Genomic DNA, 57,671 nt, shown 5'->3' with positions numbered 1-57,671 from the left:
GGGCGCCACGGTGAACGACATGTGGGAGCCGACGACCTGACGGAACTGCTCCTCGGAGCTGAACACCGGGACGAACGCCTGGCCGGCGATCTCCATGGTGGGCAGGTCGAGGTCGGTGCTGTGCGGGTCGCCGCCGTTGGGCAGGGGCACCCAGAGGAAGCTGCGGCCGAGGACCTCGACGATACGGCCGGCGGCCGCGGGCACGCCGAGGGAGGCGGAGAGCACCTCCTCCAGCTCGTTGCCGGGCCAACCGCCGTGCGGGTGGGGGTGCGTCTGCGCCGGGTAGTCCGCGGGAAAGTCCGCCGCCGGGAAGTCCATCTGTTCTACCGCCTGCTGGGAACCGCTGCTGTGGCTGAAAGGCTAGCGGGTGCGGGACCCGGATCGGCCCGGATCGGCCTTGATCGACCCTGATCGACGTGGACCGGCGCGGATCGGCGCGGATCGGCGGGGATCGGATCGGCCGGGGCGCCGGGGCGGACCTGGGCGGGCCGGGCCAGGTCCGGTCAGGTCTGTCCGGTCCGTCCGGCCTATCCGGTCCGTCCGGTCCGTCCGCGGGGAGGGGTCATCCCGTGAACGACACCCGTCGCAGCGCGTCCGCCGCGTCGCGGTCGAGGAGGACCGCCGAGCCGCAGCCGTCGGGCAGGTCGCCGCGTTCCACGGCGCGCAGCAGCCGGGCGGTGGCCTGCCGGTGCCGGAGGAAGGCGTACCGCGAGACGCCCCGGCCGCGCTCCTGCTGGCCGGCGAGGGCGGTGTCGGGGGTGACGTCGAGGAGCAGCAGATGCAGGGTGCCGCCCCGGCGCCGGGCTTCGCGGGCCAGCCAGGCGCGCACCCAGGTCTGGCTGCCGCAGTCGTGCACGGCGACGCCCCCGCCGGTGCGCAGGGCGCGGCGCAACCCCGCGTAGTGGGCGAGGCGGACGGCGGGGCGGTAGAGGACGTAGGGGAGGAGGCGGGGCAGGCGGGCGGCCCAGCGGTCGCGGGCGTGCTGGGAGTCGACGCGGATGCCGTGCACCGCGCGGTCCATGAAGGTGGACTTGCCGCTGCCGGGCAGTCCGGTCACGACGACGAGGTCGCGGGCGCCGAAGACCAGGGCGTGCGGGCTGCGTCCGGCGCGTTCGCGCAGGTCACGGACGACGGGCGCGGTGCGTTTGGCGCGGTGCCCGCGGACGGGGAGGGCGGGCCGGCCGGGCAGGGCGGCTCCGGTGGCCGCGGCGGCTGCCGCGGCCGCGGTCGCCGTGGTGGCGTATGCGGCTGTGGTCCTTTTGACCGTCGTCGTCTTCACGTGCGCGTCCTCCCCTGGAGCGGCCCTCGGTTCCCTTTGAGCGTTCCCTGGTCGTCCTCTGGTTCTTCCTTGGGTGTCCCTTGGGCCCCGAGGGGGGTTGTGCCCCTCGAATGTAAAGGAACGGTAATCCACGGAGTTCCGCGGTTCGGTCCGTGCGCCGCAACAGCCGGGTCACAGATCACGCGGGTGCCGAAAAACGTCTCTCACGATGGCCGGATATGAGCATCGTCATTCACAAAGCAGCTCGACGCTACTGACACGAGATTGCAAGGCGATCAGCGGCGGTCGTCTTGGAAAAGAAGGGTGACACCTGTAAAGCGAGGTATCACTCCTGACGCGGGAGGGCGCCGGGCCGTACCCCGTGCGATGATGTGCGCGCCAACTGCATACCGGCCGCTTGAATCCGCGCGGGAGAGTTCCCTGCGGCGCTCGCCGAGAGCGCTCACGGGACGCCGAAGGAGCAAGTCCCTCCCTTGAATCTCTCAGGCCCCGTCACCGCGCGGGCGAGGCACATCTGAAAAGCGGGCCGCCGCCGCAGCACTCCCGTGCTCCGGCTCCGGCGGCCCCACCCACGGTGCAAGTCATGACACCGGCGTCCCCCGCGGGGGCCCGCGGCCGTCATGGCGAACCTCTCAGGTTCCGATGACAGATGGGGAGGACAAGGATCACCTCCACCCGTCCTGTCCAGCCCTGTCCGGACCTGCCCTGCCCTGGGAGACCGACCGATGAGCAGTACCGACGCTTCCCTTCCCGCTGCCCCGCGCCGTACGGCGCTCGACGCCCTGCACCGTTCGCTCGGCGCGACGATGACCGACTTCGCCGGCTGGGACATGCCCCTGCGCTACGGCTCCGAGCGCGACGAGCACACCGCCGTCCGCACCCGGGCCGGCCTGTTCGACCTCTCCCACATGGGCGAGATCACGGTGCGGGGCGTCCAGGCCGCCGCCCTGCTGAACCACGCCCTGGTCGGCGACCTCGCCGCGGTGGCCGTTGGCCGGGCCCGCTACACGATGATCTGCCGGGAGGACGGCGGCATCCTGGACGACCTGATCGTCTACCGGCTCGCGGAGACCGAGTACCTGGTGGTCGCCAACGCCTCCAACGCCCAGGTGGTGCTGGACGCGCTGACCGGGCGCGCCGCGGGCTTCGACGCCGAGGTGCGCGACGACCGGGACAGCTACGCGTTGCTCGCCGTGCAGGGCCCGGAGTCCGCCGGCATCCTCGCGTCCCTGACCGACGCCGCCCTCGGCGGCCTGAAGTACTACGCCGGCCTGCCCGGTACGGTCGCCGGTGTCCCGGCGCTGATCGCCCGCACCGGTTACACCGGCGAGGACGGTTTCGAACTGTTCGTCTCCCCCGCCGACGCAGAGAAGGTGTGGCAGGCGCTGACCGAGGCGGGCGCCGGGGCAGGTCTCGTGCCCTGCGGGCTGTCCTGCCGTGACACGCTGCGACTGGAGGCGGGGATGCCGCTGTACGGGCACGAACTGTCCACCGCGCTCACCCCGTTCGACGCCGGGCTCGGCCGGGTGGTGAAGTTCGGCAAGGAGGGCGGCTTCGTGGGGCGCGAGGCGCTGCTGGCCGCCGCCGAGCGGGCCGCCGTCAGCCCGCCGCGCGTCCTGGTCGGCCTGGTCGCGGAGGGGCGCCGGGTGCCGCGCGCCGGGTACCGGGTGGTCGCCGGGGGTGAGGCGGTCGGCGAGGTCACCTCCGGGGCGCCGTCCCCCACCCTGGGCAGGCCGATCGCGATGGCCTACGTCGACGCCGCGTACTCGGCACCCGGCACGGCCGGGGTCGGGGTGGACATCCGGGGCAGCCACGAACCGTACGAGGTCGTGGCGCTGCCGTTCTACCGGCGCCGGAAGTAGCCACCGGCGCCGCACCGCGGCCGGCCCGGCCGGGCCGGCCACCGCAGTACGACCCTCACCACGATCGTCCGGTGACCCGGGTGACCACCGTCAGCGCGGTCACCCGGGTCACCGCAGCCCCCCGCGTACAGGAGAATTCAGGTCATGAGCAACCCCCAGCAGTTCCGCTACAGCAAGGAACACGAGTGGCTGTCGGCCGCCGAGGACGGCGTGTCGGCGGTCGGCATCACCGAGCACGCGGCCAACGCCCTCGGTGACGTGGTGTACGTCCAGCTCCCGGCGGTCGGCGACACGGTGACCGCGGGCGAGCCCTGCGGCGAGCTGGAGTCGACCAAGTCGGTGTCCGAGCTGTACGCCCCGGTCACCGGTGAGATCACCGCGGTCAACGAGGACGTGGTGGACGACCCGTCCCTCGTGAACTCCGAGCCGTTCGAAGGCGGCTGGCTGTTCCGGGTACGGCCGTCGGCCGAGCCGGAGGGCCTGCTGTCCGCCGACGAGTACACCGCCTACGCCACCGGCGAGGAGTCGTAACCGTATGTCCGACCGTATGTCCGTCCTGAACACGCCCCTGCACGAGCTCGACCCGGAGATCGCCGCCGCGGTCGGTGCCGAGCTGGAGCGCCAGCAGTCCACCCTCGAGATGATCGCCTCCGAGAACTTCGCCCCGCTCGCGGTGATGGAGGCGCAGGGCTCGGTCCTCACCAACAAGTACGCCGAGGGCTACCCCGGCCGCCGCTACTACGGCGGCTGCGAGCACGTCGACGTCGCCGAGCAGATCGCCATCGACCGGCTGAAGGACCTGTTCGGCGCCGAGTACGCCAACGTCCAGCCGCACTCGGGCGCCTCCGCCAACCAGGCGGCCCTGTTCGCGCTGGCCCAGCCCGGCGACACGATCCTGGGCCTGGACCTGGCGCACGGCGGTCACCTCACCCACGGGATGCGGCTGAACTTCTCCGGCAAGCAGTTCCAGGTCGTCGCCTATCACGTCGGTCCGGACACCGGTCTGGTCGACATGGCGGAGGTCGAGCGGCTCGCCAAGGAGCACCGGCCGAAGGTGATCATCGCGGGCTGGTCGGCGTACCCGCGGCAGCTGGACTTCGCGGAGTTCCGGCGGATCGCCGACGAGGCCGGGGCGTATCTGTGGGTCGACATGGCGCACTTCGCCGGTCTGGTCGCGGCGGGGCTGCACCCGAACCCGGTGGAGTACGCGGACGTCGTCACCTCCACCACCCACAAGACGCTGGGCGGGCCGCGCGGCGGGATCATCCTCGCGCGGAAGGAGTTCGCGAAGAAGCTGAACTCGTCCGTCTTCCCGGGCTTCCAGGGCGGTCCGCTGGAGCATGTGATCGCGGCCAAGGCGGTGTCGTTCAAGGTCGCCGCCTCGGAGGAGTTCAAGGAGCGCCAGCGGCGGACGCTGGAGGGCGCGCGGATCCTCGCCGAGCGGCTCACGGCGCCGGACGCCAGGGCGGCCGGGGTGAACGTGCTGTCCGGGGGGACGGACGTCCATCTGATCCTGGTCGACCTGCGCGCGTCCGAGCTGGACGGGCGGCAGGCCGAGGACCGGCTGCACGAGGTCGGCATCACCGTCAACCGCAACGCGGTGCCGGACGACCCGCGCCCGCCGATGGTCACGTCGGGCCTGCGCATCGGCACCCCGGCGCTGGCCACGCGCGGCTTCACGGCGGAGGACTTCGCCGAGGTCGCGGACGTGATCGCCGAGGCGCTGAAGCCGTCCTACGACGCGGCGGCGCTCCATGCGAGGGTGACGGCGCTGACCGGCCGGCACCCGCTGTACCCGGGTCTGGGCGCGTAGCCCCGTCCCCGGTTCAGCCGCTTTCAAGCGGCACCGCGCACACTGGACGCAGGGCCGTCCACAGCTGGGCGCGGTGCCGCTCCCGTTCCACCGCCACACCCCTGCCCTCATCGTTCCTGCCGGAGGAGTCCCGTGGCCATCTCGGTCTTCGACCTGTTCTCGGTCGGCATCGGCCCGTCGAGCTCCCACACCGTGGGCCCGATGCGCGCGGCCCGGATGTTCGCCCGCAGACTGCGCAACGAGGGGCTGCTCGACCCGGTGGCCTCGCTGCGCGCGGAGCTGTACGGCTCGCTCGGCGCGACCGGTCACGGTCACGGCACGCCGAAGGCGGTGCTGCTCGGCCTGGAGGGCGCCTCCCCGCGCACGGTCGACGTGGAGACCGCCGACGACCGGGTGGAGACGATCCGCTCCACGGGCCGTATCCGTCTCCTCGGCGACCACGAGATCGCGTTCTCCTGCGACGACGACCTCGTCCTGCACCGCCGCAAGGCACTCCCCTACCACGCGAACGGCATGTCCCTCGGGGCGTACGACGCCTCGGGCACGGAGCTGCTGGCGAAGACGTACTACTCGGTGGGCGGCGGCTTCGTGGTGGACGAGGACGCGGTGGGCGCCGACCGTATCGTGCTGGACGACACCGTCCTGAAGTATCCCTTCCGCACCGGTGACGAACTGCTGCGCCGCACACGGGAGACGGGCCTGTCGATCTCCTCGCTCATGCTGGAGAACGAGCGTGCCTGGCGCACCGAGGACGAGATCCGCGCCGGGCTGCTGGAGATCTGGCGGGTGATGCGGGAGTGCGTGGCGCGCGGTCTGTCCCGGGAGGGCATCCTGCCGGGCGGCCTGAAGGTACGCCGCCGCGCCGCCATGACGGCCCGTCAGCTCCGCTCCGAGGGTGACCCGTTGGCTCATTCGATGGAGTGGATCACGCTGTACGCGATGGCGGTGAACGAGGAGAACGCGGCGGGCGGCCGGGTGGTCACCGCGCCCACCAACGGAGCGGCCGGCATCATCCCGGCGGTACTGCACTACTACCTCGACTTCGTCCCCGGCGCCGACGAGGACGGCGTGGTGCGCTTCCTCCTCGCGGCGGGCGCGATCGGGATGCTGTTCAAGGAGAACGCGTCCATCTCCGGCGCCGAGGTGGGCTGCCAGGGCGAGGTGGGCTCCGCCTGCTCGATGGCGGCCGGCGCCCTCGCCGAGGTGCTGGGCGGCACGCCGGAACAGGTCGAGAACGCCGCGGAGATCGGCATGGAGCACAACCTCGGCCTCACCTGCGACCCGGTCGGCGGACTGGTCCAGATCCCCTGCATCGAGCGCAACGGCATGGCCGCGGTGAAGGCGGTCACCGCGGCGCGGATGGCGATGCGCGGGGACGGCTCGCACCTGGTCTCCCTGGACAAGGTCATCAAGACGATGAAGGACACCGGCGCGGACATGTCGGTCAAGTACAAGGAGACGGCCCGGGGCGGCCTGGCGGTCAACATCATCGAGTGCTAGGGAGACAGGCCCCTGCCCAGCGCGCCCGTCTCCTTCGGACCACGTACCACCCCCGCGTACGGACGCGGCTGCCGGCGGGGCCGGGAGCAGGCCCCGTGGTCGCCCGGAACCGGATCACCGGGCTCCACGGTAACCGGGCGGTTCACCGCACCCGGGACAGCACCTGACGCGCGGCAGCCCCGGCGTTCGCCCTCCGCCCCGGCCGGACCCCGCTCGGCACGGCGGGCTTCGCGGCGGCCCGCCGTCAGCGGCGCCGCACCGGCCGGCCCGGTGATGTCACCGGTCACGGACACCTCGGGTTCCGCAAACACAGTCACACGTCACCCGTAACTGGTCACGGGTCACTGGTCATCCACTGCGCATGAACTGTGCGTCAACAAGGGGCCCGTAGCGTGGGTTGAAGAAAGCGAGGGGAAAACGAGAGAGGCAGGAGGCCGTGCGATACAGGATGGGCGCCACGTCGACCCCTGAAGGGATTCCCAGTGCTGGCGATCAGAACTCCGCCGGGTGATGCCGTGTTCGGTATCAGGCCTTCCCCGCCACCGGGTATCGACGTCCGCACCGCGGTTGCCACGCTGGGACCCCGCGGGACGGACTCGGTCCATGAGGCACGCAAATACTTCTCCGAAGTGGTCACGCTTCCGACCGTTCCGGAGGTCATGGACTACGCCGAGCAAGAGTCCGTCCTTGCCCTCGTACCAGCCGGCCACCTGACCGTCTCGGACAATATCTTGCGCGACAGCTGGGTGAACCTGCATTTCCGCTTCCAGGGACGCATGAGCATGGTCGGCCTCTGGGAGAGCCCCACCAAGAAGATGTGCGCCGCCGTCAACGTCGACCGTGCGGGCGCTGCCTCCGAGGTCCGCAGCGTCGCGCTGCACCCGGCCACCGCGGCCTTCGCTCAAAAGATCTTTCCGGCAGACGTGGAACTCCGATTCTGCGATTCCAAGCCGATCGCGGTGCGGTTGGCGGAGGAAGGCCGTGTCGATGCCTGTATCGGATCGCTGGACGTCGTACAGAGGGCGGCCGGGCTCCGTCCCGTGGAGGAGTTCGAGCCGACCATGATCTGGTGTCTCTATTCCGGACTCGGGCACATTCGAAACCCTGATGCAGACTCATGAAAGCGGTCGAAGTGGAAGTGAGTGACACGAAAACGCACCGTTCCCCTGTCCGGTTCGTCGATTGCCGGTCGGCTCCCGAGGCGTTCGGTCCGGCCCCGGATCTGGCCGCCGTGAGCGCCCTGCTCGAAATCGGTCAGCGTCTCGGAATCCTGCCCTATCTCGAAGACGACGAGGCAGTGGAGGCCGCGGCACTGGCCGCCGCGGTGAACCTTCCCGTCGCCGGCGTGGAGATGCTGCTGACGACCTACGAGGCCGCCGCCATCATCGAAAAGGTTCCCGACCGGGAAGGTGCCTTCCGCGCCGCTCCCTCGTTCCCGACGCTTCGTTACCAGGCCGGCTACCTCTCGTGGGCACTCAACGCGAACCGACCGTTCATCGAGCATGCCCGCGCATTCCTCGAGGACCCAGAATCGGCTCGCACGGCATACCGCCGGGACATGGAGCAGGTGGCGGTCTCGTCCCAGTGGCAGGGGGAGATGGCGTTCTATCCCTCGCTGGTCTCGGTCGTCCTCGAGGCCGCGCCCACCCGGATCGTCGATCTGGGCGCGGGTACGGCGAGGATGCTCATCGATGTCCTCCAGCGGTTGCCGGACACCACCGGGGTGGCCCTGGATCTGGCCCACGACGCCTGTGCGGCCGCCAGGGTTCTCGCCGCGTCCGGTGGCGTCGCCGACCGGCTGACGGTCGTGGAGAGGTCCATCCAGTCCCTCGCCACGGACGACGCCGTCCTGGCGGGTGCCGACATGATCACGGCGGGATTCGTCTTCCACGACATGCTGCCCGAGGAGGAAGCCACCGCGGACGCGGTACTGCGCAACTGCCGGGCCGCGCTGCCCGAAGGCGGCCTCCTGGCCGTCACCGATGCCGTCCCGTATGCGGCGACCGGCTGGGAGCGGCGTTTCAGTGCCCTGGTCACCTACATGCACCAGCAGTTCATGGGCCGGAAGCTCCTCACCGAGTCCGAGTGGGGCGACAAGCTGTCGGATGCCGGCTTCTCCGACGTGCTGTGCGTACGGCAGTCCTCCCCGACAGGACGTCTCTTCATCGCCACCGCGTGAGGGAATCGATGTCAGCGAAGTTTCACTGGTTCCTGCCGACGGCCGGGGACAGCCGGTCGTTGGCCGTGGGAACGCACGGCACCCATGGCCCCGGCCGACGGGCGGAACCGGCCTGCGAAGGCGGCACGGACCGGTTCCGGGCGCCGGACATGGGGTACTTGGGGCTGGTCGCCCGGGCGGCGGAGCAGCTCGGATTCGAGGCGGTGCTCACTCCCACGGGTACCTGGTTCGAAGACGCCTGGCTGACCACCGCGGCACTGCTCCACGAGACCGAGCGGTTGAAGTTCCTGGTCGCTTTCCGGCCGGGTCTGGTGTCACCCACGCTGAGCGCCCAGATGGCGGCGACTTTCCAGCGCCTTTCCGAGGGAAGACTGCTGCTGAACGTGGTCGCGGGCGGGGAGAGCGCGGAGCAGGCCCGGTTCGGCGACCACCTCCCCAAGGAGCAGAGATACGCCCGGGCCGGAGAGTTCCTGACCGTCCTTCGGGGCGCGTGGAACGGCACGCCGTTCGACTTCAAGGGCGGGTACTACGACGTGCGGGGAGCGACGGTGTCCGAACCTCCGGACCCGCTGCCCGCGTTGTACTTCGGCGGGTCTTCGGGCCCGGCCGGGCCGATCGCGGCTCGCCATGCGGATGTGTACCTGACCTGGGGCGAGCCACCCGATCGGATCGCGGAGAAGATCGCATGGATCCGGAAGCTCGCCGACGAGGAGGGACGTCGCGTCCGTTTCGGTATCCGGTTCCATGTGATTTCCCGGGACAGCTCCGCGGAGGCCCGGACCGTCGCGCAGCGCCTGCTGAACAAGATGGACCCCGTCCAGGTGAGAAAAGTGCAGAACGTCCTGGCCGGCATCGAATCGACCGGGCAGGCCCGGCAGCGGGCGCTGACAGAGAAGTTCCTCTCCAGCCGGGACGCCACAGACCTGGAGATCTACCCGAACATCTGGGCGGGGGTGGGGCTGCTCCGTGGCGGAGTGGGAACCGCACTGGTGGGTGGTCATACCGAGGTGGCCGACCGGATCGAAGAGTACGCCGCGCTGGGCATCGAAGAATTCGTTCTCTCCGGGTTTCCGCATCTGGAGGAAGCATACTGGGTCGGAGAAGGGGTATTGCCCGAACTGCGCCGCCGCGGTGTGGCCCCGGCGCTGCCCTGAACTCCGGACCCTGTACCCGCACAGGGCAGGAATCCGCACCGCACCCTTCCGGAAATCGACGACCCGGAAACCGCCGTGGACGTATCACGACCAGGAATCAAGTATTGCGATGGGAGGTAGGCCGTGCCGCGCGCCGTGAATGCGATGCCGATATCGGAGAAACTGACCGAACTGGCAGCCGAAGCACCGGATTTCCCGGCAATCATCGAGGTTGCAGCCGGCCGATCCTCCCGGGAAGTCACCTACCGGTGTCTGGTCGACGACGTCCGGGGGATCGCGGATCTCCTCCGTGCCTGGAATCGTGATCTGAACGGTGCCGCCGTCGTCTGCCATCCCGCGACGGTTTCCATCGAAACGACGAAGATCATTCTGGCTGCCCTGTGTGCGGGCGTCACCGTACTCCCGTACGCTCCGCAGCTCGACGCCGAAGCACTGTCCGGCGCGCTGGGCAACGCGGGACTGAGTACCCGGACGCGGTATCTCCGAGTGCCCGGGTCATCGTCATCGGAACCCGGTCGGGAATCCGCTGCCACCGTTCATCTCACACGGTGGGAGCACACCACCGAACACCGCCGTCCACGATATCTCCTGACCACGAGCGGTTCGACGGGTGTTCCGAAGATCGTTCCCTTCTGGAATCTGGGCGACTACGATCCGAGAACCATTCCCGACCTCGTGTTCCGAGCGTGTGGCTGGCGGTCCGGACAGCGGCAGCTCATCACTCTCCCGATCCATCACATCGGGACGGTGGCCGCGCTGGTACAAGGCGTACTGGATCGGAATCAGATCGTCCTGGCGAAGCCGATGGAGCCCGAGGACCTCCTGAACACGATCGCGGATCACCGCATCGGCTGGCTCATGGTCACTCCCCATTACATGAAAGCCCTTCTGCCCGCGGCCACACGTGATCCACAACGATTGAAGAGCCTGACCGGAATTCTGCACACCGCCCTCCCCTGTCCTGCACCGCTCAAGCAGGCGTGGATAGACCTTTTGGGGGGCGAACGCGTTTTCGAGATGTACGGCGGCACCGAGGGTGTCGGCGTCACCGTGATCAACGGCTCCGAGTGGCTGGCGAAGCCCGGCTCGGTGGGGCGCGGACTGCTGACACACCTGCGGATAGGGGACGTCCCAGGGCAGGCACAGGGTGCGGGCGGCATCGGCCGTATCTATCTCCGTCGGCTGGGGGCGGCCGGCCGGGCCCGCTCGGCCGCCCCCTGGCTCCGGCACACCGACGACGGTTACGTGAGCCTGGGCGACATGGGGTGGCTCGACGAAGACGGATACCTCTATGTCTTCGACCGTGCCGCGAACCGGGCCGCCACCTCCAGCGGGGTCATGTGGCTCGGCCGGCTGTCGCTGGTACTGCGAACCCATCCGGACGTCCTGGACGCCGAATGCGTCGCGCTCACGGGCGCGGAGCGGGACACGACAGGAGCGCTGCTGGTGCTGCGGGACTCCGTGGCCGAGCTCGATCTGCCGGCGATCCAGAGTTTCTGTGCCTCTCGGATCAAGGATCACGAGCTTCCCGAGGTCTGTATCCGCGTGACCGAGATCCCTCGGTCGGAGATCGGCAAGCCCGATGCCGTCGCCATCAGGAAGATATTCGACCGGAAGGGGTTCCGTGCCACGGGAGCTTGACGTCACTCTGTTCCGCGGAATGTGCGAAGACGTCCTGGGTGCCGCCTTTCACGAGACTCCGGAGTTCACGGTCTACGCATCTGTCGATGGACTCGGGTCCGGGGTCGATATTCGCCTGGCGTTCCGTGGATGCTATGGCATCGACGTACGGCGAGTGCGATTCGTCGACGGACTCCGATGGGCGCCGTCGGGCTGGTGCGACTATGCGGCCGGCCCGGACGGACCATCTCCTCGGATTCTGTCGGAGTACGTCCATACACCTCCGGCCGACCCTGTGGAACAGGAACTCGCCGAGCTCTGGGAGGAGCGCCTGGAGATCCGGGGCGTGGGCGTGGAAGACGACTTCTGGGAGTGCGGCGGAGACTCTCTCTGCTTCATCGAGATCGTCGAAGTCCTGAACCAGGAATACGGTGTCCGATTGGGTTTCTTCGACATCGGAGCCAGCGTCACCATAGCCCGCCTGGCCGCTCTGGTGCGCGAGCGTTCGCCGCGATGAAGACTCATCCCCGATCGAGGCAAAAGCTCACGGGCGGCTCGGGCCGGGGATGAAACCGTAACAACTGATACGCGTAGGGGAGGTGAACCATGGAGTACTTCGACACCGAGATCGTGGACATCGAGTCCCTGTCCGACGAGGCCCTTGCCGACATCATCGGCGGTGCCGCGATCAACGGCTGCACGAACTAGGCAGCGACTCGATCCTGGCCGGCACCCGAGATTCCGGATGTCGGCCAGGATTGTCGACGACAGGGAGATGACGCAATGCGCCACCAGGGTCGGGAGACGGTACCGCTGACGCTCCCACAGCTCTCGGTCTTACGGGCTCTGCGGGGTGACATGAGTGCCGGGCCGACCCTGGAACTCTCGTACCGCATCCAAGGGCCCCTGGACATCCAGGCGTTCATCGCCGGCACAGGTGACGTCGTCGGCAGCCATGACGCGCTGCGGCTGGCGATCTGTGAGTGCGGGAACTCCGGGCCCCATCAGTGGGAGAGGGCGACGCCTCCGCCGACCGAGCTGGTCAGGTGCCAGAAAGTCAAAGCCGGTTCCGAGGAACGGTTCTCCCGGTATGTCGCCGGCCTGGCCACGAAGGATGTCGCCGAACCCTGGGACCTGCGGACGGAGTTCCCGTTCCGGCTGCGGTTGCTCCGCTACGCGCCCGATCTCCATGCATTTGTCGCGACCTTCTCCCAGTTCGCGGTCGACGGCAGCGTCCGGGCGATCTTCGGCGGGGACCTGTGGCAGGCGTATCGCCGGCGCCGGGGCGATCGCGAAGCCTTCACCGCACCGAGCCCGCAGTTCCTGAGCGTGGCCGCACGGCGCGGATCCCCGGCTGCCGACGGCAGGGACATCGCCGGTTTCTGGCGGCGCCGGTACGCCCGGATACCCCAGGAATGGGGCTTTCTCGCCTCCTCGGTTCCCGATGCGGACCCGGCGGAGGCCGGGACCCTGGAGACGAGCTTCGTCCTCGACGGCGAGCGGCTTCGCAGGATGCGGCAGGCGGCACGGGCCGGCAACGCCACCGAGCTCGTCTGGATCCAGCACGCCCTGGCCCTGGCCGTATTCGAGCACACGGATGCGGACTCCACCGCGATCTGGCTTCCGGTGGACACCCGGAGCACCAGGGAACGGCGACTGCTCGGCATGCTCACGCTGGGCCTGCCGATGGTCGTCGACCGCCGCACCGCGCCGTCCGACCTCGTTCGAACGCTCACCGGCGACTGGCTCGACCTGCTGGGGCACCGGCGGGTCACCCGGGAGACCGTCGAGACCGGCGAGATCGCCGGTCTGGGGGATCCGGCGCGAGGACCGGAGCGCAGCGTGCGCCTCGCTTACATCAACCACCCTCGCCTGCAGCGCAGGACCGTGGTGGGCGACCTCACCGTGGACTACGGCGCCTACGCCCCTCGGATCGAGCGGGTGGTCGGCGGAGTGCATCTGAGGGTCGGGAGCTGGGCCGACCGCGTTCGCTTCGATCTGAGGGTCAACCGGGCCCGCCTCACCGAGGCCGCAGCGTGGCAGATGAGGAACGACGTCGAGCGGATCCTGATGGGCTGACTTCCGTCGTCCGCCCTGCGTCCGGACAGAACCGCTCTTCCCGAGGGGAGTCCCCATTCATGATCGAATCTGAGGAAGCGACCGATCCCGGCCGGGCCGCGCCTCCGGTGGCAGGGCCCGTCGGCCGGGCCAGGTTCAGCCGTCAGGCGGCTGAACGGAATGGTGTCGGCCGACGTCTGGGAGATGCCCTGACCCTGCCCGGACTGCTGACGGGACAGAGGCAGGGAAGGCTGCGCCGGCTCATCGCGGCAGTCCCTGGAGTGGCACCGGGCCGGCGTGGTCACCGGGTACCGGTCTTCTACCAGACGGAGAGCGCCGACTGCGGGCCCACGTGCCTGGCGATGGTACTGGCCTTCCTGGGCATCGATGTGGACATCGCGACGGTGCGGCGCCGCCTCGACGGAGGACAGACGGGAGTCTCCGCGCAGGCGCTCCTCCGGGCCGCCCGGCACTTCGGGGCGCTCGGGCGTGGTGTGCGCGTCGGCGTGGGCGGGCTCGGCCGCCTGAAGAGCGGCAGCATCCTGTTCTGGAACTTCAACCACTTCGTCGTGCTCGAACAAGCGACTGCCACACACGCCTACATCGTCGATCCCGCTGTGGGGCGCCGGCGCTTCAGACTGGGCGAACTCGCCGACGTGTTCACCGGGGTGGCACTCGAGTTCGAAGCACCGCTCGTCGACGGCCGCGCGCCGGTGCACCGCCGTGGGCCCGGCGTCGCACAGAGTTCCTGGCAGTACCTCAGGCTGTTCGTCACCCGGGACCGCCGCTGGACACGCCTCGCAGTGGCGTCGTTCCTGCTGATCGTCTTCAACTTCGCCACCCCGTTCGCCGCTTCCTACGTGGTCGCCCGCACCGGCACCGGAAACCGGTCGGGGCAGGCAGCCGTCATCCTGTGCCTCGCGCTCGCGGCGGGCGTGTCGTTCGCGCTGCTCCACATGGTCCGCGGCCTGGCGCTCCTGGCGCTCCAGTCGATCGCGGACCGCCGCGTCACCCTCGGCGTGTTCGGCCATCTGCTTTCCCTGCCGTACGAATATTTCACCAAGCGGAACCCGGGTGATCTGGCGATGCGGGTGCGGACCAGCTCGGCGGTCCGGCAGGTCCTGACGGGTGCGGCTCTCTCCACCCTGTTCGACGGCACGCTGGTGCTGGTCTACCTGGTCCTGCTGCTGGTGGTCGACGTACAGTTCGCCCTGCTCTGCATGGCGTTGGCCGCCGTGATGGTGGCCGTCCTCCTCCTGTTCTGGAAGCGGCAGCGCTCTTTGTCCGCGGCGGAGCTGGAGCGGCAGTCGGTCTCGGAGGGCGCGCTCCTCGAACTGCTGGACGGACTTCAGACGATCAAGGCCTGCGGTCTGGAGGACACCGCGCACGACCGTTGGAGCCAGAGCCTCATCGACGAGATCAACCAGCGGGGCGTGAGCCGGAGGAACCAGGTCATCGGCTCGGCGATGAGCGCGACCATCCAGTTCCTCGCCCCGCTGGTGGTGCTCGACCTGGGGTACTTCAAGATGTCGAGCGGTGCGGCGTCACTGAGCTCGGTGGTGGGGTTCACCTCGCTGGCCGCCGGGATGTTCGTGCCGTTGGCGAGCCTCGTCCAGAGCGCCCTGCAGGTCGGCGGCCTCGGCGCGACACTCGCCCGGCTGACGGACATCCTGGGCGCCGAGCCGGAGGAACGTCCCACGGACAGCGTGCAACCGGACGACGTGAGCGGCCCCGTCGAGGTCCGGAACGTGTCGTTCGCGTATGCGGGAGACTCCGGCCCGGCCCTGAGTCAGATCGATGTCCGTTTCGAAGGCGGAACCCTCACGGCCGTCCTGGGAAGGTCGGGTTCCGGCAAGTCGACGCTGGCGTCCGTCATCGCCGGGCTCCAGACCCCCAACAGCGGGTCGGTCCTCATCGGCGGCATCCCCATGGCCCAGCTCGACCGAGTGCTGCTGAGGCGCTCGATCTCGTACGTCGCACAGGATTCCCGGCTCTTCGCCGGCACCGTCCGGGAGAACATCACCTACGCCCAGCCGGGGACGTCGCTGGAAGAGGTCCAGCAGGCGGCGAGGCTCGCGTGCGTCCATGACGACATCATGGCGCTCCCCATGCGTTACGAGACGCTGCTCGGTCCCGGAGGACTGGGCCTGTCCGGTGGCCAGCGGCAGCGGATCGCCCTCGCCCGCGGCTTGGTCCGCAAACCGCGCTTGCTGATCCTCGACGAGGCGACGAGCGCATTGGACAGTGCCACCGAGCAGGCGATCTTCAGAGGGCTGTCCGCCTCCGACCGGACGCTGATCGTCGTCGCCCACCGGTTGTCGGTGCTCGAGACCGCAGACCAGGTGATCGTCGTCGAGGCCGGCAAGGTGCTCGCCCACGGCCGGTACGAAGACCTGCTGTCCGGTTCCCCGTATCTGCGCACGCTCATGACCGGCCACGGTGAGCCGCGCGGCTGAGGCCACGAAGAGGACGGTTGCTCCACGCGGTGTGCCATGACCTGAAAGGACGTGTCGAAGTGCTCTCCGAAGCAAAGAACCACGCACTGACCCGGGTGGGCCCCGGGACTCCGATGGGTGCGCTGCTGCGCCGGTACTGGCATCCGGTCGCCGCGGTCTCGGAGCTCGCCGAGAAGAACGTGAAGCCCGTCCGGCTGATGGGTGAGGACCTGGTCCTGTATCGCACCGATACGGACGGATACGGCCTGGTGCAACGCCGTTGTCCGCACCGGGGCGCAGATCTGGGGCAGGGCTGGACGGAGGGGCAGAGCCTGCGCTGCTCCTACCACGGCTGGATGTTCGACAGGTCCGGAAGCTGTGTCGAACAGCCTTATGAGGACATGGTCGGTTCATCGGCGCCGTTTCGGGACAAGGTCAAGATCGACGCCTATCAGGCAGTGGCCTTCGCCGGCATGATCTGGGCCTATCTCGGCCCGGCTCCGGCCCCGCTCGTCCCCATGTTCGAGCCGTTCACCTGGCGCCGCGGGTTCGTGCAGGTCATCCTGTCCGAGCTTCCGTGCAACTGGCTGCAATGCCACGAGAACTCCGTGGACCCGGTTCACTTCGAATGGAGGCACACCAACTACATCGTGCGGGAGAGCGAGCCCGGGAGCCCGGATCGCGGCCCCCGGCACTCGGGCCTCGAATTCCAGGAATTCGAGTTCGGCATCGTCGTGGCCCGCAGTGCCGAACTGACCACGGCGTTGGCCGCCCCGGTCGCGCCGACCAGCCGACCGGAGACCAGCGGGATCGCGTGCCTGTGGCCCAACGTCCTCTACACCGGAAGCAACCTTGAGTGGCGCGTCCCGATCGACGACACCACCACGCTCAATATCGTCTGGCACTACTCGCCGATCCCGACGGACATGCCCGCGACCGAGCAGGAATCGATTCCCTACTGGTACGGCCCGGTGGTCGATGACGACGGCGAATTGCTGACCAGCCACATCCTGAACCAGGATTTCGCGGCCTGGGTCGGACAAGGGGCGACAGCGGACCGCACCGGCGAGCGTCTGGGACGGAGCGACGCGGGGATCGTCATGCTCCGCAAGCGGCTCTTCGCGGACCTGGAACGCGTCGGCCGCGGTGAGGATCCGCAGGGCGTCATCCGCGATCCCGCATCGAACCGATGCATTCTGCTTCCCTTGGACAAACGCCAGATGTACCGCGACGGCGTCGACCGCACCTTCTTCGAGGAACGCCTCAGGAGGGTGTTCGACTGGCGGCTGAACTCCGACCCCTCATATGCCGTTCAATTCGGACAGCCGGCGCCCGTGCGGCATGCGTTCGAGAAGGCCATGGGCATTGATCCTGATTTCCTCGATCTCCGGGGAAAGGTCCGTCGTTCCGTCAATGGAGAGTGTGATGTCTGAATATTTCCCGGCCGGACGCACGGTGGACCTCGCACCCCGCGTGAATTCCACGTCGTACCGCCTGGGCGACATGGAACTGATCGTCTCGGAAATCCTGCCCGGCGCCGCGATCCCCCCGCACTCGCATCCCGAGTCGCAGGCCGGGATGTGCCTGCGCGGCTCGTTCACGTTCGGCATCGAGGGACAGGGCGAGCACCTCCTGACGGAGCTCCGGACCGGCTATGGAGTGACATCGGGGGTCGGGCACTGGGCCCGCAACGAAGGGACCGAGGTGGCGATCGGCCTCGACCTGAAGCGCGCCGGGGACGGTCGCGGCCCGACGGGGTCGGGCTTCCTGGACCTCGTACCGGGCCGTCCGGGCAAGCAGGGGCTGACGGTCTCCTTCATCGTCGGCGACTGGTTCGAATTCATGGTCGCGGACCTGTCGGCCGACGGTTCGATGGTCAGGCACAAACACCGGCACGAGCAGTTCGGGGTGTCGGTCTCAGGGAAGTACTCCATGCAGATCGGTGCGGAAGAGTCCCTGTTCGCCGACGGCGACGTCTATTACGTGCCGCCCGCGATCGAGCACAGCGCCCACAACGGCGGGCCGGAGAGCGGGCTGGCGGTGGTCGGCTTCGTGCCCCCTCGCTACCATCGCCCGGCGGTACCGGGCAGCCGGCCCGCGGAACGGGAGGGGAGCTGAATGTCACTCCGTGATCACGACCCCATGGACTCTGCCCGGCGGTTCCTGACCGATCTCTCGACCAGCGAGATCTACCGCGAGATATTTCCGGGGTCGGCGGTGGTCCTGGCCGGATCCCACTCTGCCGGGCGGGCGGACACGTACTCGGATGTCGACCTCTTCCTCTTCGTCGACGACGAGCGTTTCCCAAAAGCCCGGCAGGAGGCGGTCGCCCGGGGACTGACCCGCACCGGGGGAGACTGGTCGGCCCGCCGGGTGACCTCCTGCGATGTCTTCGTGAAAGTAAGATCCTTCGCAGAACTCCGTGAGGAACTCGACGGCGATCTCGCCGTGGCCTACAGAATATATTCCCGCGCCCAGATCTGGGCCGATCCGTCGGGAAAATTCTCGGCAGCCATGGCGGAGTACGCGAAGCGATTCGCTTCCGAAGTCCCCGCATTGATCAGACAGAAGAGCCTGGCACTGCGTCGCTGTATCAAGTTTGCCCGCGACTCCCACCTCCGGGGCAATCTCGTCGCCTTCGACATCCTGCGGTACGACTACCTGACCGCCTTGCTGCAGATGTTCTTCCTCCTCGAGGGAGAGCCGTTCCCGTACAGCAAATGGCTGCATCCGGCAGCCATGGAAGAAACCGAAGCGGGGAAGGCGATCACCGATCTGGTGGAATCCGTCTCCGGTGCCGGACATCGCGCCGCGCATCTGAAGGCCATGCGCGCGGCGTACCTGTACATCAGGTCCGACGCGATCAGGAGGAACCTCGACGACCCGGGTCTGATCAGCCCTGAGGTCGATGGCACCACGCGGTTTTTCGAAGAGGAGATACTCCACGAGATCGCGAAGCTGTAGCGGCGGACCGGCCGGGCCGGCTGGCTGGCTGGCTGGCTGGCTGGCTGAGGCCGCGTACCGAGTCGGAACCGTCCGGTCTCCTGCCGGAGGATGCGGCGGGCGCGGAGGCCGGAGGCGGTGCCGCCGGTACCGGTGTGGTCGTGTCACGCCGGGTGGGCGCCGATCGCGTTGTCCGGGACATCACCGCCGAGGACGGCCAGGAGCCGGGTGAGGCGGGCATGGGACGGGGCGCGTCGGCGTCCTCCGGGCGCCGGTTCCGGGCGGCAGCCTCAGGCGGCGGTGTGGGCGCGGTCGTCAGCCGGCGGGTTCTTCGCACTCTGCCAGGAATTCTTCGGCGCGCCGGGCGAACAGATGAGCCTCGCGCTCGGTGGACAGTGCCCGGGCCTTCTCGGCGGCGGCCCGGACAACGGCGGCCGGTTCCCCGCGGGCCTGCAGCAGCCGCGCCCGCAGCAGGAGGAGCAGTCCCTCCGGGTAGCGCTGGCCACAGCTGTCGAGGAACAGATCGGCCCGGTCGAGAGCGGCTGCGGCCTCGTTCGGTGCCCCGCCCGCCAGCCACATCTCACCGAGCAGCCCGTACCAGGTGGCGACACAGGAACGCGGCGGGTCGGCGAGGTTCGCTGTGATGATCCGCTCGGCCTCCGCCGCGGCACCGGCCGGATCGTTGCCCGTCATGGCCGACGCCCAGCACCGGGCGAGCCGTTGGTACGTGCCGAGGAAGACGAAGGAGAAGTCGGGGTCCACGGCGATCCCCCGCTCCGCCCCGCGCAGCGCCTGGACCGGGTCACCGACCACGGACGCGATCCTCGCCGCCATGGTGGCCCAGACAGTGACCATGTACGGGTCTTCGCCGGCCAGGTCCTCCAGCGCATCGAGCAGAGCCCGCGCCGCCTCGACGTCACCGTGCTGCGCGGTCACCTCCGCGAGCAGCCCGGTCATGAGCAACTGCAGGTCGTGCCGGACGGGGTCGTCCGCACGCCGGGGGAGGGCGAGGACCATGGCCCTGGACCGGTCGAGGCTGCGGAACGCCTCACCGACGTTGCCGACGTCCCACTGGTGAAGGCCCCAGGCCTGCAGGCCACAAGCACGTACGAACGGGTCGGAGGACGCCTCGCTCTGCTCCAGCAACCGGCGCGCGAGCGGACCGCTGCGGTCGAGCTCGATGGCCTGGGCGTGGGCGGCCCAGCGGGAGAAGAGGAAGCCGACGGCCTCTGTCTCCCGGCCGAGGCAGCGGGCCAGGTCCTCGGCGCGTTCCAGCAGATCGAGCGACGAGAAGCCGTACATCGATCGCATCCCGACGACCACGGTGAGCTGCGACAGGGCCGTCAGCTCCAGTTCCGCGAGGCCTGCCGTCCGCGCTGTGTGTGCGGACGACCGCAACTGGCGCTCGGCGACCTCGTACGCGGATCTGCCGGCCGAGAGTCGGCCCGCGCGTACCAGCGTGGCCGCGGTGCGGGCCGGGTCGGCGAGCGGGCCGGCCGCCCACAGGTGGTGGGCCAGGCGCTCGGTGACGGACTCACCGTCGGGGTCGGTGTCGTCCAGGGCGTCCGAGATGCGCAGGTGCAGGCGGCTTGCCCGCGACGGCGGTGTCGTCTCGGAGACCGCCTCACGGACCAGGTCGTGCACGAAACGGAACGAGAACGGATTGTCCGTGCCGGACTCGAGCATGCCGAGGGCTGCCACGGGCTCCAGACGTTCGAGGCAGCTTTCCACGTCGAGGCCGGCGACGCGGACGAGCAGGTCGAGCTCGACGTCGCGGCCGATGAGCGCGGCGATCTGCAACAGCTCCCTGGCGCCGTCGTCGAGGCATGCCATCCGGTCCAGGACGACGTCTCGTACCGTACCCGGTACTCCGGCCCGGGCGGCGGCGTCGGTGAGCGCGCCGCCGTCCGCGAGCAGCCGGGAGAGTTCCCGCACGAAGAAGGGGTTGCCGCCGGTGCGCGTGCAGATGCTCCGGACGGCGTCGGGGCCGATCTTCTGGCCGGTTTCGCGGCGGACCAGTTCGGCCACGTCGTCCCGGTCGAGCGGGCCGAGCCGGAACCGGCGATGGCCGGGCACCCGGCTGACCGCGGCAAGCATCCGGGACAGCTCGGAGCCGGGTACCGGTGCGCGGTCGCGCAGCGCGCCGAGGATCACGGTACCGGTCGGCAGCCGGGCAGCCACGTGCCCGAACAACTGCAGCGAGGTACTGTCCGCCCACTGGAGGTCGTCGATCACGAGCACCACCGGTCGCTGGGCCGAGACCTGGCCGATGACCGCGACGACCCGCTCGAACAGCCGGAACCGGAAGCCGCTGTCCGGCAGCACCGATGCGGCGAGGACGTCACCACGTGGCTCGACGAGGCGGCCCAGTTCGTCGGCCAGCCACTTCTCCCGGACAGGGGAAGGAAAAGCGTCGAGAACGGTCCCGATCGCCTGCGCCCACGGCCACATCGCGGGCGTCCCGGCGCCGTCCAGGCAGCGGCCCCAGACGACGAGCGCCCCGCGGCGGTCCGCCTCCCGGGTGATCTCCTCCAGCAGACGGGTCTTGCCCGCCCCCGGCTCGCCCTCCACGACGCCGATCGCCCTGCCATCGGTGAGCGCCGCTTCCACGGTCTGCCGCAGCACCGCGAGTTCCTCGGCCCGACCGACCAGGCCGCCGACCGGACTCGTCCGCGCGGGCCCCCTGTCGCCGTCCTCGCCCGCCGCGGTCGTCGGCGGCGGGGTCTGCGCCAGCACCTGCTGGTGTGCGGCCTGCAGCGCCACGCCGGGATCGATACCGAGGTCCTCGGCGAGACGGGTACGGACGGCGCCGAACACCGTGAGGGCCTCCGCCTGTCGCCCTGCGGCGGCAAGGACGGAGATGAGACCTGCCTGAACGGGTTCGTGCAGGGGGGCCGCCGACGCGGCCAGGTGTAACGCGGGGAGCACCCGTTCCGGCCGGGCCAGCGACACCGCGAGTCCGGCCGCTGCCACGCACGCGTCGTACAGCTCGGTGTCGAGAGCGGCGAAGACCGTTGTCGCGGCGGGTCCGTGCGCCAGTCCGTCACCTGCCGGTCCTTGCCAGAGGCCCAGTGCTTCCGCGTAGCTGTCGAGCGCCGCTTCGTGCTGCTGCTGCGCGAGGGCGGTTCTCGCCGTCGCCACGCACGCACGGAACGCCACCAGGTCGAGCATCTCCACGCCGGCGGCGAAAAGGTAGCCGGTACCGCGGCGCTGGAGGTACGAACCGGTGCCGCGGGCCGGGAGTCCGGGTTCGAGCAGCCGTCGCAGGGCGCCGACGTATTTGTGGATGACGTTCAGAGCGCTGGCCGGAACGTCGTCGTCCCACATCAGGTCGATCAGCTCGGTGGTGCTGATCGGCCGGCCCTCACGCGCGAGGAGCAGGGCGAGCAGGTATGCCTGCTGTCGCGGGCCGGCGTCGAGTTCGACACCGTCGCGCCAGAGCCGTAACGGTCCGAGTATCTGCAGACGCAGGGAAACACCGCCGGCGGGACGGACATCCCCGGCGGACAGGACGGAATGAACTGACACGGTCACAGCGACGGTCCCCCCGGATACACCGATACAGAAATGTTCACTGGTCGGCGGCCCGCTGGACGGGGGCGGGGGTGTGCCGCCCCCGTCCGAGACGGCGCGGGCCGCTGTCTGATCCAGGAAACCGGCGGGGTGTCTACAACGCGTTGACGACCGCTCCACGACTCGTTCCCGCCCGTCCGGCGTGTCTCCGGTGACCGATCGGACCTCGGCGCGAAGCCCGGCTACGAGTCGGCGAGCACCGTGTCCGGTTCGTCGAGCCGACGCAGTCTGGAGCGGAGGGACTCGACATCGGCATGGCCCATCCGCTCCATGATGTCCAGCCCCTCGGTCCACGCGGCGCGGGCCTCATCCGGGTCGGCGGCGCTCAGATACGTGTCCCCGAGGCGCGTGAGGGTGCCTGCCGTCAGCATGGGGGAGACCTCCCGCCGGGCGAGACCGAGGGTGTTCCGGTAGGCGGTGACGGCCTGCTCGTACTGGCCGAGGTGATGGTGGGCGAAGCCGATGCTGTCCCAGGTGGCCGCCGCCCCGTGGTCGTCTCCGAGTTCCTGGAACAGGGCCACCGCCCGCCGGCAGTGGTCGAGGGCCTGCTGGTGCTGCCCGAGCCGGATGTGGCTCCAGCCGACCGTGTTGAGCGCGCATGCCGTCGCCAGCCGGTCGCGGCCCGCGTCGGCACCGTGGCCGTCGTCGGCCGAGCTGAGCGCGAGATACCGCAGCGCCGCGGCGAGCGCGGCGTCCAGGTCGCCCTGCCGCTCCTCCACCCAGGTCAGGGTGAAATAGCCCTCGGCGCAGGCTCTCCTGTCACCCGACTCGATGAACAGTTCGATGGCTCGCTCGGCATGGACACGTGCCTCGTCCACCCGGCCCAGGTCCGCCGTGGAGAAGGCGAGAAGGCGGTGGACGTGGGCCTCGGCGGCCCGGTCACCCAGCCTGCGCGCCGCGTCCAGGGCGGTACGGTGCACGGCCTCGTGCTCCCGCAACAGGCCGCACCGGTGCAGATGGCTGGCCACGGCCCAGGCGAGCTGCCAGGTGTGGACGTCGTAGCGGTGGGTGGCGGCCATCTCGACGGCCGCGAGCAGTACCGCCTGTTCGGTGGCGAACCAGGCTGTCGCCCTGGCGGTGTCCCCGCCGAATTTCTCCACCTGCACTCCCTCGGCCGCGGGAGCCGGGGAGATCAGGACCCGTGCACGGGCGTTCACAGCGAGCGCCTCCCGGGCCGTGTGCAGATAGTGGTCGAACATCCGGTGCCGGACCGCTCCCACGTCCGGTGGCGGGTCGACGGCTTCGGCCAGCTCGGTGGCATACGCGCTGAGCAGGTCGTGGGAGGCGTAGCGGCCGGGGACGGATTCGTCCACGAGGTGGGCCTGGATGAGTTCGGCCAGCAGCTGGCGGGTGTGCGGGAGGGTGAGCCCGGCCAGGCTGGCCGCCGCGGGCAGGGCGATGTCGGGGCCGGGATGCAGGCCGAGCAGCCGGAACAGACGGGCGGCATCGGGGGTGAGCGAGTGGTAGGACCAGGAGAAGACGGCGCGCACGTCGGCCGCGGGATCACCGTCGCGGAACGCGTCGAGGCCGTCGGCGCTGTCCCGCAGTTCGGCTGCGATCGCCGCCAGGGAGATGGCCGACCGGGTCGCCGCGCGGGCGGCGGTGACCGCCAGGGCCAGCGGCAGCCTGGCGCAGCGGGCGATGATCTCCTCGACCGCGTCCGGTTCGGCCGCGATACGGTCGGCCCCCAGGCGCCGGGCGAGCAGCGCGCGGGCTTCCGGCTCGGAGAGCACGTCGAGGTGGAGAGGGTGGGCGCCGTCCACGGCCACCAGCCCGGACAGCTGGTTGCGGCTGGTGACGATGACGAGGCAGCCGGGAGCCCCGGGCAGCAGTGGCCTCACCTGCGCGGCGTCACCGGCGTTGTCGAGCAGCACGAGCACGCGCCGACCGGTGAGCAGGGTGCGGTACAGGGCCGCGAGCGCGTCGACGCCCTGCGGCAGCCCGCGTGCGTCGGCGCCCAGCGACTCCAGCAGCGTACGCAGGGCGTGCTCCGGCGGGACCGGCAGGCCGACCGGGTCGAAACCCCGCAGGTTGAGGTACAGCTGACCGTCCGGGAAACGCTCGGCGACCTGTCGCGCCCAGTGCACCGCGAAAGCGGTCTTGCCGACGCCCGCGGTCCCCGCGATGGCGCTGATCACCACCGTACGGCCCGACGGCAGCCCGGCCACCTCGGCCAGTTCGGCCTCCCGGCCGACGAAGACCGCCAACGCGGCGGGCAGCTGGGCGGGCACGACGGGGGCGGGGGCGACGGCCCGGACAGGTGCGTGTGCGGCCGGGGCCGGGGCCGGGGCCGGCGGAGTGAGGAGGCCCGGGTCACGCCGCAGAACGCGCTGGTACATCGCCTGCAGTGCCGGGCCGGGATCGACCCCCAGTTCGCCCGCCAGCAGTGTCTGCGCCTCGCGGTACGTGGCGAGGGCCGCCGCCTGCCGTCCCGACCGGTAGAGGGCGAGCATGAGCAGTTCCCGGAACCGCTCGTCCAACGGGTGCTCGGCCACCAGCCCGGTCAGCTCAGCGGTCACCTTCGCATGAGCGCCGAGTTCGAGGTCGGCCGTGATGCGGGCCGCCTCCGCAGACAGACGCAACTCGTCGAGCCGCTGTCGCTGGGTCTGCGCGTACTCGCCCCGGACACCGGCCAGCGCCGTCCCCCGCCACAGACCGAGCGCGTCCCGCAGGCACGTCACCGCGCCGTTGTCGTCGCCCGCACGCCGTGCCTGCTCGGCCTGGGCGAGCAGTCCCCGGAAGACATGGAGGTCCAGCGCCTTCGGCGGGGTACGGAGCTGGTAGCCGTCCCCCGTGGAGCGGATCACGGACGACGCGGTGTCCGCGGCCGGTTCCAGCCCCTTCCGCAGCCGGTGGACGTACGTCCGCAGGATGCCCCGGGCGGAGGCCGGTGCCCTGGTCCCCCACACCGCGTCCACCAGCGCGCTCGCCAGCACCTGAGAACCCTCCGCCAGCAGAAGCGCGGCCAGCACCGCCCGTTGCTGGGGCGGGCCGAGTTCGATCTCGTCCTCACCCCGCCACGCCCTGACAGGTCCCAGGACCGAGAACCGTAAGCGCTCTTCCAACCGACTTCCTCCTCGGGCATCCGCATCCGAAGCGGGCAGACGAGGCCAGCCATCGGACCAACCGTGTGAATCAGCCGGATTGTAACCTCGCTGTTTCGCTCGGGTACGGCGGCTGTCCCTCCGCTCGTGGCGTGCAAACCCGTTCTGCCGCGCCTGGAACGGCCGCAGCCACGAGCCCTGTTCCGCAGCTGCCCGCATCGTCGAGCCCGCCGGGGAGAAGGTGCGGCGCGACGGAGGCCGCGTTCGCCGCGTCCCTCCGCGCCGCCGTGCCCGAGGACGTGTTCCGCGTACTCCGCCGCACCTGCGCGAGCGTGCGGGTGGAGGCCGGCGACTCGCTCGTCGGCCTCTCGGAGCGGTCACCGAATAACAAGTTTTTTGTTAAATTGAGCCCATGGTTCTCCCCCCGAACCCCGGCGAAGGCCCCGTACGTCCGGTGTCGGTCTCTCTCCACGAGGGGACCATCGCGGCACTCAAGGCGCGCACCGGCAGGCGCGGCATGTCCGCCTACGTCGAAGCCCTCATCCAGCGGCAACTGGAGCGCGACCGACTGCGCGAGCTCATCGAGGACGCCGAGTCCGAACACGGCCCCGTCGATCAGGCCGCCGTCGAGGCCAGGCGCGCGCTTCTGCGCGGCGACGTGGGCGACCCGGCGGACGCCGCGTGAGCGGCACGCTCGTCCTCGGCCGCGAAGGTCTGTCCGGTCTCGTACGCCGTACGCCGGAACTCACCGAATGGCTGGCCGCGGCCGAGGCGGAAGACATCCGTGTCGTGGTCAGCTCGGTGACCCTCGTCGAAGCCCGCGACCCCAGGACGGACCAGGCCCGCTTCGACTACGCCGTCTCGCGCGTGAACGTCGTCCCGCCCACCGAATCCGTCGCACGCCATGCGAGCAAGCTGCTGGCCGCGGCCGGTCTGCACGGTCACAAGTACGCTCTGGACGCCATCGTGGCCGCCACCGCCCTCGTCTCCCCCGCTCCCGTGACCGTGCTGACCTCGGACCCGGAAGACCTGCTGATGCTGTGTGGCCGGGGTGTGCGCGTGGCCGAGGTCTGACGGGGAACCGCGGGGAGGGGCTGGTATGAGACATGGGGCCGGATGGCTGCGGGTGCCCGTCGGAGCCGATGCCGGGCGGTGGGTCACCCGGCGGGGGTTCCGGCGGGTGCTGTTCGTCGTGCACAACGTGACGTCCGCGACCCGGTTGCTGGATGTGCTGCCGCTGTTCCATGACGATCTGCGGGTGCAGATGTTCGCCGCCTGCACGGGGTCGTCGCCCTTCCAGGCGGGGGTGACCGAACTGCTGGAGGCGGCCGGACTGCCGGTGCTGCCCTGGGAGCAGGTCGAGCGGACCCGGTTCGATCTGGCCGTCTCCGCCAGCTATGGCGGTCGACTTCGGGCGATAGACGGCAAGTTGCTCGTTCTGTCGCACGGTGTCGGATACAATAAGAAATTGGCCACGCCGGACGCCGGACGCCGGACGCCGGACACCGGACACCAGGCGCCGGTCTTCGGGCTCTCGCCGGAGTGGCTGCTGGCGGACGGGCGGCCCCTCGCCGATGTCACCGTGCTGTCGCACCCGGAGCAGCTGGAGCGGCTGCGGGACTCCTGCCCCGAGGCCGCGCCCACCGCCGTACTCGCCGGTGACCCCTGCTACGACCGGATCCTCGCCGCCCTCCCCGAACGTGACCGCTTCCGCCGGGCGTTCGGTGTCGCCCCGGGTCAGCGGCTGGTCGTCGTCAGTTCCACCTGGGCACCGCGCTCCCTCTTCGGCGGCGGCCCCGACGACGCCGGTGATCTGCTGCCCTGGCTGCTGTCCCGGCTGGCCGCGGAGCTGCCCGCCGACGAGTACCGCACCGTCGCCGTCCTGCACCCCAACATCTGGTACGGCCACGGCCCCGGCCAGATAGGGGCCTGGCTGGACAACGCCCGCCGCGCCGGGCTCGACGCGGTGCCGCCGCTCGACGGCTGGCGGCAGGCCCTGATCGCCGCCGACTGCGTCCTCGGTGACCACTCCAGCGTCACCTACTACGCCGCGTCCATCGGCGTACCCGTCCTGCTCGGGGCGTTCCCGCAGCAGGATCTCGACCCGCACTCCCCCGTCGCCGCCCTGGGCCGCACCACACCTCACCTCAGCAGACGCCTCGGCCTGCGCGAGCAGATCGACTCCGCCGTCGAGACGCACGACCCCGGCCGGTACAAGGAGTTCGCCGAGCAGGTCAGTTCGGCGCCGGGCGGGTCCGCCGCGCTGCTGCGGTCCCTGTGCTACGGCCTCATCGGCATCGACGAGCCCGGCGATCACCCCGCCCTGCTCGAACCGCTGCCGTTGCCGCCCCATCGACCACCCCACCGCACGGTGCCGTTGCGGGTGTACAGCCGGGTGCGCGCCGGCGGACCACCGGAGGTCTCCGTCGCCCGGTACGCCGTCACCGGGCAGACGGCCGAGCCCGATCCCGGTGCCGGGTACGACGGCGCGCACACCGTCGTCGACGAGGAGACCCCGGAGGTGTCGCGGCTGCGGATCGCCGACGTCGTCGTACGGTACGCGGCGGCCGGTGATCCCCGGCTCGGGCCCCCGGCCGCCTGGGCCGCCGAGGCACTCGCGCGGTACCCGTACTGCGGTCTGGCGGCCTACGTCGACGGCCCGGACCGGTGTGTCGTGGGCCTCCGGGGCGGGGAGGTGCTGCGGCTGACCGCCGAGGCGGCAGAGGACGGGCGGGCCGATCCGTGTGATCCGGCCGCCTACGCCTCCGCGCTGTACGCCTGGCTCACCGGGGGCGGTCCCGTGGCCTCCGTCCCCGGCGCCGCGATCGTCGTGACGACCGGGGCCGCCGTGCACCGGGTGCGTGTGGAGCGGGTACCTGGGGGGCCGGTGCCTGCGGAGCGGTTCCGGTCCGGCTGAACCGGGTCGGTCACCGGGCCAGTTCGGCCAGCCGTGTCCGCACCCGATCCACCGCCGCGCCGTCGCCGCCCCGCTCGTAGCAGTCGGCGGCCGTACGGAGGTCCGCCGCCTCCTCGGCCGGACGGCCCGTCAACCGGTGGCAACGGGAGCGCAGTTCGGCGGCGTCGGCGAGCTGGAGGTCCGCTCCGGCCGCCGTCATGATGCCGACGGCGCCGTCCAGGCAGACCCGCGCCGCTTCCGCGTCACCCGCGTCCAGGTGCATCTCGCCCAGACTCATGTGGACACGACCCTCGTTGTACGGGTCTCCGCCGGCCGGCAGCCGGCGGAACAGGGCCAGCGCGGAGTGGAGACGGGCGGACGCGGCCTCGCGGAGGCCCTGGCGGGCCTCGGCCCTGCCGATGTGGTGCTCCAGCAGGGCGGTCGCGCGCGGCACGTCCGCCCGGCCCGGCTCACCGTCCCCGATGCGCGCCAGCACCTCCCGCGCCTCCTCGAAGCAGCGCTGCGCCTCCGCGTACCGCCACTGCTTGAGGCGCAGCAGGCCGAGCGCCTCCACCGCGCTCGCCTGCCCGCGGTGGTGGCCGCAGGCCTCGTCCGCGGCGGCGGCCTCCGTGAGCGCGGCCTCCGCCGCCTCGGCATCACCGACTCCCATGTGGGCGAAGGCCAGTTGGACCAGGATCCGGCCCACCGCGCGCCGGTCGCCGAACTCTGCGGCGGCGCGCCGGGCCGCTTCCGCGCCGAGCAGATGGGTGTCGATCCACTGGGCGTGGAAGCCGAGCAGCAGATGCAGGCCCCACATCGCCTCGCACAACTGCCACACCAGCTCGTCGAATCCGTGGTGGGCGGCGGCCCGGACGACGGCGGCCAGGTTCTCCCGCTCCTGGCGCAGTTCCTCCAACGCCTTCTTGGCGTCGCCCGGTTCCCGGTCCGGCGGGAGGACGAGACCGGTGTAGGCGGGGCCGAGGCGCCAGCGCTTCGGCATGACGCGGAAGTCCGCCCCGGCCACGAACCGCAGCTGTCCGACCGCGACCCGGCGCACCGCCGCGGCCGTGCGGGCGGGGCCGTCCTCGGCGAGGGCCAGGTCCCGGGCATGGGCGCGGGCGAGATCGTGGAAGCGGTAGCGTTCCTCACCGACCTCGGTCAGCAGATGCACCCGGGCGAGCTGCTCCAGCAGTTCCCGTGCCTCGGCCTCCGGCACCCCGGCGGCCTGCGCGGCGCACGGGACGGTGACCGTGGGCCACGCCCACACGGCGATCGCGCGGTAGAGCGCGGCACATGCGGGAGTCAGTTCGCCGTAGGAGACGTCGTACGCGCGGCGCACGGCGTCCGTGTCCACGCCGCCGTCGCCGGTGCCTGTACCCGTCACTGTGCCGCCCCTCCGGTCCTGGCCGTCGGTCAGGCCGGTCAGCTGCCGCGCCACGTGTTCCCACGCCAGGTGTTCGCGCACGGCGAGCCCGGCGCCGGTGGTGCACAGCGCGAGCGGCACGCCGCCGGTCGCCTCCGCCACCGCCCGCACGGCGGCGGCCACGTCCGCCCCGCCGCCGCTCGGTCCTCCGCCCTCCTCGCCGCCGTCCGCCGGTGCTCCGCGCCCCGCGATCCGCGTCAGCAGACGTACCGAGTCCGCGGCCGACAGCGGCCGGACGGCGAGCGGCCGTGCCCCGTGCCCGGCGATCAGCCTGCCCGGCCGGTGGCGGCTGGTCACCAGGACGAGGCAGCCCGGCGCGGCGGGGAGCAGCGGCAGGACCTGGGCGTCGTCGTGGGCGTTGTCCAGGACGACGATCAGCCGCCGGTCGGCCGTGCAGTCGAGGTACAGATCCCGCTGGCGTGCCTCGTCGCCCGGCAGCGCGCCGGGCGGCACGCCGAGCCGTTCCAGGAAGCGGGCGAGGGCGTCGGAGGGCGCGAGGGCGGTGGCGGCGGAGTCGCCCCGCAGGTCCACGTACAGGACGCCGTCGGGGAAGCGGTCGCGCAGGTCGTGGGCGCAGCGGACGGCGACGGCGGTCTTGCCGATACCGCCCGGCCCGGTGAGCACGGCGACGGCGGGGGCACCGGCGGGGCGGTCCGGGTCGTCGAGCAGGGCCCGGACCGCGGCGCGGAGGTCCTCGCGGTCGGTGAAGGCGGCGGTCGCCGGGGGCAGCATCCGCGGACGGGACGCGCCGTGCGCGACGGCGGGTACGGCGCGCGGCGCCAGCCATCCCGCCTCGCGCACCCATTCGGTGATCTCGCGAGCGAACTCCGGTGATCTGCGGGCCTGTTCGAGCAGGCGTAACGCGGCCGCCGTCTGCTCGGGCCCGGTGGTCGGGAGGGTGGGCGCGGGTGCGTCGCGGTGGTCTCCGGCCGCCGCGCGGTCCCCGGCGCGGGCCCGGGTCAGCAGGGTGTGCAGCCGCTCCGAGGCACGCCGACCCGTCTCACCGCCCGCGCCGGACAGCGCGGCCGAGGCGACCATGCCGACAGCCGAGACCACCATGCCCGTCAAGGGTTCCACCGCGGACTCCCCCACCTCGCCGTTGCGGGCATCGTAGCGGCAAGATCGGCGGTGCCGGGGGGAGAACGGGAGGTCCGGCCGGCGCCGCCGCCCGGACCTCGGTGAACGCCGAACTCCCTTGCGTCGCACAGCTGTACGCACGTGACCGAGGTTCCTGTCGCGGAACAGGGGGCACAAGTCCTGCATGCTCCACGGCATCGATGTAAGCGCGTATCAGTCGTCCGCCTTCGGTACGGACGGCCTCTCCTTCGCCTTCATCAAGGCGACGGAGGGCCGCTCGTACGTCAATTCGAAGCTGTCCGCCCAGACCAAGACGGCGAGAGACGCCGGTCTGGTCGTCGGCTTCTACCACTTCCTGTGGCCCGGTGATCTCACCGCCCAGGCCGAGTACTTCGTCTCCAAGGCCCCGGAGAAGGCCGGTGACGTCCTCGCCGTCGACTGGGAGACGACCGGTGACGGCACCCACGCGAGCAACGCGGAGAAGGACAGCTTCATCCGGAAGGTGAAGGCTCTCCGGCCGCACAACCGGGTGGTGCTCTACACGAACCGCAACTTCTGGCTGAACATCGACACCACGTCGTACGCCGGTGACGGTCTGTGGATCGCCGACTACGTCAGCGCGGGCCGGCCCCGCATCGAGGCGAAGTGGCGTTTCCACCAGTACACCGACGCACCGCTCGACAAGGACGTCGCCGACTTCGCCGACAAGGCGGCGCTGAGGGCCTGGGCCACGGTGAGCTGAGCCCGCCGCCCGTCCTCAGCGGGACCGGAAGTCCTGCGGGCGTTCGGGGGACGCCTCCGCCAGGGCCTTCCTGACGCCCTCGGCACCCTCCCGCAGGCCGTAGACGGGGGTGCCGGGCTGCTGGCGCCAGGAGTCGTCGATGCCGCCCGCGTCGACGGTGTCGAAGCCGAGTTCCCCGATCAGCTCCCGTACCTTCGCCTTCGCGGCGGCGTCGTCGCCCGCGACGGGCAGGGCCGTGCGGTCGGGGTCGCCGGCCGGGCGGGGGCGGTCCAGGATGTCCTGGGCGTAGGTGCCGTTGAACGCCTTGATCACCGGGTGGCCGAGGTGCCGCTCCGTCCAGCGGCTCTCCGTGAGGCCCTCGTCCTCGATCCCGGCGATACGGCCGTCGCGCTGCTGGGGGTAGTAGTTGCCGGTGTCGATCACGGCGACGTCCGGCGCGGCGCCGTCGAGGATGCCGGCGGGGAGGTCCGGGACGGCCTTCAGCGGGACCGTCACGACCACGATCTCGGCACCGCGCGCCGCCTCGGTGGCCGGGACGGGCGTCGCGCCGGTCTCCTCGGCCAGCTCGGTGAGTGTCTGCGGGCCGCGCGAGTTGGCCACGGAGACCTCATGGCCGAGGGCGGTGAGCCGCCGGGTGAGGTTGCCGCCGATGTTGCCCGCGCCGATGATGCCGATCTTCATGACTGGCCCTTCCGGGGGTGGACGCACGCTGTATGCACGTGCATGTTTCTCTTTGCCGCACGCGTCAACCCCGGCACTCCGGTCCCTATTCCGCTGCCGCGCGAACGGGTGAAGCGGAGAAGGGACGAGGAGGGACACCGAGGGTGACACAGGTGAGGGCCGGGGGCGTCCGTCCGACGGACGCCCCCGGCCCCCGACCCCCGGCCGTGCGCTACTTGTCCAGGTACGCCCAGAACTCCTCGAACGACAGCACCTTGTCGCCGTTGGTGTCACGGGTCCTGATGATCGCCTCCGCGACCGTCTCCGTGACGTTCCAGTCACCCCCCTGGGCGAGCGCGGTCCTCAGCTCGGCGGCGGTGATGAACCCGTCGCCGTTCGCGTCGATCCGCCGGAACTCCTTGCGCGCTGCCTCGATGTCCGCCACCGATCCGCCCCTTTTTGCGTAAGCCCGTTGCCGTATTGGCGCCCTGACGCCGGTCAGACTAACGGGCGACCGGAGCGGGCGGTGAGGCGACCACCCTCCCGGCCCGCGTGCGGAGCGGTACGACAACCGAGAGCTGTGACAGGGCTCAGCGGAAGATGCCCGTGTGGCCCAGGGAGTAGCGGCCGGGCTGGGGGTACACGGCCAGGCCGTGCGGCCCGCTGCCGACCTTGATGCGGGCCAGCTGTTCACCCGTGCTGGTGTCGATGGCGTACACCTCGGAGTTGTAGCGGCCGGACAGCCACAGCACCTTTCCGTCCGCGGAGACACCCCCCATGTCGGGGCTGCCGCCGTCCGGGAGATGCCACTTCTTGGTCAGCTCGCCACGGGGGAAGTCGAAGACGGAGACGGTGCCCTCGCCCCGGTTGCTGATGTACATCTCCCGGGAGTCCCGGCTGATGTAGAGGCCGTGGGCGCCCTTCCCGGTGGGCAGGAAGGTGGGGGTGGCGAAGGTGTCGCCGTTCAGGATCCACAGGCCGTCGGCCATCATGTCGGCGATGTAGAAGCGCTTGCCGTCGGGGGAGATCTTCACGTCCTGCGGCATCGCCCCGCGGAACGGCAGCTTCTGCCGGCCGATCACCTCCATCTTCGCCGTGTCGACCTTCAGCAGTTCCCCGCTGAACTCGCAGGAGACGATGAAGTACCGGCCGTCCGGGGAGAAGTCGGCGTGATTGACGCCGTAGCAGCTGACGGGGACCGTCTTCATGCGCTTCATGGTGTGCGCGTCGCGGAACACCAGCTCGCGGTCGAGGGAGGCCATCACCACGGCGTACTTGCCGTCGGGCGTGAAGTAGAGGTTGTACGGGTCGTGCACGTCGACCGGTCTGCCCGCCCTGCCGGTGCGCGGGTCGATGGGGGTGAGGGTGTTGCCGCGGTCGTTGTTGACCCACAGGGTCTTCAGGTCCCAGGAGGGCACCACGTGCTGGGGCTGCTCGCCGACCGGGATCGTCTCGATCACCTTGTACGTCTTCGGGTCGATGACGGTGACGGTGTCGGAGTTGGTGTTGGGCACGTAGACCCGGGAGGGGAAGTCCTTCACGACCGGTGAGAGCCGGCCGGGACGGTCGGCGGCGTAGAGGTCGTGCGGGTCGAGGACGGGCGGCATCCCGGGCAGGCCCGCCGGGACCTTCTCGCGCACCGGCGCCGGGGCGACGGGTTTGGTGGTGGCGGCGGTCGGCTTGCCGGACGAGCCGCAGGCCGCCAGCGCGACGAGGGCGGTCCCGGCCAGCAGGGCACGGGCCAGGTCACGGGTGCGCGGGCCGGTGCGGGTGCGGTGGTACGTGCGGGTGCGGGTCAGGGTACGGGTGCGGGTGCGGGTGCGGAAGGCGCGTCGCATGGGGTGCATCAGCTGAGCAGCTCCGTGGTGGTGACCGCGCGCAGTCCGCGGCGGTCGAGTTCGTCGAGGACGGCGGGGAGGGCGGCGACCGTGCCCGGGTAGCCGAAGTGCATGCTGACCACGGACCCGTTACGGATCGCGGAGAGCACGTTGCGGGTGACGGCGGCCGCGCCGGGCGAGGTGAAGTCGAGCGAGTCGACGTCGTACGACAACACGTGCGGATAGCCGGCCGCGCGGGCGAGCCGGGCCACGAGCGGGGAGGCGCGCGGGGCCCGGGAGGGGCGGAACCAGGTACCGATGGAGCCGGTCAGCCGGTGCAGGCGTGCCGCGCAGTCGGCGATCTCGGCGCGCGCCGCGGCCTCCGGCATGGCGTTGACGGCGAGGTGGCGCTGGGTGTGGTTGCCGAGGTCGTGGCCGCCGTCGAGGATGCGGCGGGCCATCTCCGGGTGCTGGTCCAGCCAGCCGCCGACGGCCAGCACGGTGAGGCGGGCGCCGCGTTTCTCGGCCTCGGTGAGCAGGGCGCGGGCGAGCGCGGGGTCGCCCTGGCCGTGGAAGGTGAGGGCGACCCGGGGGCGGTCGCGGGGGCCGTGGGTGAGCTGGGCGGGCCGGCCGGGATAGGCGCGGGGGGCGAGGGGCGCGGGGGTGTCCGCCGACGGCGCGGTGGAACCTGACGGGTCGCCGGGCTGCGGCGGGTCGGTGGATCCCGGCGTTCCGGGGGGTGCGGCGGGGGCCGCGGCCGGGCCGGGGGCGGAGCAGGCTGCGGCGAGGGCGCTTCCGGCTACCAGCCCGGCTCCGGTGCGTAGCGCTCCGCGGCGGTCGGTCGTGGTCACCCGCACCATTTAAGGGGCAGAGGGTAAGAAAACCGGCGATTCGGGTGGAGGCGTTCGGGGAGTCTTGCGGCGGGGATGTCCGGCGGGTTCTTCGCCCCGCCGCCCCTTTCCGTTCCCGCCCCCGCCGCCCCTTTCCGTTCCCGCCCCCGCCGCCCCCTCCTGCTCACGCCCCCGCCGGCCCTTCCCGTTCCCGCCACCGGGCCGGGGTCAGATGTGGCGTTTCAGCGGTCTGTTGTACGCATTTCGAACCATGTCGTCTTGCCCCGCGGAAGGAGGTCCACGCCCCAGCGGTCGGCCAGCCTGTCCACCAGGAACAGGCCCCGGCCGCTGATGTCGGTCTCCTGGACCGGCATCAGGCAGGGCAGTCCGCGGGACGGGTCGCGGACCTCGACGCGGATCCAGCCGCGGCGGTGCCGCATCCGCAGACCGAAGACGCGGGCACCCGTGTGCCGTACGGCGTTGCCGACGAGTTCGGAGACCAGTAACACGGCGTCCTCCGCCGTCCTCGGGGTGAGGCCCCACTGACGGAGGATCACCACCTGGGCGAGCCGCCGGGCGGTGGCCGCGGACTCGGGGCGGGACGGGAGGCGGACTTCCGACTCGGTGGGGTTGCCGAACAACTCAAGCGCTTCGAGCGCCCGTTCATCCTCCACCGCCGGCGACCAACGCGCCGCGGTCGCACGGCTGTGTCCCCGTGGCTGTTCCATGCCCTCCAGCCCCGCCATGCCCCCATCATGGCCGCCACCCGCATCCGGCGGGGGCGTTCCCGGGGAATACACCCACCCGAGGGGCCCCTGCGACGAAAGCCCCCTGGCATATGCCAGAGGACTGGAGTGGGGCCGTACCGCACGTCTGAACTGCGAGGAAAGGGCGACGCCGGGCGTGGGGCGGGCCGCCTCGACGAGAGGGGCTTAAGGGTTTCTTAAGGTTCCCATAAACCACCCCGTCGAGGGACCCGGATGAGACGTCGCGTCAATTGCAAGGGGTTCCGCGGGATTCCCAGGTCTCGCCCATGAACTTCACAGGGCCTGGTCACCGGCCGGGACACCGGGCTCCGACAACCGCCGGTTTTCAGAGGAGACTCAGAGGAACTTCGCCTTGCCCGGGCCCTCCTCGACGAAGCTGCGCATCCCGCGCTCGCGGTCCTCGGTGGCGAACAGGCCCGCGAACCAGTTCCGTTCGATCGCCAGACCCGTCTCGATGTCCGTCTCCAGTCCCGCGTCGACGGCCTCCTTGGCGGCCCGCAGCGCGAGCGCCGGGCCCTGGGCGAGTCGCGCGGCCCAGGCGTGCGCCTCGGTGTACACGTCGGCGGCGGGGACGACGCGGTCGACCAGGCCCAGCCGCAGCGCCTCGTCGGCCTTGACCATCCGGCCGGTGAAGATGAGGTCCTTGGCGCGGGAGGGGCCGATCAGCCGGGCCAGCCGCTGGGTGCCGCCCGCGCCGGGGATCAGCCCGAGCAGGATCTCCGGCTGGCCGAGCCGGGCGTCGTCCGCGGCGATGCGGTGATCGGCGCACAGGGCGAGTTCGCAGCCGCCGCCGAGCGCGTAGCCCGTGACGGCGGCGACGACCGGCTTGGGGATGCGGGCGACGGCGGTGAAGGAGTCCTGGAGGGCGCGGGCGCGCAGGACCATCGCGGTGTGGTCCATGGCCTGCATCTCCTTGATGTCCGCGCCCGCCGCGAACACCTTCTCGCCTCCGTAGATCACCACGGCGCGCACGTCCGCGCGGCGGGTGGCCTCCTCGGCGAGTTCCCTGAGCCGGTCCTGGGTGGCCACGTCGAGCGCGTTCATGGGCGGGCGGTCGAGACGCAGCGTGCCGACGCCCTCGGCGACTTCGAGATTCACGGTCATGCAGGCAGGTTAACGGCGGCTAACGGGGTGGGGCCGGTGCGGTGGGTCACACGCGGGGCGGGGGCGCGGGCGCGGGCGTCGCGGGCGCCAGGGACAGGGCGCGGGGCGGCGGGGGTTGAATCGCGCGGGCGCCGGGGGCGTGGGGTCAGTGAGCCGGGCGCCGGGGTCCGGGTTCCGTACGCCGGGCGGGCCCGGCACCGAGATGGTCTCGGTGCCGGGCCCGCCCGGTCTGCCGTCATCCGCGTGCTAGGCGGTCCACTTCGCCCAGGACATGTTCCAGCCGTTGTAGCCGTTGGCCGGGTCGACCGTGCGGTCGTTCGAGTTCTTGACGACCACCACGTCGCCGACCATGGAGTGGTCGAAGAACCAGCCCGCCGGCAGCGAGCGGTCGCCGCCGCCGCGGATGTCGCGGAGGCCGACGCAGCCGTGGCTGGCGTTGTAGTTGCCGAACGCGCCGCCGCCCCAGTAGTTGCCGTGGATGAAGGTGCCGGAGTCGGTCAGGCGCATGGCGTCGGGCACGTCCTTGATGTCGTACTCGCCGCCGTAGCCGACCGTTTCGCCGTTCATACGGGTCACCCGGAGCTTCTCGCTGATGACCATCTGGCCGTTCCAGGTGTCGTAACCGGGCTTGCCGGTGGTGACGGCCAGCTTCTTGACGACCTTTCCGTCGTGCATGACCTTCATGGTGAGCTTCTTGGCGTCGACCACGGAGACCTGGTTGCGTCCGATGGTGAAGGAGACCGTCTTGGTCTGCTTGCCGTAGACGCCGGGGCGGCCCTCGACGCCGTCGAGGTTGAGCTTGACGGTGACCTTGGTGCCGGACTTCCAGTACTGCTCGGGACGGAAGTCGAGACGGTCGTTGCCGAACCAGTGGCCCCGGACGTCGACGGCGGGCTCGGTCTTGATGCTGATGGCCTTCTCGACGTCCGCCGGGTGCGTGATGCCCCGGGTGAAGCGGACGGAGAACGGCATCCCGACGCCGACGGTGGAGCCGTCCTCGGGGGTGAAGTAGCCGACGAACGTGTTCTGCGGCGTGAGGGTGGTGAAGCTGCTGTCCTCGGCGGACTCACGGCCCGCGGAGTCCTTGGCGGTCGCGTGGACCGTGTACTTGGTGGACGCGGCCAGATGGGTGGCCGGCGTCCAGGTGGTGCCGCCGCCGGTTATCTTCCCGTCGACCGCCTTGCCCTTGGCGTCCTTGACCTGGACGTCCGTCAGCCTGCCCTTGGCCGCGCTGACCTTGAGGGCGCCGCTGGTGTCGACCGACTTGGCGCCGTCCTTGGGCGCGACGGTGACGACGGCCTCGGACTGCTTGCTCTGCTGCGTGTCCGCGTTCTTGCCCTGGGCGTCACCCGCGCCGGCGGACCCGGTGCCGGACCCTCCGCCGCCGCACGCGGTGACGGCCAGCAGGAGGGCGCCGGTCATCAGCGCCAGGTGCCCCCTCTTCGTGCCCCGCCGCCGGCCGCGGCGCGCGTCAACCGACGCCCCCGATATCGGTCGCACGTTCAACTCTGCTCCCCTCCACGGGGCCGGTCCGGCCCCACCCCTGCGCGCTCCCACGCACGCCATGGCGGCATATTAACTGCCTGGTTTTGGGTGGAGGGCTGGCCGAATGTCACCGTTCAGCAGCAACTTCCGGCCCTTTACGGCGCCGCCCGGCCCGGACCCGGCACACAGCCGGACCGCGGCCGGGCGCACCGCCGGTCCGTGACCGGGCCGCCCGTACAGCTGTGTCATGCCCGTGTCATGCACGTCTCACGCCCGGTCGGCCGCCCCGCCCGCCTTCCACTCCGTCCATCCCATGTTCCACCCTCCGAGGCCGTTTCCGGGAGCGACCGTCCTGTCGTCGCTGTTGACCACTTCGATCACGTCACCGATCAGGCTGCGGTCGAAGAACCAGCCCGCCGGGGTGTCCGGTCCGCCGCCCTTCACATCCCGCAGTCCCACACAGCCGTGGCTGACGTTCTCGTGCCCGAAGGCCTCCGGCGCCCAGTAGTTGCCGTGCAGGAAGGTCCCGGAATCGGTCAGCCGCATGGCGTGCGGGACGTCCTTGATGTCGTAGGCGCGGCCGAATCCGACCGTGCGGCCGTCCATCCGGGTCACCCGCTCCTTCTCCATCACCACCATCTTCCCGTTGTAGGTGGCGGTCTTCGGCGCGCCCGCCGTGATGGGCAGGGTGTCCAGGAGCACGCCGTCACGCCGTACCTCCATGGTGTGGTCGGCCGCGTCGACCAGGGCGGTCTGGCTGCGGCCGACGGTGAAGGAGTACGTCCGTTCCTGCAGGCCGTAGACGCCCGGCGCGCCCTCGATCCCGTTGAACCGGAGCGCGACGGTGACACGGGTGCCGGGCCGCCAGTAGTGCCGGGGACGGAAGTCGAGGCGGTCGGTGCCGAACCAGTGGGGACGGATCTCGACGGCGGGCCGGGCGGTGACGCGTACGGCGCGCTCGACGACGGCACGCTCGCGGATCTCCCGGCTGAACGCCAGCGAGACGATCATGCCGGTGCCGACGGTCGTACGGTCGCCGGGCAGGACGTCGGCGACGAAGCGCCGGGCGGGGACGTAGGTCGTGAAGGCGGTGTGCCGGGCCCAGTGACGGCCCTGGGCGTCCAGGGCCGCCGCCTCGACGGTGTAGCGGGCCGCGAACGCGAGGCGGGGGTCGTCGGGCTCCCAGGTCAGCGCGTCGGCGGACAGGTGCCCGGGGACGGGGGTGCGCCGGCCGCCCTGGTCCCTGACCACCCGTACGGACTCGAGGCGGCCGTCCGCCACCCGCACCCGCAGCGCCGAGCCGGAGCGGACCGCGCGGCTGCCGTCCGCCGGGGCGACCCGGATGACGTCCGCCGCGGTGGGCGCCCGGCCGAACAGCCCGCCGAGCCCGGTCCCGACCGGGCCGGGGGCGGTACAGCCGGTGACCACGGCCAGCAGCACGGCCCAGGCCGGCAGCGCGACGCGGGTCAGCCGCACACCGCGGGCCGGCGGTACGGCCCGGGTAGGTCGCGCGACGCGGACCGGCGGGACGGCCGGTGCGGCGGCCGGCGGCGTGACCGGTGGGACGGCCGGTGGGGTGACCGGTGGGGTGGAGGGAGACCGGGGGGTCTCCGACAGTACGGTTGACGGTAGGGGCGACCATACGGTTGACGGCGCGGTCAGCGCGGCCCTCGCGCGCCGTGCGCGCCCTTGTGCATACCTCATGGCACCACAACGACCGGCCCCGCGCTGGGGAAACGTGAGTGCGGCGCAAGCTCTGGGCAGAACAGTGGGAGAACGACGCGGCAGGAGCCAGGGCAGGGACGCCGCATGCTGCTTTTTCCGACGCCGTTCCGTGAGCCGCAGGAGGCCAGGAAGTGACGAGCGCAGCTGACGCAGCCGAGACGTGGGCCGTGGTGCGGGGCCGCACCGCGGAGGAGGCGCGCCCGTCCGCCGCGGGACGCGGGGAGGTGCCCCGCCCCACGCCGCCCGGGGTACCGGTACGGCCGGGCACGCCGACCCCGCTGGGCGCCCGCTTCCGGGTCGGCCCGGACGGTGTCGCCGGCACCAACTTCGCGCTCTGGGCGGGCGGCGCGGAGGCCGTCCGGCTGTGCCTGTTCGACGAACGGGACCGGGAGACCCGGGTACCGCTGACCGAGCTGACCCATGAGATCTGGCACGGCTTCGTCCCCGGTGTGATGCCGGGCCAGCGCTACGGCTACCGGGTGGACGGCCGCTGGGACCCGTGGACCGGCGCCCGCTGGAATCCGGCGAAGCTGCTGCTGGACCCGTACGCCCGCGCGGTGGACGGCGAGTTCGCGCTGCCGCCGGAGGTGTACGGGCACGTCCGGGACTGGCCGGAGCAGCGGGTCGCGGACACCGTGCGCGACGACCGGGACTCGGCGCCGTACGTCCCCAAGGGCGTCGTCGTGGACGACGACGACGACTGGCAGGACGACCGCCGTCCCAAGACCCCCTGGGCCGACTCCGTCATCTACGAGCTGCACGTGCGCGGCTTCACCCGGCGCCACCCCGGCATCCCCGAGGAGCTGCGCGGCACCTACGCCGGACTCGCCCACCCCGCCGCGATCGAGCACCTGGTGAGGCTGGGCGTGACGGCCGTCGAGCTGCTGCCGGTGCACCAGTTCGCGCACGAGGACCATCTGCTGCGCCGCGGCCTGCAAAACCACTGGGGCTACAACTCCATCGGCTACTTCGCCCCGCACGCCGCCTACGCCGCCTCCGGTACGACGGGGCAGCAGGTCGGCGAGTTCAAGCGGATGGTGCGCGCACTGCACGCGGCCGGGATCGAGGTCATCCTCGACGTGGTCTACAACCACACCGCCGAGGCGGGCGAACTCGGTCCCACCCTGTCGATGAAGGGCATCGACAACCGCGGCTACTACCGTCTCCAGGACGACGCCCGCCGCTACGCCGACTACACCGGCTGCGGCAACACCCTGCACGTGGTCCAGCCGCAGGTGCTGCGGCTCATCACCGACTCGCTGCGCTACTGGGTCACCGAGATGGGCGTCGACGGCTTCCGCTTCGATCTCGCCGCCGCGCTCGCCCGCTCCATGCACGACGTGGACATGCTCTCCCCGTTCCTCGCGGTCATCGCCCAGGACCCGGTGCTGCGCCGGGTCAAGCTGATCGCGGAGCCGTGGGACGTGGGGTCGGGCGGGTACCAGGTGGGCGCGTTCCCGCCGCTGTGGACCGAGTGGAACGACCGTTACCGGGGTGCCGTACGGGACTTCTGGCGCGGCGCGCTGCCGGACGTCCGCGACCTCGGCTACCGCCTCTCCGGCTCCAGCGACCTGTACGCCTGGGGCGGGCGCCGGCCGTACGCCTCGGTCAACTTCGTCACCGCGCACGACGGCTTCACCCTGCGCGACCTGGTGACGTACGACCACAAGCACAACGAGGCCAACGGCGAGGGCAACCGCGACGGCTCCGACGACAACCGGTCCTGGAACTGCGGCGCGGAGGGCGAGACCGACGACGCCGGTGTCCGCGCCCTGCGCCGCCGCCAGCTGCGCAACCTGCTGACCACCCTGCTGCTGTCCACCGGCGTGCCGATGCTGGTCGCCGGCGACGAGATGGGCCGCACCCAGGGCGGCAACAACAACGCGTACTGCCAGGACAACGACGTCAGCTGGCTCGACTGGAGCCTGCGCGAGGACCCCGGCTGCGCGGCCCTGCTCGACCTCACCGCCCGGCTGATCGAGCTGCGTCACCGCCATCCGGTGCTGCGCCGCCGGGCGTTCTTCTCCGGGCGGGCGCACTCGGCGGACGGGCTGCGGGACCTGGCCTGGTTCACCGCCCGGGGTGCGGAGATGACGGAGGGCGACTGGTACGCGCCTGCGGCGACGCTCGGCATGTACCTCTCGGGACGGGACATCCCGGGGCGGGACGAGCGGGGCGACGAGATCCTCGACGACAGTTTCCTGGCGGTGCTGCATGCCGGGGCGGACGACACGGGGTTCACCCTTCCGGCCTCGCCGTGGGCGGAGCGGTACGAGGTGGTCGTGGACACCTCGCGGGAGGACCAGACGGAGTCTCCTCGGGTCGTCCATCCGGCGGGGACGACGATCACGGTGCCGGGGAGGTCCGTGCTCTTCCTCCGGGCGGTGTGAGGCCGGGCCACGGTTCCCGCCCCCGCCGCCCCTTCCCGTCCCGTCCCTGGGGGCTGCGCCCCCGGACCCCCCTTTCGGCCCTGGACGGGCCTCGTCCTCAAACGCCGGACGGGCTGAAAGTCAGCCCCTCCTGGGGGTACCCCCTCTGGGGGAGATTGAGGAGCGGGGGTACGGGGGCAGCGCCCCCGTGACGGGACGGGAAGGGGCGGCGGGGGCGGGAGGAGCAGGGCTGGTCACCGGGGTCGTAGGACCGGCGGCCGATCCGGGTCCGGCCAAAACTCGGTGGGCGGCACCGTCACCGATCCGTAGGCTCGCTGTGATGCCCACGACACCTGCCACCGCCGTAGAACCGCCCCCGCAACGATCAGCCGTCCGCACCCTGCTCCGCCTCTGGCCCTACGTGAGACCCGTCCGCGCCCGCGTGTTCACCGCCGCCGGCGTCGCGATCGTCGCCTCCTGCCTCGGCCTGGTCATCCCCCTGGTCCTCAAGTGGATGGTGGACGGCCCGGTGGCCCACCGCGACCCCGGCGGGGTGTGGCTCGGCGCGCTGTGTCTGCTCCTCCTCGGCATCGCGGAGGCGCTGCTGTTCGGGACGCGCCGCTGGCTCGTCGCGCGCCCGCTGTCGCACGTCGAGGCGGAGATGCGGGCGGCTCTCTACCGGCATCTGCAACGGCTCCCGGTGGCGTTCCACGACCGCTGGCCCTCGGGCCAGTTGCTGTCCCGGGCCACGACCGATCTGATGCTGCTGCGTATGTTCCTCGCCTTCCCGCTGACGTTCCTGCTGGTCAACGGCGTGACGATCCTGGTCGGCGTGGTGATCATGCTGATGCAGGACTGGGCACTCGGGCTGGTGATCCTCGGCCCCGGCGTGCCCGTCGTGGTGCTGTGCGTGCTCTTCGAGAAGCGGTACTCGGACATGGCGCGGCTGGCGCAGGACCAGGTGGGCGATCTGACAACGGTCGTCGAGGAGAGCGTGCTGGGCATCCGCGTCATCAAGGGTTTCGGACGGCACCGCAGCCAGGCGCACGCCTTCCGTGAGCTGTCGGGCACGCTGCGCGGCACGGAGCTGCGCAAGGCGCGGCTGCTGGCGGCGCTCTGGGCGGTGATCATGATCCTGCCCGAGGTGGCCATCGGGGCGGCGCTGGTCCTGGGGAGCGTACGGGTCGCCCACGGCGAGCTGTCCGCGGGCACGCTGGTCGCCTTCCTGTCGACGGCGCTGACGCTGCGCTGGCCGGTGGAGTCGATGGGCTTCCTGCTGGCACTCAGCCAGGAGGCCGCGACGGCCACGGAACGGTACTTCGAGGTGATGGACGCTGCACCGGAGGACGAGGAAGGCGAAGGCGAAGGGGAGAGCCGGCGGGCGGACGCGCGGCCCGCGGAGGTCTTCGGGACCGGTGGTCTGCGCTTCCACGGCGTGCGGTTCCGCTACCCCGACGCCCCGCCCGGCACCCCGCCCGTCCTGGACGGCGTCGAGCTGCACATCGCCCCCGGGGAGTCCATGGCGCTGGTGGGCGCGACCGGCAGCGGCAAGACGACGCTGACGGCGCTGATCCCCCGGCTGCACGAGGTGACGTCCGGCCGGATCACCCTGGACGGCGCCGACATCACCGGTATGACGAGAGCGGAGCTCCGCGCCCTGGTCTCCGTGGCCTTCGAGGAGCCCACCCTGTTCTCGGCGAGCGTCGGGGAGAACGTCCTGATGGGGGCGGGGGACGAGGCGGGCGACACCGAGCTGGCGCGGGCGCTGGACGTGGCGCAGGCCGGCTTCGCGCATACGCTGCCCGAGGGCACCGGGACCCAGGTCGGCGAGCAGGGCCTCAGCCTGTCGGGCGGTCAGCGGCAGCGTCTCGCGCTGGCGCGGGCGGTGGTCGGGCGGCCCCGGTTCCTGGTCCTGGACGACCCGCTGTCCGCCCTGGACGTGCACACGGAGGCGGCCGTGGAGGCCGCGCTGCGCCAGGTGCTCGCGGACACCACGGCCCTGATCGTGGCCCACCGCCCCTCCACGGTGCTGCTGGCCGACCGGGTCGCGCTGCTGTCGGGCGGGCGGATCACCGCCGTCGGCACCCATCACGAACTGCTGCGCACCCACCCGGAGTACGCCCACCTGATGTCCGGCGCGGACCACCGGGCCCCCACGGACGAGCCCGAGCCCGACCCCGAGACCGAGCCCGCCCCTGAGCCCGACCCCGAGCCCGAGCCCGCGGACATCACCGAGGACGACCCACAGGAGGTCCGCCGATGACGGCGCCCGCCACGTCCCTCTCTGGTCGTGACCCGGCCGACGGTCCGGAGGACCCGAGCGGGCCGGAACGCCCGGACGAGCCGGAGGGCACGCCCGGCCCGAGCCGGGCGGACCGAGCGGACCGGGCGGACCGGGCGGACCGGGCGGACCGGGCGGACCGGGCGGACCGGGCGGACCGGGCGGACCGGGCGGACGGGGCGGAGGATCCGTTCGACCAGGACGTCCTGCCCACCCCGCCCGGTGCCACCGGCACACTGCTGCGCTCCCTGCTGCGCCCGTGGCGGGCCCGGGTCGCGGTGTCCGTCGTCCTGCTGCTGCTCCAGCAGGCCGCCTCGCAGCTGGGCCCGCTGCTGGTGGCGTACGCCATCGACACCGCCGTACCGGCGCTGCGCGGACACGACGACCGGGGCCCGCTGATCGCGGTGGGCGCCGGGTATCTGCTGTGCGCGCTGGCCTCCGGGATGTTCCAGCACGCGTTCATCCGGACGTCGGCGCGGGTCAGCCAGGACGTGCTGCTGGATCTGCGCGGCCGGATCTTCCGGCACGCGCAGGCGCTCAGTGTCGACTTCCACGAGCGCTACACCTCGGGCCGGCTGATCTCCCGGTCGACCACGGACGTGGAGTCGCTGCGCGAGCTGCTCGGCGACGGGCTCCAGGAACTGGTCGTGGTGGCACTGTCCTTCGTCTCCATCTCGGCGCTGCTGCTGTGGCTCGACCCGGGGCTCGGCGCGGTCGCGGTGGCGTCGTTCGGGCCGCTGTATCTGCTGGTACGGCGCTACCGGCGGCGCGCGGGCGAGGTGTTCACCGCGCGGTCCACGGCGATCGCGCGGGTCATCGTGAAGTTCGTCGAGACGATGAACGGCATCCGCCCGGTGCGGGCCTTCCGCCGCGAGTCCGCCAACGACGCGGACTTCCGGGGGCTCAACCAGGTCCTCGAACGCACCAACGGCGACGCGCTGCTGGAGATGGCGCACTACGTGGTGGCGTCGCGGATCGTGGCCAACACGACGGTCGCGCTGGCCGTGCTGTGGGGCGCCTACCGGGTGGCGGACGGCTCGCTGGAGCTGGGGGTGCTGGCGGCGGCGGTGCTGTACCTGCGGCGGCTGTACGACCCCATCGACCGGATGGCGATGTTCCTCAACTCCTACCAGTCGGCGGCGGCCTCGCTGGAGAAGATCGCGGGGCTGCTGGCGCAGACCCCGTCCGTGCCGGAACCGGAGACGCCCCGGGCGCTCCCCGCGCCCGTCTCCGGACTGCCCGGCCGCGAGGTCGTGTTCGACGGGGTGCGGTTCGCCTACCGCACCGGCGGCGAGGTGCTGCCCCGCTTCGACCTGACGCTGCCCGCGGGGCAGACGGTCGCGGTGGTCGGCACGACCGGCGCGGGCAAGTCGACGCTGGTGAAGCTGCTGGCCCGCTTCTACGACCCCACCGAGGGCCGCGTGCTGCTCGACGGGGTGGACCTGCGCGACCTGCCGGGGCCCGAACTGCGGCGCGGGGTGGTGATGGTGACGCAGGAGGCCTTCCTGTTCTCCGGGACCGTCGCCGAGAACATCGCCATCGGCCGCCCGGACGCGAGCCGTTCGGAGATCGAGGCGGCGGCGAAGGCGATCGGCGCCCACGAGTTCATCGTCACGCTGCCCGACGGCTACGACACCGACGTCCGCAAGCGGGGCGGCCGCATCTCCGCCGGACAGCGCCAACTGGTCGCCTTCGCGAGGGCGTTGCTGGCCGACCCGGCGGTGCTGATCCTCGACGAGGCGACCAGTTCGCTGGACGTGCCCGGGGAGCGGGCCGTGCAGCACGCGATGGCGACGGTGCTGCGGGGCCGTACGGCGGTGGTGATCGCACACCGGCTGTCCACCGTGGAGATCGCCGACCGGGTGCTGGTGATGGAGCACGGCCGGATCGTGGAGGACGGCGAACCCGCCGGACTCATCGCCGGCACGGGCCGCTTCTCCGCCCTGCACCGGGCCTGGCGGGACAGCCTGGCCTGACCGCCCGCGGGCACGGTGAGCCCACCCGGGCACGGGCGCGGGCGCGGGCTCCCGCACGGGCCCGGCACGGCCCTGGCCACCTGGAGAGCATGTCCGTCCTGCACGACCATGGAAGAAGAGGGACGACGGGTTGATCGACGCGTACGAGGATCCCGGGACGCCCGAGCGGCGGGGCGGGTGGTGGTACCTGTGGTGGCTGGTGCGGTGCCAGCCGTGGCGGTCGGTGGCCGGGGCGGTGCTGTCCGCGGTGTGGATGGTGCTGATGGCCGCGGCGCCGTATCTGCTGGCCAGGGCGGTGGACGACGGGCTCGCACCGGGTGATCCATGGGCGCTCGCCGGGTGGACGGGCGCCCTGCTGGTCACCGGGGCGTTCAACTCGTGGGTGAGCATCATGCGGCACCGCACGATGACGCGGGTCCGGATGGACGGCAACTTCCGCACCGTGAAGGTGGTCGTCGGGCAGGCGGTGCGGCTGGGGGCCGCGCTGCCGCGCCGGGTGGGGGCCGGGGAGGTCGTCACCGTCGGCGTGAGCGATGTGAAGACCATCAGCCAGGCGCTGACCATCGCCGGTCCCGGCGCCGGGGCGCTCGTCGTGTACCTCGTCGTCGCCGGGCTGCTGCTGTCGATGTCGCCGCTGCTGGCGGGTGTGGTGCTGCTGGGGCTGCCGGTGCTCGCCGTGCTGGCGGGGCCGTTGCTGGGGCGGTTGCAGGACGCGGAGGGCGAGTACCGGGAGCGGCAGAGCGTGCTCACCGCGCGGATCGGGGACCTCGCGGGCGGGCTGCGCGTCCTCAACGGGCTGGGCGGCAAGGGGCTGTTCGCGGACGCGTTCCGGAAGGACTCGCGGCGGCTGCGGGAGCAGGGGTACCGGGTCGGCTCGGTGGCCAGCTGGATCCAGGCGCTCGGCATGGGGCTGCCCACGGTGTTCCTGGCCGTGGTGACGTGGCTGGCGGCCCGGCTCGCCGCCCAGGGTGCCATCACGGTGGGCGAGTTGGTGGCGGTGTACGGGTATGTCGCGGTCCTGGTGGGGCCGGTGGCGTTCCTCGTCGAGATGGGCTACGACCTCAACCGCGGGGTGGTGGCCGCCCGCCGGGTGGTGCGGCTGCTGCGGCTCGAGCCCGAACCGGACCACGGCGGGGCCGTGGCGCCCACCGCGCCGGCCGGGCTGCACGACCCGGAGTCGGGCGTACGGGTGGTGCCCGGGACGCTGACGGCCCTGGTGAGCGCCCGGCCCGGCGACGCCGCCGGGGTCGTCGACCGGCTCGGCCGGTACGCGCCGTCCGACGTCACCTGGGGCGGGGTACGCCTCGACGCGGTCGCGTTACGGGAGGTGCGGGAGCGGATCCTGGTCGCGGACAACGAGGCCGACCTGTTCGCCGGAACGCTGCGCGAGACGGTGCACGGGCGCCGGGAGCGGGACGCGGGAGCGGTGGCGCGGGCGGTACGGGCGGCGGCGGCCGACGACATCGTGCAGGGGCTGCCGGACGGGCTCGGCTCGGCCGTGTCGGCGCAGGGCCGCAGTCTGTCGGGCGGCCAGCGGCAGCGGGTGCGGCTGGTGCGGGCGCTGCTCGCCGATCCGGAGGTGCTGCTCGCCGTGGAGCCGACCTCGGCGCTCGACGCGCACACCGAGGCCACGGTGGCCGCGCGGCTGCGCGACGCCCGGGAGGGCCGTACGACGGTCGTCACCACCACCTCCCCGCTGGTCCTCGACCACGCGGACACCGTGTACCTCCTGGTCGACGGCAAGGCCGCGGCGTCCGGCCGGCACCGTGAGCTGCTGGCGGCCGAGCCCGCGTACCGGGCGCTGGTCGCCCGGGACACCGACGACGACGAGGCGCGCGCGGGGACCACGGGAACGGGGACTTCGGGGACGGCGGCAGGGACGGCAGGGACGGCAGGGACGGCGGAAGTGTCGGAGGTGTCCGGGTGAGGACGACGGCGGGGCGGCTGCCCGTCGCGGGGCGGGCCGAGGTACGGCGGGCGGCGGTGCGGCTGGTGCGCGCCGAGGGACGGGCCTTCGCCGCCGTCCTGGCGCTGAACGTCCTGGCCGCGGCGGCCGGGACCGCCGGGCCGTGGCTGCTCGGACGGATCGTCGACGCGGTGCGCGCCGGGCAGGGCACCGGCGCGGTGGACCGGCTGGCGCCGGTGATCCTGGGGTGTGCGGCGGCGCAGCTGCTGCTGGCGCGCTGGGCCCGGGACCGGGGCTACCGGCTCGGTGAGCGGACCCTGGCCCGGGTGCGGGAGGAGTTCGTCGACCGGGCGCTCGCGCTGCCCGCGTCGGCGGTGGAGCGGGCCGGGACCGGTGACCTCACCACGCGCGGCACCGAGGACGTGGCGGCCGTCGGCTCCACGCTGCGGGACGTCGGGCCCGAGCTGCTGGTGAACGCCGTGCAGGCGCTGCTGGTCCTGGTGGCGGTGTTCACCGTCGACCCGCTGCTGGGCGCCGTGGGGGTGCTGGCGCTGACGCCGGTGTGGCTGGCGCTGCGCTGGTATCTGCGCCGGGCACGGGACGGCTATCTCGCCGAGGGCGCGGCCACCTCCGAGGTCGCGGAGGTCCTCGCGGCGACGGCCGCCGGGGCGCGCACGGTGGAGGCGCTCCGGCTCCGGGAGCGGCGTACCGCGGCGAGCCGGGACGCTCTGGAGGAGTCGAAGCGGACACGCTTCCACACCCTGCGGCTGCGTACCGTGTTCTTCCCGGTCGTCGAGGCGTCGTACGCACTGCCGGTGGCGGGCGTGCTGCTGGCCGGGGGCGCGCTGCACGCGCACGGGAGGATGAGCCTGGGCGCGGTGGTGGCGGCGGCGCTGTATCTGCGGCAGTTCGCCGAGCCGCTCGACCAGGTCCTGATGCATGTCGAGCAACTCCAGAGCAGCAGTGCCTCGTTCGCCCGTGTGGAGGGCCTGGCGGCGGCCCCGCGGACCGGTCCGGGACCTCTGTCGCCGGTGCCGGAGGGCGACCGCATCGATGTGACGGGGGCGCGGTACGCCTACGAGCGCGGCGGCGAGGTGCTGCGCGGGGTGGATCTGACGGTGCGGCCCGGGGAACGGCTCGCGGTGGTGGGGCCGTCCGGGGCCGGGAAGTCCACGCTGAGCAGGCTGCTGGCGGGCGTGGACGCGCCGACCGGCGGCACGGTGACCGTGGGCGGGGTGCCGGTCGCGGGTCTGGCTCCGGAGCTGCTGCGGCGGCAGGTGGTGCTGGTGACGCAGGAGCACCATGTCTTCCTGGGCACGGTCCGCGACAACCTGCTGATCGCGGAACCCGGTGCCTTTGACACGGAGTTGTGGGACGCGCTGGCCGCGGTCGGGGCGGCGGGCTGGGTACGCGGTCTGCCGGACGGGCTCGACACGGTGCTGGGCGGGCGGGGTCGGCGTCCGGACGGCTCGCAGGCCCAGCAACTGGCGCTGGCACGCGTGGTGCTGGCCGACCCGCACACCCTGATCCTGGACGAGGCCACGGCGTTGCTCGACCCGGCGACCGCGCGGCACACCGAGCGCGCCCTGGCCGCCGTGCTGGAGGGACGCACCGTCATCGCCATCGCGCACCGGCTGCACACGGCGCACGACGCCGACCGGGTGGCGGTCATGGAGGACGGCCTGATCACCGAACTCGGCACGCACGACGAGCTGGTGGCGGCGGGCGGGGCGTACGCGGCACTGTGGCACACCTGGCACGGAGACCCGGCGGTGTAGCCGGTACCGGCAGGGAGCCGGTGAAGCCGGTCCGGGCGGTGGAGCCGGTGCAGCCGGTGTGGTCGAAGGGGCTGGGACCCCCGGGCGGGGGCCGGTATCAGGGTGGCCGCCGGGGGCGAGAACGCGCCAAGCAGGGGGTCGATGGCGGTGGGTGCCGGGTGTCTTGACAGAGGCCGCCGACGGACTGCGCGCCGCGGGCCGCCGGGGTCGCGGGGCGGCGGGACGGCTTCGGGCGCGGGTGCGGTGCGGAGGCCCGGGAGGTCCGTGCCACGGGTGAAGTCCGCAGGTGAACAGGTGAGTCGGGAGAACGGGTGCTGGCGGCACACGACGCCCGCGCCGACCGGACGTCCGCGTGCCGAGGCCCGGGGGCAGCGCGCCCCGGAAGGCCCCTGCGGGACCGTCGCGCACCACCGCGGCCGATCTGTTCACAGCGGCGAAACATTCACCTTCCGGTGCCCTTTCAGCCAACATCACGACAGGGTCCTGACATGTACGCGCCCCGGGTGTCACTCTCTCTCCACGCCGCAAGCAGTACAGCAACTTCACAGCTACACCCGGCCGGTACCCCACGCCGACCGGGCTCCCCCACGAGAAGGAGCTTGCGTGAGCCCCCTCTACGCGCGTCACAAGCGCACCACCCTGGCCGTCGCCACCGCCGTCGCCGCCGGAGCCCTCCTCACCACCGGCCTCGCCACCAACGCCTCGGCCCAGACCCCGGCCGCGGTCTCCGGCAAGGCCGCCCCGCTCGCCGCGGCACCGGTCCGGCTGTCCGAGGCAGCCCGCACCACCCTGATACAGAAGGCCCAGGCCGGTGCCGTGCGGACCGCGCGGCACATAGGCCTCGGCGCCCAGGAGAAGCTGATCGTCAAGGACGTCGTGAAGGACGCCGACGGCACCGTGCACACCCGCTACGAGCGCACCTACGCCGGACTGCCGGTGCTCGGCGGCGACCTGGTCGTGCACACCGCCGCGTCGGGCGCCACCGAGGGCGTCACCAGGGCGACGAAGGCGGCCGTCAAGGTCGCCTCGCTCAAGCCGCAGCTCACCGCCGCCAAGGCCGAGAAGCAGGCGCTCACCGCCGCCAGATCGCTCGGCTCGGCGAAGACGTCGGCCGACGGCGCCCGCAAGGTGATCTGGGCCGGCGGCGGCACGCCCGTCCTCGCCTACGAGACCGTCGTCGGCGGCTTCCAGGACGACGGCACCCCGAACCAGCTGCACGTCGTCACCGACGCGGCCACCGGCAAGCAGCTCTACACGTACCAGGGCATCGAGACCGGCACCGGCAAGACCCTCTACTCGGGCACGGTCACCCTCAACACCACGCTGTCGGGCTCGACGTACCAGCTGAACGACAGCACGCGCGGCGGCCACAAGGTCTACAACAAGGCCCACAGCAGCAGCACCGCGCAGGGCACCCTGTTCACCGACGCCGACGACGTGTGGGGCACCGGCGCCGCCTCCAGCTCCACCACCGACCAGACGGCCGCCGCCGACGCCGCCTACGGCGCCCAGCTCACCTGGGACTTCTACAAGAACACCTTCAGCCGCAACGGCATCCAGAACAACGGCGTCGCCGCCTACTCCCGCGTCCACTACGGCAACGCGTACGTCAACGCGTTCTGGGACGACAGCTGCTTCTGCATGACCTACGGCGACGGTTCGGGCAACACCCACCCGCTCACCGCGATCGACGTGGCCGGCCACGAGATGAGCCACGGTGTCACCGCCGCCACCGCCGGGCTCAACTACAGCGGCGAGTCCGGCGGTCTGAACGAGGCCACCTCGGACATCTTCGGCACCGGCGTGGAGTTCTACGCGGCCAACTCCTCGGACGTGGGCGACTACCTCATCGGCGAGAAGATCAACATCAACGGCGACGGCACCCCGCTGCGCTACATGGACCAGCCCAGCAAGGACGGCGCCTCCGCCAACTACTGGTCCTCGTCGGTCGGCAACCTCGACGTGCACTACTCGTCGGGTGTCGCCAACCACTTCTTCTACCTGCTCTCCGAGGGCAGCGGCTCGAAGACGATCAACGGCGTGACCTACAACTCGCCGACGTCCAACGGCTCCACGGTCACCGGCATCGGCCGCGCCAAGGCGCTGCAGATCTGGTACAAGGCGCTGACGACGTACTTCACGTCGACCACCAACTACAAGTCGGCCCGCACCGGCACCCTCAGCGCCGCCACCGCGCTGTACGGCTCCGGCAGCGCCGAGTACAACGCGGTCGCCGCGGCCTGGTCCGCGGTCAACGTGACCTGATCGGACGGCAGTCGGGAAACGGCGGCACCCGGGGGCGCGAGCACCCCGGGTGCCGCCCTACTCTTGGGTCCCATGTCTTCGCAGGACTTCACGTACGAGGCAGTGGGCGCGACACGCGAGAGCCCTGACACGTACCCGCCCGGATTCCGTCCGCTCCATCTGCGCACCCGGGTGGGAGAGGGCGAACAGGCCTTCCGCCGTGCCTCCGAGGCGCTGCTCACCTGGGAGATGCACCGGGGCAGCGGCGTCGGCGTGGAGACCGCCGCGGAACGGGCCGCGCCGGGCGTGGAGGTCACGGTCACCATCGCCGGGGTGATCAGGGCGCCGTGCCGGGTCGTGTGGACGGTGCAGGAGCACCGGCGGACGGGCTGGGCCTACGGCACCCTGCCCGGTCACCCGGAGTGCGGCGAGGAGGCGTTCGTCGTGTCCCGCACCGGGGACGGGACGGTGTGGCTCACCGTGAACGCGTTCAGCCGTCCGGCCCGGTGGTACTCACGGGCGGGCGGACCGGCCACCCGGGGGCTCCAGCAGGCGTACGTACGGCGGTGCGGGACCGTGCTGCGCAGACTGTGCGCGCAGTTCGAGTGAGTGTCCGGGGGGCGGCAGCCCCCCGGACACCCTGAGCCCCTGAGCCCCTCCGGTCAGCGCATCAGCACCCCCGCCGCGGCCGACAGTTCCTCGGAGGGGACCGCGACCAGGCCCATCTCCGCGCCCGAGGCCAGCAGCCGGTGGGCGGGCAGGATACGGACCGTGTAGCCGTACGGGCCCGTGCGGTCCAGGGAGAGCGGGCCCTCGTAGTACCAGCGGCCCTCGGCGTCCTGGGCACCCGCCGGTTTCAGGGGCACCGTGACCGCGTCCGCGATGCTGTCGTCGGGGTCGACCCGGCCGGAGACCGCCTGGACCTCGACGTCTTCCGGGCCGAGCGCGCCCAGGCCGACCCGGACCCGCAGGCCGAGCGTCGTGCCGAGCTCCGCGGTGGCCGCGGTGGCCGTCGTCTCGACGTGGTCGACGGTGACCTCCGGCCAGGCCGCCCGCACCTTGCCCTTCCAGGCGGCGAGTTCACGCGCCGAGCCGGTGTCCATGACGCGGTGGGCACGGGCGGCGGGAGCGTACAGGCGCTCCACGTACTCGCGGACCATACGGCCCGCGAGCACCTTCGGGCCGAGCAGCGTGAGGGTCTGGCGGACCATCTCGATCCAGCGGTCGGGCAGTCCGCTCTGCCCGCGCTCGTAGAAGCGCGGCGCGACCCGCTGCTCCAGCAGGTCGTAGAGCGCGGCGGCCTCTATGTCGTCGCGCCGGTCCGGGTCGGTGCCCGCACCGTCCGCGGTGGGGATGGCCCAGCCGAAGTCGGTCTGGAACCATTCGTCCCACCAGCCGTCCAGGACGGACAGGTTGAGGCAGCCGTTGAGCGCGGCCTTCATCCCGCTGGTGCCGCACGCCTCCAGCGGGCGCAGCGGGTTGTTGAGCCAGACGTCGCAGCCCGGGTAGAGCTTCTGCGCCATCGCCATGCCGTAGTCCGGCAGGAACACGATCCGGTGGCGTACCCGGGGGTCGTCGGTGAACCGGACCAGTTCCTGCACCAGCCGCTTGCCGCCGTCGTCCGCCGGGTGCGCCTTGCCGGCCACCACGATCTGCACGGGGCGCTCCGGGTGGAGCAGGAGGTCCGTCAGCCGGTCGCGGTCGCGCAGCATCAGGGTGAGGCGCTTGTACGACGGGACGCGCCGGGCGAAGCCGATGGTGAGCACGTCGGGATCCATGACGCCGTCGATCCACCCCAGCTCGGCGGTGCCCGCGCCGCGCTGCCGCCAGGAGGCGCGCAGCCGCTCGCGGACCTCCGTGACGAGCTGTTCGCGCAGCTCGCGCCGCAGCTCCCAGATGTCCAGGTCGGGGATCTCGGCGACCGAGTCCCAGCGGTCCGAGGCGCCCACGCTGAGCGCGTCCTCGGTGCGCTGGGCGCCGATCTGCCGGGCGCCGAGCCGGAACACCTCCGGGGCCACCCAGGTCGGGGCGTGCACGCCGTTGGTGACGGAGGTGATCGGCACCTCCGCCGCGTCGAATCCCGGCCACAGGCCCGCGAACATCTCCCGGCTGACCTGGCCGTGCAGCAGGGAGACGCCGTTGGCGCGCTGACCGAGGCGCAGACCCATCACGGCCATGTTGAACAGATGGTCCTGGCCGCCCGGGTAGGTCTCCCTGCCGAGCCGGAGGATCCGTTCGGCGTCGATACCGGGCAGTTCGGCCTCCGGGCCGAAGTGGCGCGCGACCAGCTCACGGTCGAAGCGGTCGATGCCGGCCGGGACGGGGGTGTGCGTCGTGAACACCGTGCCGGCCCGCACCGCCTCCAGGGCGGCGTCGAAGTCCAGCCCCTCGTCGCACAGCTCGGCGATCCGCTCGAGGCCGAGGAAACCGGCGTGGCCCTCGTTGGTGTGGAACACCTCGGGCCGGGCGTGTCCGGTCAGCCGGCAGTAGGCCCGGACCGCGCGCACGCCTCCTATGCCGAGCAGCATCTCCTGCAACAGCCGGTGCTCGCTGCCGCCGCCGTAGAGGCGGTCGGTGACACCGCGTTCACCGGGGTCGTTCTCCTCGACGTCGGAGTCCAGCATCAGCAGCGGGACCCGGCCGACCTGGGCGATCCAGATACGGGCGAGCAGTCTGCGGCGGCCGGGCAGGCCCAGGGAGACGTGCGCGGGGCTGCCGTCGTCCTCCGTGAGCAGGGAGACGGGCAGCTCGTTGGGATCCAGCACCGGGTACTGCTCCTGCTGCCAGCCGTCCCGGGACAGGGACTGCCGGAAATAGCCGTGCCGGTAGAGCAGTCCCACGCCGATCAGTGGGACACCGAGGTCGCTGGCCGCCTTCAGATGGTCGCCGGCGAGGATGCCGAGACCTCCGGAGTACTGGGGCAGGGCGGCGGTGACACCGAACTCGGGGGAGAAATAAGCCACGGCGGCCGGGAGATCGCCGGACTGCGCCTGGTACCAGCGCCGGCCGGTCACATAGTCGTCGAGGTCGTCCGCGGCGGCCGTCAGCCGGCGCAGGAAACGGCGGTCCTCGGCCAGCTCGGCCAGGCGCGCGGGGCGTACCCCGCCGAGGAGCCGCACCGGGTCGCCGCCGCAGGCGGCCCACAGCTCGGGATCGACGGACTGGAAAAGGTCTCGGGTCTCGGCATGCCAGGACCAGCGCAGATTGCGCGCCAGCTCGCTGAGCGGCCGGAGGGGTTCGGGGAGAACGGGACGGACGGTGAACCGACGGATCGCCTTCACATTCCACCTCGGGCGGGGCGTGCGTAGGAGGACGCACGGCGGTGTGCGTCCCGTCATCACCCCAGACGTTATATGTGCGGGGTGCTCTCCAACCATGGTGCCTCCGAGCGGCGCATGATGTGATCCGCACCCTTCCGCCCGCGCGTCGCGGCGTCCGCCACCGGGACGCGCCCGGCTCCCGGGGCCCTCACGGCAGCCCTCGGCAGCCGCCGGGAGCCCCTGGGAGCTTCCGGGAGCCGTCGGGTGCGCCCGGGAGCTCGTGGCGTGTCGGGCTCCCGGCGGTCCCCGGCCGGGTTGGCCGGTTCCGCCCCCTCAGGCGTCCTTGTGGCGCCCCGCCCCGCACGAGAGGCTGCCCGGGTGGCGTTCTCCGCCGGGCGCCGGGCGCCGCCGGGCGCGCACGCACCTCACCGCAAAAATGTGCGCACCGGCGTGTCGCGGCTGCCGCGGGGCACCTGAGGAGGGGCCGAGGAGAGGAAACCGGGCATGGCACCCACGCATACGCGGCGCCGGCATCACGTCCGTGACGAACGTGAGCCACACTGGGAAGGCGGCCTGGTCCGGTGTGTCCCGGGCGTCACCGCACGCCGCGGACACCGTGTCCGGCGTGCGGCCGGAGGCGGAAGCCGGGTCTCCGGGGAAACGGCTGCACGTTCCGCGGTCGTAGTGGCAGAGTTCCGGGCAACGGCCCCGTTGCCACCCGACGGGGCCGGAATTGTGTGTAGACATACACGGGAGTAGTTAACAAAGTTCCGGATTGCCCATCCGAACAGGGTGGGAAGGCTCCTCCGGTACGCCTCCCAGGTGTGCCAGGGGAACCACACTCCTCCACCATCCATCCGCCCACACCCCTCGTTGACGCGGACAGGAGCGGTCATGCCCGCCACGCACCACTCGTCAGCCCCCTCGACCAGTTCGGCATCACCCCCGACCAGCGACCCGACCAGCGACCCGACCGACGGCACGACCGGCGCACCCGCCGACGGCACGACCGGTGAGACGACCGGCGAGACGACGAAGGACAGGTCCGGCAAGACGTCCGGCACGACGTCCGGCAAGTCGTCCGGCGGCAGGACGGGCAAGAGGCCGAGCGCCAAAGCCGGCGCCAAGTCCGGTGCCAAGCCGGGCGCCAAGTCCGGTGCCAGGTCCGCCACCAAGTCGGGCGGCCGGTCCGATCGCGCCACCGCCACCGGCGGCGCCCCCGGGACCTCCCTCCCGGACGCCCCGGACGCCCCGGACGCCCCCGGCACTCCCGTCGCCACCGCCGTCGGCCGCATACCGGTGCTGGATGTCGAACCGGTCGTCCAGCACGGCCGCAGGCCCGCCAAGGCGGTGACCGGCGAGACGTTCCAGGTCTCGGCCACCGTCTTCCGCGAGGGCCATGACGCGGTGGCCGCGAACGCCGTGCTCACCGGTCCGGACGGATGCCCGGGTCCGTGGACGCCGATGCGGGAGCTGGCTCCCGGCACCGACCGCTGGGGCGCCGACGTCACCCCGGACCGGACCGGCCGGTGGACGTTCCACGTCGAGGCGTGGAGCGACCCGGTCACCACCTGGCGCCACCACGCCCGGATCAAGGTCCCGGCCGGGATCGACACGGAGCTCGTCCTGGAGGAGGGCGCGCGGCTGCTCGAGCGGGCGGCCGAAGGCGTCCCCGCGCCGGAGGGACAGGAAGGCCCGGAAGCGCAGGAAGGCCCGGAGGGGCGGGAGGCCGTGCTGGCCGCCGTGGCGGGTCTGCGCGACGGGAGCCAGCCGGCCGCGACGCGTCTCGCGGCGGCGCTGACGCCGGAGGTGGACGCGGTGCTGGCGCGGTATCCGCTGCGGGAGCTGGTGACGGCCTCGGAGCCGCTGCC

At 71.8% G+C, this 57,671-nt stretch carries 40 protein-coding genes and 1 riboswitch (1 of these 41 running past the window's edge); of the genes, 26 read left to right on the top strand and 14 right to left on the bottom strand.

Translation table 11 applies throughout. The features are described 5' to 3' along the window. Both ABZ862_RS34990 and ABZ862_RS34985 read right to left on the bottom strand, forming a co-directional pair. Positions 1-318: the 5' portion of an enhanced serine sensitivity protein SseB gene (locus ABZ862_RS34990; protein WP_360967439.1), read on the bottom strand. It extends 477 nt beyond the left edge of the window; 318 of the gene's 795 nt are visible here — the first part of the coding sequence; the start codon lies at positions 316-318; the stop codon falls past the left edge of the window. A gap of 244 nt (positions 319-562) precedes the next feature. Then, positions 563-1,189: an AAA family ATPase gene (locus ABZ862_RS34985; protein ID WP_360967476.1), complete on the bottom strand. Its 627-nt coding sequence runs from the start codon at positions 1,187-1,189 to the stop codon at positions 563-565. A 488-nt stretch (positions 1,190-1,677) separates the two neighbouring features. After that, a riboswitch (glycine riboswitch) is annotated at positions 1,678-1,787 on the top strand. 217 nt (positions 1,788-2,004) lie between these two features. On the opposite strand from ABZ862_RS34985, the gene gcvT reads away from it, so the two are divergent. From gcvT to ABZ862_RS34915, 14 genes are all read left to right on the top strand, one after another. Continuing rightward, the gene (gene gcvT, locus ABZ862_RS34980; protein ID WP_360967437.1) at positions 2,005-3,141 is read left to right on the top strand and encodes a glycine cleavage system aminomethyltransferase GcvT; all 1,137 of its coding nucleotides are present in this window, start codon (positions 2,005-2,007) and stop codon (positions 3,139-3,141) included. Positions 3,142-3,285: 144 nt separating this feature from the next. Next, positions 3,286-3,672, top strand: coding sequence for a glycine cleavage system protein GcvH (gcvH, locus tag ABZ862_RS34975; protein WP_360967434.1), 387 nt, complete (start codon positions 3,286-3,288; stop codon positions 3,670-3,672). Positions 3,673-3,688: 16 nt separating this feature from the next. Then, a complete protein-coding gene (glyA, locus tag ABZ862_RS34970) occupies positions 3,689-4,954 on the top strand; it encodes a serine hydroxymethyltransferase (protein ID WP_360967473.1) in 1,266 nt (421 codons plus the stop codon). A 132-nt stretch (positions 4,955-5,086) separates the two neighbouring features. Next, positions 5,087-6,454, top strand: a complete 1,368-nt coding sequence (locus ABZ862_RS34965; protein ID WP_360967431.1) for an L-serine ammonia-lyase — start codon at positions 5,087-5,089, stop codon at positions 6,452-6,454. 482 nt (positions 6,455-6,936) lie between these two features. Next, positions 6,937-7,575 carry a hypothetical protein gene (locus ABZ862_RS34960; protein WP_360967428.1) on the top strand — a complete coding sequence of 213 codons (639 nt, stop codon included), beginning with the start codon at positions 6,937-6,939 and terminating at the stop codon, positions 7,573-7,575. 110 nt (positions 7,576-7,685) lie between these two features. Continuing rightward, positions 7,686-8,633 (top strand): methyltransferase, encoded by a 948-nt coding sequence (locus tag ABZ862_RS34955; protein ID WP_360967425.1) that lies wholly within the window; start codon positions 7,686-7,688, stop codon positions 8,631-8,633. An 8-nt stretch (positions 8,634-8,641) separates the two neighbouring features. After that, positions 8,642-9,787, top strand: coding sequence for an LLM class flavin-dependent oxidoreductase (locus tag ABZ862_RS34950; RefSeq protein ID WP_360967470.1), 1,146 nt, complete (start codon positions 8,642-8,644; stop codon positions 9,785-9,787). Positions 9,788-9,910: 123 nt separating this feature from the next. Continuing rightward, positions 9,911-11,428: an AMP-binding protein gene (locus tag ABZ862_RS34945; RefSeq protein ID WP_360967422.1), complete on the top strand. Its 1,518-nt coding sequence runs from the start codon at positions 9,911-9,913 to the stop codon at positions 11,426-11,428. 274 nt (positions 11,429-11,702) lie between these two features. Further along, positions 11,703-11,924, top strand: coding sequence for a phosphopantetheine-binding protein (locus ABZ862_RS34940; RefSeq protein WP_360967419.1), 222 nt, complete (start codon positions 11,703-11,705; stop codon positions 11,922-11,924). Between the two features lie 341 nt (positions 11,925-12,265). Further along, positions 12,266-13,486 carry a condensation domain-containing protein gene (locus tag ABZ862_RS34935; protein WP_360967417.1) on the top strand — a complete coding sequence of 407 codons (1,221 nt, stop codon included), beginning with the start codon at positions 12,266-12,268 and terminating at the stop codon, positions 13,484-13,486. A 176-nt stretch (positions 13,487-13,662) separates the two neighbouring features. After that, positions 13,663-15,921: a peptidase domain-containing ABC transporter gene (locus ABZ862_RS34930; protein ID WP_360967467.1), complete on the top strand. Its 2,259-nt coding sequence runs from the start codon at positions 13,663-13,665 to the stop codon at positions 15,919-15,921. 59 nt (positions 15,922-15,980) lie between these two features. After that, on the top strand, positions 15,981-17,333 hold the full coding sequence (locus tag ABZ862_RS34925) for an aromatic ring-hydroxylating dioxygenase subunit alpha (RefSeq protein WP_360967414.1): 1,353 nt from the start codon (positions 15,981-15,983) through the stop codon (positions 17,331-17,333). Beyond that, complete coding sequence (locus ABZ862_RS34920; RefSeq protein WP_360967411.1) at positions 17,326-18,018, top strand: cupin domain-containing protein; 693 nt, start codon at positions 17,326-17,328, stop codon at positions 18,016-18,018. Before ABZ862_RS34925 ends, ABZ862_RS34920 begins: the two co-directional genes overlap by 8 nt. Before the next feature lie 24 nt (positions 18,019-18,042). Beyond that, on the top strand, positions 18,043-18,864 hold the full coding sequence (locus tag ABZ862_RS34915; protein ID WP_360967408.1) for a nucleotidyltransferase domain-containing protein: 822 nt from the start codon (positions 18,043-18,045) through the stop codon (positions 18,862-18,864). A 294-nt stretch (positions 18,865-19,158) separates the two neighbouring features. Here the strand turns inward: ABZ862_RS34915 and ABZ862_RS34910 are convergent, their stop codons facing one another. Both ABZ862_RS34910 and ABZ862_RS34905 read right to left on the bottom strand, forming a co-directional pair. Further along, positions 19,159-22,371, bottom strand: coding sequence for a BTAD domain-containing putative transcriptional regulator (locus tag ABZ862_RS34910; protein ID WP_360967404.1), 3,213 nt, complete (start codon positions 22,369-22,371; stop codon positions 19,159-19,161). Between the two features lie 227 nt (positions 22,372-22,598). After that, the gene (locus ABZ862_RS34905) at positions 22,599-25,481 is read right to left on the bottom strand and encodes a BTAD domain-containing putative transcriptional regulator (protein WP_360967401.1); all 2,883 of its coding nucleotides are present in this window, start codon (positions 25,479-25,481) and stop codon (positions 22,599-22,601) included. Between the two features lie 391 nt (positions 25,482-25,872). On the opposite strand from ABZ862_RS34905, the gene ABZ862_RS34900 reads away from it, so the two are divergent. Genes ABZ862_RS34900 through ABZ862_RS34890 form a run of 3 tightly spaced genes read left to right on the top strand, consistent with a single transcriptional unit; the run spans position 25,873 to position 28,377 of the window. Continuing rightward, entirely contained in the window at positions 25,873-26,145 is a 273-nt protein-coding gene (locus ABZ862_RS34900; RefSeq protein ID WP_360967398.1) for a hypothetical protein, read from the top strand. Further along, the gene (locus tag ABZ862_RS34895) at positions 26,142-26,534 is read left to right on the top strand and encodes a PIN domain-containing protein (protein WP_360967395.1); all 393 of its coding nucleotides are present in this window, start codon (positions 26,142-26,144) and stop codon (positions 26,532-26,534) included. The genes ABZ862_RS34900 and ABZ862_RS34895 overlap by 4 nt, the downstream gene beginning before the upstream one ends. Positions 26,535-26,559: 25 nt before the next feature. Next, complete coding sequence (locus ABZ862_RS34890) at positions 26,560-28,377, top strand: hypothetical protein (protein WP_360967392.1); 1,818 nt, start codon at positions 26,560-26,562, stop codon at positions 28,375-28,377. A gap of 10 nt (positions 28,378-28,387) precedes the next feature. Here ABZ862_RS34890 and ABZ862_RS34885 read toward each other — a convergent pair whose 3' ends face one another. After that, complete coding sequence (locus ABZ862_RS34885) at positions 28,388-30,856, bottom strand: NB-ARC domain-containing protein (RefSeq protein WP_360967389.1); 2,469 nt, start codon at positions 30,854-30,856, stop codon at positions 28,388-28,390. A gap of 184 nt (positions 30,857-31,040) precedes the next feature. Between ABZ862_RS34885 and ABZ862_RS34880 the strand changes: the two genes are divergently transcribed. Further along, entirely contained in the window at positions 31,041-31,598 is a 558-nt protein-coding gene (locus tag ABZ862_RS34880; protein WP_360967386.1) for a glycoside hydrolase family 25 protein, read from the top strand. Positions 31,599-31,613: 15 nt separating this feature from the next. Here the strand turns inward: ABZ862_RS34880 and ABZ862_RS34875 are convergent, their stop codons facing one another. From ABZ862_RS34875 to ABZ862_RS34840, 8 genes are all read right to left on the bottom strand, one after another. Further along, positions 31,614-32,279 carry an NAD(P)-binding domain-containing protein gene (locus tag ABZ862_RS34875; RefSeq protein ID WP_360967384.1) on the bottom strand — a complete coding sequence of 222 codons (666 nt, stop codon included), beginning with the start codon at positions 32,277-32,279 and terminating at the stop codon, positions 31,614-31,616. Positions 32,280-32,490: 211 nt separating this feature from the next. Next, positions 32,491-32,703, bottom strand: a complete 213-nt coding sequence (locus tag ABZ862_RS34870; protein WP_360967381.1) for an EF-hand domain-containing protein — start codon at positions 32,701-32,703, stop codon at positions 32,491-32,493. Positions 32,704-32,848: 145 nt separating this feature from the next. After that, on the bottom strand, positions 32,849-34,096 hold the full coding sequence (locus ABZ862_RS34865; protein WP_360967465.1) for a hypothetical protein: 1,248 nt from the start codon (positions 34,094-34,096) through the stop codon (positions 32,849-32,851). 8 nt (positions 34,097-34,104) lie between these two features. Next, a complete protein-coding gene (locus tag ABZ862_RS34860) occupies positions 34,105-34,935 on the bottom strand; it encodes a polysaccharide deacetylase family protein (protein ID WP_360967378.1) in 831 nt (276 codons plus the stop codon). Positions 34,936-35,147: 212 nt separating this feature from the next. Then, positions 35,148-35,705 (bottom strand): ATP-binding protein, encoded by a 558-nt coding sequence (locus ABZ862_RS34855; protein WP_360967375.1) that lies wholly within the window; start codon positions 35,703-35,705, stop codon positions 35,148-35,150. A gap of 303 nt (positions 35,706-36,008) precedes the next feature. Next, positions 36,009-36,776 carry an enoyl-CoA hydratase-related protein gene (locus ABZ862_RS34850; RefSeq protein ID WP_360967372.1) on the bottom strand — a complete coding sequence of 256 codons (768 nt, stop codon included), beginning with the start codon at positions 36,774-36,776 and terminating at the stop codon, positions 36,009-36,011. Positions 36,777-37,022: 246 nt separating this feature from the next. Next, on the bottom strand, positions 37,023-38,282 hold the full coding sequence (locus ABZ862_RS34845; RefSeq protein WP_360967369.1) for an Ig-like domain-containing protein: 1,260 nt from the start codon (positions 38,280-38,282) through the stop codon (positions 37,023-37,025). 246 nt (positions 38,283-38,528) lie between these two features. After that, on the bottom strand, positions 38,529-39,737 hold the full coding sequence (locus ABZ862_RS34840; protein ID WP_360967366.1) for an Ig-like domain-containing protein: 1,209 nt from the start codon (positions 39,735-39,737) through the stop codon (positions 38,529-38,531). 473 nt (positions 39,738-40,210) lie between these two features. On the opposite strand from ABZ862_RS34840, the gene glgX reads away from it, so the two are divergent. From glgX to ABZ862_RS34805, 7 genes are all read left to right on the top strand, one after another. Further along, on the top strand, positions 40,211-42,376 hold the full coding sequence (glgX, locus tag ABZ862_RS34835; protein ID WP_360967462.1) for a glycogen debranching protein GlgX: 2,166 nt from the start codon (positions 40,211-40,213) through the stop codon (positions 42,374-42,376). A 319-nt stretch (positions 42,377-42,695) separates the two neighbouring features. Then, positions 42,696-44,618, top strand: a complete 1,923-nt coding sequence (locus ABZ862_RS34830; RefSeq protein ID WP_360967363.1) for an ABC transporter ATP-binding protein — start codon at positions 42,696-42,698, stop codon at positions 44,616-44,618. After that, positions 44,615-46,612 (top strand): ABC transporter ATP-binding protein, encoded by a 1,998-nt coding sequence (locus ABZ862_RS34825; protein ID WP_360967361.1) that lies wholly within the window; start codon positions 44,615-44,617, stop codon positions 46,610-46,612. The genes ABZ862_RS34830 and ABZ862_RS34825 overlap by 4 nt, the downstream gene beginning before the upstream one ends. A 130-nt stretch (positions 46,613-46,742) precedes the next feature. After that, positions 46,743-48,539: an ABC transporter ATP-binding protein gene (locus ABZ862_RS34820; RefSeq protein WP_360967358.1), complete on the top strand. Its 1,797-nt coding sequence runs from the start codon at positions 46,743-46,745 to the stop codon at positions 48,537-48,539. Continuing rightward, positions 48,536-50,296 (top strand): ABC transporter ATP-binding protein, encoded by a 1,761-nt coding sequence (locus ABZ862_RS34815; RefSeq protein ID WP_360967355.1) that lies wholly within the window; start codon positions 48,536-48,538, stop codon positions 50,294-50,296. Before ABZ862_RS34820 ends, ABZ862_RS34815 begins: the two co-directional genes overlap by 4 nt. 603 nt (positions 50,297-50,899) lie before the next feature. After that, positions 50,900-52,561 (top strand): M4 family metallopeptidase, encoded by a 1,662-nt coding sequence (locus ABZ862_RS34810; protein WP_360967352.1) that lies wholly within the window; start codon positions 50,900-50,902, stop codon positions 52,559-52,561. A 72-nt stretch (positions 52,562-52,633) separates the two neighbouring features. After that, positions 52,634-53,149, top strand: coding sequence for a DUF1990 domain-containing protein (locus ABZ862_RS34805; protein WP_360967349.1), 516 nt, complete (start codon positions 52,634-52,636; stop codon positions 53,147-53,149). A gap of 53 nt (positions 53,150-53,202) precedes the next feature. Here the strand turns inward: ABZ862_RS34805 and ABZ862_RS34800 are convergent, their stop codons facing one another. Further along, positions 53,203-55,821: a glycosyltransferase family 1 protein gene (locus tag ABZ862_RS34800; protein ID WP_360967346.1), complete on the bottom strand. Its 2,619-nt coding sequence runs from the start codon at positions 55,819-55,821 to the stop codon at positions 53,203-53,205. Positions 55,822-56,694: 873 nt separating this feature from the next. Between ABZ862_RS34800 and ABZ862_RS34795 the strand changes: the two genes are divergently transcribed. Then, on the top strand, positions 56,695-57,671 hold a 977-nt coding region (locus ABZ862_RS34795; protein ID WP_360967343.1), incomplete at its 3' end, for a maltotransferase domain-containing protein.

Source organism: Streptomyces sp. NPDC047000, assembly GCF_040644295.1.
Classification (GTDB): domain Bacteria; phylum Actinomycetota; class Actinomycetes; order Streptomycetales; family Streptomycetaceae; genus Streptomyces.
The sequence above is the reverse complement of the archived record's forward strand: the minus strand, read 5'-3'. Positions and strand labels throughout refer to the sequence as shown.

Excerpts from the sequence above, each read along its gene's own strand:
- gcvT (WP_360967437.1), top strand. The coding sequence starts at position 2,005 with ATGAGCAGTACCGACGCTTCCCTTCCCGCTGCCCCGCGCCGTACGGCG.
- gcvH (WP_360967434.1), top strand. The coding sequence starts at position 3,286 with ATGAGCAACCCCCAGCAGTTCCGCTACAGCAAGGAACACGAGTGGCTG.
- glyA (WP_360967473.1), top strand. The coding sequence starts at position 3,689 with ATGTCCGTCCTGAACACGCCCCTGCACGAGCTCGACCCGGAGATCGCC.
- ABZ862_RS34950 (WP_360967470.1), top strand. The coding sequence starts at position 8,642 with ATGTCAGCGAAGTTTCACTGGTTCCTGCCGACGGCCGGGGACAGCCGG.
- ABZ862_RS34935 (WP_360967417.1), top strand. The coding sequence starts at position 12,266 with ATGAGTGCCGGGCCGACCCTGGAACTCTCGTACCGCATCCAAGGGCCC.
- ABZ862_RS34920 (WP_360967411.1), top strand. The coding sequence starts at position 17,326 with ATGTCTGAATATTTCCCGGCCGGACGCACGGTGGACCTCGCACCCCGC.
- ABZ862_RS34915 (WP_360967408.1), top strand. The coding sequence starts at position 18,043 with ATGGACTCTGCCCGGCGGTTCCTGACCGATCTCTCGACCAGCGAGATC.
- ABZ862_RS34900 (WP_360967398.1), top strand. The coding sequence starts at position 25,873 with ATGGTTCTCCCCCCGAACCCCGGCGAAGGCCCCGTACGTCCGGTGTCG.
- ABZ862_RS34890 (WP_360967392.1), top strand. The coding sequence starts at position 26,560 with ATGAGACATGGGGCCGGATGGCTGCGGGTGCCCGTCGGAGCCGATGCC.
- ABZ862_RS34880 (WP_360967386.1), top strand. The coding sequence starts at position 31,041 with ATGCTCCACGGCATCGATGTAAGCGCGTATCAGTCGTCCGCCTTCGGT.
- ABZ862_RS34875 (WP_360967384.1), bottom strand. The coding sequence starts at position 32,279 with ATGAAGATCGGCATCATCGGCGCGGGCAACATCGGCGGCAACCTCACC.
- ABZ862_RS34865 (WP_360967465.1), bottom strand. The coding sequence starts at position 34,096 with ATGCGACGCGCCTTCCGCACCCGCACCCGCACCCGTACCCTGACCCGC.
- ABZ862_RS34860 (WP_360967378.1), bottom strand. The coding sequence starts at position 34,935 with ATGGTGCGGGTGACCACGACCGACCGCCGCGGAGCGCTACGCACCGGA.
- ABZ862_RS34850 (WP_360967372.1), bottom strand. The coding sequence starts at position 36,776 with ATGACCGTGAATCTCGAAGTCGCCGAGGGCGTCGGCACGCTGCGTCTC.
- ABZ862_RS34830 (WP_360967363.1), top strand. The coding sequence starts at position 42,696 with ATGCCCACGACACCTGCCACCGCCGTAGAACCGCCCCCGCAACGATCA.
- ABZ862_RS34825 (WP_360967361.1), top strand. The coding sequence starts at position 44,615 with ATGACGGCGCCCGCCACGTCCCTCTCTGGTCGTGACCCGGCCGACGGT.
- ABZ862_RS34805 (WP_360967349.1), top strand. The coding sequence starts at position 52,634 with ATGTCTTCGCAGGACTTCACGTACGAGGCAGTGGGCGCGACACGCGAG.